Raw genomic sequence first — 56,678 nt, forward strand, 5'->3', positions numbered from 1 at the left:
TAAAAAAACGACCTTTCTGAAAGAAGTTTCTAAAGAAATTGGGTTAAATTCACGTATAACAGTCGTAACTGAACGAGCTGAGACAGCAGGAAGGGATCCAACCCTTCGAAGTAATTTTGACTATGCAATTGCCAGAGCAGTTGCTTCTGCAGATGTAGTAGCAGAATATCTCGTGCCTTTTTTAAATTCGACAGGTCAGGCGCTCATATTCAAAGGGGACTGGAATGAAATAGAGCAACAAATACTAAAAAAAGCTTTAACTGAACTGAATGCAGAGATCCAACGGGCATATAAATTCGTACTACCTAACAATCGCGGTATTAGAAATATTATTAGGATTAGTTCTATTAATAAATGTCCCAATCAATATCCAAGATCAATTGGCAAACCCAAAAAACAGCCTTTAGGTTCCTAAATTCCCCATAATCTATCTCTTCTTTCTCCCCCCAATCTATCTTTCAATTTTCTAAGTATCAAAGGTATTTCAGAGCTCCACGGGCTATTAATCAAAACTTTTTTTAAGTCATCCTCACTCACTTCACAATCCAAGCAATCTGCATTTGATCCTGGGAACCAATGTCCTCCTCTACCTAGAAGAGCATAACGATCTTTAGCAAAGCTTTCCATATCCCAAGCCTCTAATAAATTATTTAGCCACAACAAAATAGGTATATTAATCTCTCCGGGAGTTTGATCCCAACTAGGTAAACCTATATTCCAGGTAGTCAACCATGACTCTCCAAGCGACTTAAATGAGGCATCCATAAGTCGCTTATCTATGGTATTAATTAATCCATGCATGATATCCATCTTAGAAATTGCACTTAAATGAATATCCAGATCTTCAGGTTTTGACGCTCCAACACTTAATGTATGAATTCTTTTATCACTCAAACAAAACAGATCATTAAATTCTATAGGATGTAAAGGACTACATAAATCTAAGAGTTTCAATGACGGTGTATGTAGATGACCTCCCTTATCTGTAGGGCTGATAATAAAAACCCCCATATCATTAGCATTCGCTGCTTCCAAAGCTCTTTCATTTTCCTGACGAATAAAATACCAATGCAAATTAACATAATCAAAAAGTCCTGTTTCAATTGTTTTAATTATCAGGTCAACATTTGCATGAGTTGAGAAGCCAACATGATCAACAAGACCAGCTTTTTGCCAACGACGAACAATCTCTAGACATCCATTAGGACGAATAGTCATATCTAAATGCTCAGGAAGATTGATACCATGAATAGCTAATAAATTAATTTTCTTAGAACCTAATCTACTCATACTTAACTCAAGTTCTTTCTCAAATATCGAAGTATCATTATTTGGTGGGATTTTCGTTTGCAATATTCTTTTTGGGTCCTCGATTTGACCGAAGGCCCAACCTATCTGGCGTTCTGATGTCCCATAATGACGAGCAGTTTCTATATGATGCATACCTTTTCGAGACGCATGCTTAATAGTTTTTTGCAATATGTCTTGTTGTTGATTATTAATTTCTTTAGGATCTAAATCCTTCCAGCTTTGTTGAAAGCGCATCCCTCCAAGAGATAAGACTGGCATCTGAATCTCTGTTCGCCCAAATCTTCTTCTAGGTATTGAATTGTTTTGACTGTCTTTCATTCTTACCAGTTGTGTATTTGAAAATCAAGTAACCGGTGGTAAACCTAAATTCCTAAAATTATGATTTTTTATAACTTCTTCCAATTTAATTAAGTCTTCAAAAGAGACCCATTCAATACAATCAACTGGGCAGGTGTCTACAGCTTCTTGAATTAGTTCCTCACTATCTCCATCCTGTCTAAATGCTCTTGCTCTGCCTTGTTCAGGCTCCATTGCAAAAGTATTAGTCGCAACTGAACTGCAATATGTACAACCTATACATTTCCTTTCATCTACCCATACAGCTCTTTCTCTTAATTTTCCACCCAATACGGGATCTCTACCATTGAGCTTAAATTCTTCATTGTTAGTAGCTTGAAATGCAGCTCTTGGATCATGATTATCAGTTGGTTGCTGGTATTCACGAGATTTAGTTTCAAAAGCTGCGCTAGGGTCAAAAGTCAATTTTAAATCTTAAAATTAAGAGTCCCAACGCGTAACTACTAATTCTATTGATCCATCTATATTTTGCTTTTGTTCAGAGACTTGGAATCCCTCTTGAGCGGTTGAATCAAGAACAGTATTTAAAGCATAACGTTGAGTAACTTGAGCTAAAAATCTTTCAACTGGTATTGATTGTTTCCAGAGGTCAAGATCAGCTACAAGTTCATATGATTTTGAACTTTGATTCCAACGGAATCCAATATCTGTTCCCTTACTCATTTGAACAGTCACTTCAGCTTTAACAGTTTGGCCTCTATAACCTCTTACTAAATTTTCTCCTTCATTAGGAACATGTCCTAAATCAATAAGAGCCTGTTTTAAAAACTCTTTCTTACGAAGTTGCGTTTTTACTGTGCTGAAATGTGACATCAGTGGATTTCTGCAGGGATAATCTGTTTTTGAACCTTTTCACGAATAAAGGTATCAGAGGTTGGTTCTCTCCGCTCAACGGTGCCTAAGGCATCTTCAAGCTTCTCTGTTAAATCAATACATGCTTCACCAATAAGACCTTCGACGGTTTCTTCAACACGTCCATCTTGTCGGATTTTAAAGCGCAGTGTGCGTTGTGGCATGTAATAAAGCCCTTAAGTCACTGATGATATAGAAAAAAAGTATAGATTCGCGAATTATTAATTACAACGAAGTGTTTTTGTACCAAAAATTAAACCAATTGACCATCATCAATTAATGCTTTTAACCTTGCTTTCACCCCTGGATTATCCAATTGCTCCAAAGCTGTCCTAGCTTCGTACCGTACAGAAGGCTCTCTATCATTCAATAAAACAGAAATAAAAGTTTCTTCTATCTCGATTTTGATTTCCTCACTCAATAGACTGTAAAGGCGTCCAAGAGACCAAATGCAATTACTTCTAACAATTGGCTCACCATCAACTTGTAAACTTTCAAGCAATTGATTTGCTGCGGGTAGAGAGCTTTCTGCTGAATTAAGTCCAACCTCCGCTAAAGAGCTCGATGCCCACAATCGAACAGCCGCAACATCTTGTTTTAAGGCGTTAATTAGGGGCTCAAGGACAGGGGCATCTGAGTAATTTCCAAGACTCCAAGCTGTAGCTTTTCGCACATAAGCATTACTATCAAACCTCAATAAATGCAATAGTAGATCGATAGCTTGTGGGCAAGGATTTCTACCTAAAGCATAAACAGCACTCATCCGCACAACAGGAGAGGGCTCTTCAAGTAAAGGGACTAGAAAAGGAAGAGCTCTAGGATCTCTATGTTCGCAAAAGACTCTTAGCCCCTGCAGTCTCTCTTCATTCCCAGATTGAAGCCAATTCAAAGCAAGATCACATTCTTTTGATGCATTAACCAAATCTTCGTCAGTTTTATCTAATTCAATTTCATCTAATGGATCTCCTGCTAATTGAGCTGCTAATTCTCTAGCCAAAAGATCAGGATCTATGGCTAAATTAGCCAAACCTTCTTTACTTAATTTTTGATTTGCATCATTCATAGCTCTGACTGAAGAAGAGCAAACTTAATTAATTGGTGCTGGTGCAAGCATATCCCCAGGCAGCCATATACGAGCGCTGACTGCTAAAAAAGCAACACCAAAAAGCGCAACGATCAAAATAGGAAAAAGAGTCGTTCGTAAAAAACCCAAGGTTGCAATCTAATTAGTTCTCTATTCTGCTCTAAATTTTGACCATTTGGCTATTTTGGGTCAACTTATTTAGTTATTAATCTTGTTTTCTTGATTAAAAATACACAACTAACTGCAATAAACAGAGCAATCCAACCACTACTTTCTTGATGTAATAAAAAGGCTCCAATACTAATTAAGCCACCATATAAAATTCCTGACCCTAGAACGAAGCGAGAACCGAGCACTAAGAGAGAGTCAACAGGATCAAGATTATATTTTTGTCTTATTTTTCTCCAACCAGGTCCTGGTGGTTTTACTTGTTTAACAAATTTACTAAGTGTCTCATCTGACTCAGGTTCGGTAAAAAGTAGGGTTAACAGCCAAATTACAGCAGTAAATGAAGTTGTGAAGAATAGCCTTGTTCCAAAATCTTCAATCATGAAATATGGAGATACTGATGTTATTAAGCCAATAAAAAAACCACTCAACATTGCTGAAAGTTCTGCCAGAGCATTAATTCGCCACCAAAACCACCTCAATACAAGAACTGCGCCTGGACCCGTTCCTATCGCTATAACAAGCCTAAACATTGAACCAATACTATTACTAAATAAAGCTGTTATAACGCCAATTAAAAGCAATAAAATACTTGCAAACTGACCTACAAGAACCATTTCTCGGGGACCAGCCGAAGGTCGCAAAAATCTTTTATACAAATCATGAGCGAGATAACTTGCCCCCCAGTTAATTGAAGTACTTACGGTACTCATAAATGCGGCGACCATTGAAACAACAACTAATCCAAGGCCAACAGGTGGTAAATAAGTAACAGCTAGATTTGGATAACTTAATTCCCAATCTGTTTGTGAAGGCAAGAGAACTAACGCAGCCAATCCAACTAGAATCCAAAGCCAACTTCGAATAAGATAATTAACAATTAGAAAAATTATGCCTGCTAATGTTGCCTGTTTTTCATCTTTAGTAGCCAATAAACGTTGAATAAATTCTCCGCCACCATCGCTACGTCTAAAACTCCACCACTGCAAAGAAATAAAAGCTAAAAAAGTAGTAATACTTATTTCAGTACTATCTAGCCAATTAATACCGTCTCTATTCAACGTCCATGGAAATAAAGAAAGTAGTTCTGGTCGATCTAACGCCTCTAATTTAAATAACAAATCATTCATCCCGCCTGAGGCATCAAGTGCCACGTAGCTAACAGCAAACGCACCTAAAAGAGCTAACAATAGTTGTACAAAATCATTAACCACTACTGCCCAAAGACCACCAAGAACAGTGTAAATAAGCAAAAATAAAGCAACTAAAATCATTAAAAATATCGTGTCAGTAAATATACCGAATACAATATGTCCATCTACCACTCCAAATGCTTCTGCGACCTTACGCATTGCTAAAAAAGCATAACCAATTCCAATACAATTGATTGGAACAGAAAGTAAAAAAGCTTTGATACCTCTTAAATAAGCTGCTGCTTGACCCCCATAACGCAATTCAGTAAATGCTGCGTCAGTCAATACTCCACTACGCCTCCAAAGTGGAGCGAATATAACCGTCATGGCAACATGTGCAAGTCCAAAACTCCACCACTCCCAATTTCCTGCAAGGCCTCGTGTCCCAATAATACCTGCTACATAGAGAGGCGTATCAATTGAAAATGTTGTAGCAGCCATGGACATCCCTGCAAGCAAACCATTTAAGCGACGACCAGCAACAAAGTAATCTGCTTCATCGTTATTTTTTAGTGAAATATAAATTCCTAACCCCAAGGAAAATATTAAATAAAGAAATAAAATAAACCAGTCAATAAATGTCATAAGAACTCACAAGTAAATTCTTTACTTGCTTAATTGATATTCATTGTATCGATTTTTCGCCTCCTTAATTGACCACATGCTGCATCCTTATCTCTACCTCTACTTGCACGAACACTTACAGCAACACCTTTGTTTTCTAATAATTCTCTAAAACTGCTCACTCTTGATTGGCTTGGTCGTTTAAAACTCTCTTCAGCGATGGGGTTATAAGCTATCAAATTAACATGGCTCTGAAATCCTTTCATGAGATTAGCTAATTGTTCTGCATGAATATCTTTGTCATTCAAGCCTCCAAGAAGGATATATTCAAAACTTACTCGTCTACCAGTAAGTTCTATATATTTCTTACAGTCTCTAAGTAATAATGTTATCGGATAAGAACTAGCAGAAGGAATTATTAATTCACGCAAATTCTGATTAGGAGCATGAAGACTCACTGCGAGGGTGAATTTAACTCTACCTAATCGCTCTTGAGCTAATTTTGCTAAATCTGGGAGAGTATCAGGTATTCCAACTGTACTGACGGTTATTTTCCTTTGCCCAATACCAATATCATTTGTGAGGCATTGAATAGAATCTAAAACATTATGAATATTAAGAAGTGGCTCCCCCATACCCATAAAGACAACATGAGTGGGCCTTCTATTCATTGTTTCTCTGACACTTATAACTTGATCAACTATCTCATTAACATCAAGAGATCTATTAAGACCTCCCTTCCCAGTGGCACAAAACCTACAACCCATAGGACAGCCTATTTGACTTGAGACACAAACAGTAAGTCTTTTATCTGTTGGTATTCCAACTGTCTCTATAATTTCCCCATCAAAGGTCCCCATCAATAATTTCAATGTCGAATCTTCGGCAAGAACCCTTTTAATTTCATCGAGTCTCCCAATCTTTATGCCTTTATTTTGTAGAGAATCTCGCCATTTCTTTGGAAGAACAGTAATTGAATCTAAATCTTTTGCACCTCTTTGATAAATCCATTCATAAATCTGCCTACCACGAAAAGCTTTTTCGCCTTCCTGTATGGCAAATTCTTCAAGATTTTCTGAACTTAATCCAAGTAAAGATGAATTACTTGAAAAATGAGGAAAATTTGTCACCAATTCATCAAACCATGCCCCAATTTAAATTCCAAAAGAACTAATGCAATAAAACCAATCATTGCCCATCGACCATTCACACGTTCAGTATGCGTATGAAATCCGTAACGAGGCAACTTACGCTTAGGAATTACAGGTGGTTCAATCATCTGGCAACTTTTAAATAGAAGAATTAAATGTTAGATAATTTAGAGTCATATTGTAGAAAATTCACTTATTCGTCAGAAAGCAAACCTTCTTCTTGCAGTCCCTCCAACGCGGCTGGATCTGGCATTTGATCTTCGGATGACTCATCATCACCAGTTGGACGAGCGAATGCTGCAAAATTACTCGTTGTAGGATCGATTCCATGTCTACTTCTAGTTGCCTCTAAATCCTCTTCACTAGGATCATCTAAAACAGAAGTATTCTTAGCTACTGGAGATGAAGGCATATCAACAGTATAGTCAGGTCTAAGGTTTTGAATCCTTCTGTAACCTGCAGGATCTTCAGCCAAAATATCTGGATGAGGACCTGCTTCGGCATTTAACTCTTCAACAAAACCACTGAAACCAGTACCGGCGGGTATCAGACGACCAATAATCACATTTTCCTTAAGTCCACGAAGCCAATCCGACTTGCCTTCAATGGCAGCTTCTGTCAAGACTCGTGTTGTTTCTTGGAATGAAGCAGCAGATATAAAACTATCAGTATTAAGTGATGCTTTAGTAATACCAAGTAACACAGGCGTGAATTCTGAAGGTGCACCTCCAGTAATTGATATAGCCTGATTAGTATCTTCAACTTGCCTAAGCTCTATCAATTCTCCTGGCAAAAATGTAGTGTCCCCCGCATCTTCGATTCGTACTTTACTTGTCATCTGACGAACTATTACCTCAATATGTTTATCATCTATGGCTACACCTTGTGACTTATAAACATTCTGAACTTCACTAACCATCCTATGCTGAAGTTTAGCTATTGCCTCTTGAGCCGCATCCATTAGAGGTTTTTTATCACGCAAATCTGTAAAGAAACATTCCAAAAGTTCATGAGGATTTACAGGGCCATCAGTCAAGAACTCGCCAGCAACAACTTGCTGGCTATTTCTAACCATCACATTGCGTCCAAGTAGAATTGGATATTCAGTTATTACATCATTATCCTCAATGATAGATACAATCTTAGAATCATCGTCATCTCCTTTTTTGATATCTACTGTTCCAGATTTTTTACACAAAATCGCTGAATCTCTGGGTCTACGTGCTTCAAGTAACTCTTCGATTCTTGGTAAACCTTGAACAATGTCTCCTGTTTTCTGCCTTTCAAAAACCAACAAAGCTAAACCATCACCTCTTTGTACTAGATCCCCATCACGAACATGAAGAACTGAATCAGGAGAAACCATATAAGGTCTACCAAGACGCAACTTCACTTCCTTTCCATCAATCTTCTCTATTTCACCACAAGCGCCTATTGGTTGGTCTTTTGATACGAAGTCTCCATCTACTACTCTTTGTCCAACTTTTAGTAGAGAAGTACCTGTCGAATTTATAGAGATTGTATCTTCGTCTCTTTCAACAATAAGGCGACGAATCGGATCGCCATCAATAGCATCAGGCAATTGAACAATACCTTCTTGTTTACACAATATCTGAGTTGTTGCAACAACGTCACCAGCTAAAACATTTTGAGCATTTTCTATCTGTAATTCAGTATGTGTTGAGCCATGGCTTGAATCAGAAGTTGTATCTCTTCTAACTAAAATACTTTCTAGAATTACTAATTTTAATCTTTCAATGCTCTCTGAATTTGAGTCTTTTAATACTTCTACGTCTACAGTCATTTGTGGCGTAGTATCAAATGTCTCAAGCATCAATTGAGTTTTAAGCAATTCAATGCCTTCAACAGATTTAATAAGCTCACCATCCTTAAAAGCAAGTCTTTGAGATGCTTTAATTCCTAGTGATGGACCTTTTGGTTGTTTAACATGCTCTAGCTCGGGTAGTTGTGCTTGATCAGGAATAGTGTATTCCTCCACAGGTCTCATTAAAAGGCCTTTCCCCTCCGGTGTCTCAACTGATTGAACCATAACCATTGAATCAGTCTTGATACCTTTTGCGATTGTCTCACCAGGATTAACTATCTGCCCATCACCCTCAAACCTATCAAGTGCTTTACTTTCTTTGCATAGCTTGAAAGTACCACTTCTGACTATAATCTCTCTGAGAATATCATTTTTCTGAGTAACTGTAACTATTCCAGCAGTCTGACTAAAGATATCCTTTACGACCTCAGTCCCAGCTTCTATCCATTGACGATCTTTAATCATCAACAATGAAATATCTTTGTTAATTTCATGAGTTTCTTGAGGAATCCATAGAAGAGTTCCCCCTTTACTGACTTCATAACCATTCTTTGCCGATCGAGCTTTCTTTATTGTCAATCCAGGAGCATATTTAACAATTCCTCCTGTTTCAGTTTTAAACCGATCATCTGCTAACTCTGCAATTACCTCGTTATTTCCAATTTTGCTTCCAGGAATGGTATTTAACCTATACCTTGTATTATCTTTGGCTTCAAGATGCCATATTTCACCTGAATGAGTTGATTCTTCGAGTAATTTAAAATCATTTAGAGTCATCGAAGTAGTTACTATTTGGACTTCTCTTGAATCACCAATAGAGTCTCTAAGTCTCACTTCACCTCCAAATTCACTCGCCTGGCTTGCTTCAGCTAAAACTTGTCCTTTAGTGACAGGGACATTACCAGATACAACTGGCCTTGCATTGGGAGGTAAGTTATACACGTCACCTGCTAAGACCCAAAGTCTTCCAAGTCTTTGAGCTTTAAGTGTTATGTTTCCTTGTCTATCTGTAACCTCTTTTGGTTGGATAATTGATTCATATCTAACTTGACCAGCTAAATCACAGATCACATCCTTAGTAGCCTTTTCAACGCTTTTTTGTACAGCTCCTGTAGCAATCTGAGCAACAGTAACATCTATATCTATGTCCTGACCATTATCTACAAAAAGTAGGGAACCATTAGGTATATCAATTTTCTGAGGCTTAACACCACCGGAAGGTACAATAGTTAGGTTGAAATCAACTTCCGCTTGTTGAGCCTCAACACCATGTGGAGTTCTATAACCTCTTACACGTGCCTTAGAACCAAATTGAACTTTTCCTGAAATAGTAGAGCGGACAACACCAGTCTCTGCTGTTGAAACCCCACCAGTATGAAAAGTCCTCATTGTTAGTTGAGTTCCAGGCTCACCAATAGATTGGGCTGCAACAATTCCTACTGCTTCGCCTAAATCAACTAATTGATTATGAGCAAGTGCCCAACCATAACACTTGCGACAAACTGATCTGGTCGCCTCACACGTTAGAGGAGATCTAACCCTGACACCTTGAATGTGAGACTGTTCAAATTTCTTTGAAAGCAGTGGATCAATTGGAGTATCACGTTCAGCTAAAATTTCTTGATCTTCATTGACTACTTGTTCGGATGTCAATCTTCCAACAAGTCTACTTCCATATTTACCATCCTCAGAATTTATTAAAATTGATCTTGTAGTTCCACAATCCTCTTCTCTAACAATTACATCTTGAGCGACATCAACCAATCGTCTAGTTAAATAACCAGAGTCAGCAGTTCTTAGAGCAGTATCAACTAGACCTTTTCTAGCTCCATACGACGAAATAACATATTCAGTTACTGTAAGACCCTCTCTAAAATTAGTTCTAATTGGCAAGTCAATTATCTCACCCTGAGGATTTGCCATTAATCCTCTCATACCAACTAGCTGACGGACCTGAGACATATTGCCTCTAGCTCCTGAATTAGCCATCATCCATACTGAATTTAAAGGGTCGTTTTGATTGAAATTCTTTTTAACTGCATCTACCAATCTTTCATTAGTCTCTGTCCAAGTGTCTATAACTTTTGTATGCCTTTCTACCTCAGTAATTTCTCCTAACCTATAACATTCTTCCGTAGCCGTTATTTGTTCTTCCGCCTGGCCAAGTAAGTCTTGCTTCGCTTCTGGAACCTTTAAATCATCAACAGAAATTGAAACGGCTGCTTGAGTTGCATACCTAAAACCAAGATCTTTAAGATTATCTGCCATTGCAGCAGTTGCTGCTGTTCCATGATTTTTGTATGCCCATGCAACCAAATTTTTCAGGCCTTTCTTGTCAACTACTTTATTTCTAAAAGGAGGGGGAGTTTTTGAAAGCCTTTGAAAAGCTTTCATGGCTGCTGCTTTTTTTGCTTTAGAGCCTCTTTTTGCTTTTGATTTAGAAGAGGATTTACGAGTTTTAGGAGATGAAGAAGTCATGACAAAAAGCTATTAAAGAAAAAGTAAAAGATTTGTTCTGAGAGTTATGAAGTAGCTGCTACAGCGTCAATAATTGTATGATTCATGACAACACGACCAACTGTAGTCAAGATGTAACGGCTAATTAAACTGCCGTCTTCATCTAAACGGTCTCGTCTAAATGTCCATTCCTCAATACGAGTTCCATCTTTCAAAGTCTCTAACTTATGCGGTTTCTGAAGTTCATCATCATCCTCAACTTCACCAGAGAATCGGACCCATACCCAATCATGTAGATTTATTCTTTTATCTTCGAGAGCTTTTATTACGTCTTCAAGTGAGGCATATGTTTGTGAATAATCCCCAAACTTAGGCTGATTTGCCTGAGGTTGAATTGCAGTGAGGTAATACGAGCCTAAAACCATATCTTGTGAGGGAGTAACAATTGGATCACCAGTTGCGGGGGAAAGAATATTATTACTCGCTAACATCAACATCCTTGCTTCTGTTTGCGCCTCAATAGCTAAAGGCACATGGACGGCCATTTGATCTCCATCAAAATCAGCGTTAAAAGCTGGACATACCAATGGATGTAGCTGTATCGCTCGACCAGCAACTAATTTAGGCTCAAAAGCTTGGATACCTAATCGGTGCAAAGTAGGGGCACGGTTGAGAAGAATTGGATGTCCGTCTATAACTTCCTGTAATACCTGCATAACTTCATCGTCAGCTTTCTGAATCAATTTCTTTGCAGCCTTGATGTTGTTAACAATATTCTGACGAATCAATCTGTGAATTACAAAAGGTTGAAAAAGCTCTATTGCCATTTCTTTTGGCAATCCACATTGATGCATTTTTAATTTAGGGCCAACTACAATTACAGAACGGCCAGAATAATCAACCCTTTTCCCAAGTAAATTTTGTCGGAATCTACCTTGCTTACCCTCAATAATGTCGCTCAATGATTTCAAAGGACGATTATTTGCACCAACAACTGTTCTTCCTCTTCTACCATTATCAATTAGTGCATCCACAGCCTCTTGCAACATCCTTTTTTCATTTCTTACAATGATTTCTGGTGCCAAGATTTCTTGAAGACGAGCAAGACGATTGTTCCTATTGATTACTCTTCTATATAAGTCATTTAAATCTGATGTAGCAAATCTTCCTCCATCCAATTGAACCATAGGTCTTAAATCAGGAGGGATTACAGGTATCGCATCTAAAACCATCCATTCTGGACTTGCACTAGTAGCTATAAAATTATCTATAACCCTTAACCTTTTTATAAGCTTAGCTCTTTTTTGACCTTTACTTGTTGAAATTTCTTCTCTCAATTGCTCAGCAACTTCTTTTAAATTTAAATCTTCAAGTAATTGTTTTAAAGCCTCTGCACCTATTCCAACAATAGGTTCATTCTCAATAGTTGAATCCTCAGCATAAATCTCATCTTCAATTTCAAGCCATTCATCTTCTGTTAGTAGCTGTTTATATTTAAGATCCTTACTATCACCTATATCTAAAACAACATAACAATTAAAGTAAACGATCTGCTCGACATCTCTTAGAGGCATGTCTAATAAGATAGCTACATAGCTAGGGATCCCTTTTAGATACCAAACATGTGAAACAGGAGCAGCTAATTTTATAAATCCCATTCTATGTCTTCTTACACGACTTTCTGTAACCTCAACGCCACACCTTTCACAAACAATTCCACGATGTCTGACTCTTTTATATTTCCCACAATGACATTCCCAATCTTTTGATGGACCAAAAATCTTTTCACAAAACAATCCATCCATCTCTGGCTTCAACGTTCGATAATTAATTGTTTCAGGCTTTGTAACTTCACCTACAACCTGACCGTTGGGCAAAGTTCTTTGCCCCCATTCCATTACTCTTTCAGGTGAAGCTAATTTAATTTTGACGTAATCAAAATGATTTTCTGTGCGTAGATTGCTATTGGTCATGAGAAATTAGGGTGTTTTGATGAGTGTTCAGATTGAGTCGATTACTCCTCGTACTCTTTACCTAATGATTCATAGGTAGGTCTACTTGGCGTGCTTCTTCGAGGATTCACATCTTGCATTAGATCAACCTCTTTCCCATCATCTGTATAAACTCCAATATCTAATCCCAATGACTGAAGTTCTCTCATCAAAACTTTGAAAGATTCTGGCGTCCCAGGCCTTGGGATTGGTTTACCTTTAACTATGGAATTAAGAGCTTCGTTCCTACCCTGCATATCATCAGACTTCACAGTTAAGAGTTCTTGCAATGTATATGCTGCTCCGTAAGCCTCTAGCGCCCATACTTCCATTTCTCCCAATCTCTGACCTCCCTGCTGAGCCTTACCACCAAGAGGTTGCTGAGTTACCAAAGAATAAGGTCCTGTAGATCGAGCATGAATTTTATCGTCAACTAGATGGACAAGTTTAAGGAAATGGGCATAGCCAACTGCAACTGGTTGATCAAAAGGCTCACCAGTTCGACCATCTGTTAGAAGCAACTTACCAGGGTCCTCAGGGTTAAAAACCCATGATTTCCCTGGCTGCTTCGCAGCTTCTTTTAAGTAAGCTTGAACAGTCTGATTAGACATCTCTGGTCCATACATCTCATCGAATGGGACGACTTTTACGCGACAATTCAAGTTGGAAGCCGCCCATCCCATCAAGAGTTCAAATACTTGTCCCACATTCATTCGACTTGGAACTCCTAATGGGTTAAGGCATATGTCTACAGGTGTTCCATCAGGGAGATAAGGCATATCCTCTCTTGGAAGGATTCTACTAATAATTCCTTTGTTACCATGCCTACCAGCCATTTTATCCCCAACTTGAATCTTTCTACGTTGAGCCACATAGACTCTTACAACCATGTTAGCTCCAGGTGGTAGTTCATCACCTTGTTCTCTTGTATAGATTCTGACATCAACTACTCGACCTCTCTCAGTAGAGGGGACTCGAAGAGAGTTATCTCTAACATCTCTTGCTTTTTCTCCAAAAATAGCCCTTAAAAGTTTTTCCTCTGGTGGTTGATCTGATTCTCCTTTGGGAGTTACTTTTCCAACAAGAATGTCTCCACTCTCAACAAAAGCTCCTATTCTGATAATCCCCATCTCATCAAGATTTCCAAGACTTTCTTCTGAGACATTTGGTATCTCCCTTGTTATTTCTTCTGGACCTAGTTTTGTTTGACGAGCTTCAATTTCATATTTTTCTATATGCACTGAAGTATATAGATCATCTGTAACTAATCTTTCGCTAACCAGAATTGCATCTTCATAGTTGTAGCCTTCCCATGGCATATATGCAATTAAAACATTTTGACCAAGGGCTATTTCTCCTCCCTCACATGCTGATCCATCTGCTAATACTTGGCCAACAATAACTTGATCACCGTTCATAACTATAGGCCTATGATTTAAACACGTATCTTGATTAGACCTCTGATATTTTTGTAAGTAATGAGTATGGTCATTTCCTTCTTCATCAGTAACGACAATTGCATTCGCATCGACATAAGTTACTGTTCCATTAACTTTTGAAATTGGAACCATTCCAGAATCTCTAGCAACTTGAGTTTCTAGACCAGTCCCAACAAGAGGTCTTTCTGGACGCAAAAGAGGAACTGCTTGTCTTTGCATGTTGGAACCCATCAAAGCTCGGTTCGCATCATCATGTTCAATAAATGGAATTAAAGATGCCGCTACTGAAATAACCTGCACAGGTGAAAGTTGGACATAATCAACTTGCTCGGGTGGAACAGTTTCAAAGTCTTGTCGATACCTAACTGGAACAAGTTCTGTCAATATTTTTCCTTCTTCGTCAGTAGCCACATCACCAGGGGCAACCCTGCACTCATCTTCTAAATCCGCAGATAAATAAATAGGATCTCCTTCTTTAATTAATCTTCCATTATCTACTTTCCAGAAAGGTGTCTCAATAAAACCATATTCATTAACTCTTGCGTGAGTAGCTAATGAATTTATAAGACCTGCATTTGGACCTTCAGGAGTTTCAATTGGACAAAGTCTTCCATAATGAGATGGATGAATATCCCTAACAGCAAACCCAGCTCTTTCACGAGTTAAGCCACCTGGTCCCAAGGCAGATATACGTCTTTTGTGAGTTAACTCAGCCAATGGATTAGTTTGATCCATAAATTGACTTAATTGACTTGAACCAAAAAATTCTTTAATTGCTGCTACTAAAGGTTTTGGATTAACTAATTGAGCTGGGGTAAGAGAATCTGTTTCCCCAACTGTCATTCTCTCCTTGATTATTCTTTCAAGTCTATTTAATCCAACTCGGACTTGATTCTGTAAAAGCTCTCCAACAGACCTTACTCTTCTATTACCTAAATGATCAATATCATCCAATGTTGCTCCGCCAACATCCAATTCTAAATTTATTAAATAATCTAATGTAGATAGAACATCTTCATTTGTAAGTGTCCGAATATTGTCTGGGATAGTTAGGCGTAATTTTTTATTAATTTTATATCTACCAACTCTCCCCAAGTCATAACGTTTTGGATCAAAAAATCTTGTTTGAAGTAACTGTTGACCTCCACTAACCGATGGAGGCTCGCCTGGCCTAAGTTTCTTATAAAGCTCTAAAAGAGCCTGATCTTCTGAACTTATACCCTCTTCATTTGCAGCATCAATTGACTTTTTATAAAACTCCGGATGTCTTAATTTATCTATTACATCATTATCGGATAAACCCATTGCCCTCATTAGGACATGTGCATTAATTTTTCTTGTTTTATCTACACGAACATGCAACAAATCATTTTTATCAGTCTCAAACTTTAACCATGCACCACGATTAGGAATAACACTCGCATTATAAGTTCTTCTACCATTTTTATCTTGCTCGTCTTTGAAATAGACTCCAGGACTACGAACAATTTGATTAACTATTACTCTTTCAGCACCATTTATTATAAAAGTTCCCCTTTCTGTCATTAAAGGTAGTTCACCTATAAAAACTTCTTGCTCTTTGATCTCTCCGGTTTCTTTATTAACTAAACGACAAGTCACGTACATCTGAGAAGCAAAAGTTGCATCTCTTCTTTTTGCTTCTTCTACATCATGCCTAGGGCGCTTAAGCTTGTACTCAGCTCCTATAAAATGTAATTCAAGCTTACCTGTATAGTCAGTAATAGGAGAAAAATTATCTAATTCTTCTATCAAGCCTTTATCCAAGAACCACTTAAAACTTGATCTTTGAACCTCAACCAAATCAGGCAGATATGTAGCTGCTTTGGCTACCTGAATCGCGCTTCTGCTCATTCGAGAACCTGCGTTTATATTTAGAGGACGGGGGGGGATGTCTTTACTTGTACTTTAGTAAAAGTAATTGAGCTCTCCTAAGTAAAAACAAAAAAACAATCTCCTAGAAGACTGAGCTATGAAATGAATTTACTTAATCAACGAACCAACTGACACTAAAGGTAGAACCTAATAAAGGCCAAGCGTAGATACCACGCTTTGCAAGACAATGTATAATTCTACACTCAAATCAGATAATTAACTAGGGCAAATTGAGATATTTAAGGCAACCCAAACAATTTCCTTGCATTTTGAGTGCTTTTTTCGGCAATTTCATAAAAGCTTTCACCTTTAAGCTCTGAAATTTTTTCTACTACATGCCTTACGAAAGAAGGCTCATTCCTCTTGCCTCTATGCGGAACAGGAGACAAGAAAGGACTATCTGTTTCAACAAGAAACCTTGTTGAAGGGACTTCTCTCGCACATTCATGGATATCAATCGCTTTTTTGAAAGTTACATTCCCGCTAAAGCTTATGTAAAAGCCCAGATCAAGAAAGTCTCTCATCTCCCGAAGATTTCCACTCCAGCAATGCATAACACCTCTCGGACAACAATTCTCTTCAGTAAGCTTCGAGAAGACTTCTTGCATCTCTTTAGCAGCATCTCTGCAATGAACAATTACTGGCAAATTCAATTCATAAGCAAGCTTTAATTGGGGCATTAAGATAGATAGCTGCTCACTCAAATTTTCTGCCTTGAAAAGATCAAGACCTAATTCTCCTATCGCAACGACTCTCTTATCATCAAGAGCTGCATTTTTTAAAACATTTAAAGTTTCAGGTCTCCAGTGATGAACATCTAATGGATGAACTCCAACTGAATACCTCATTTCGTGGAATTGATCAGCCAATGACTTGATAGCCGGTATTTCCGAAGGCTCTACACAAGCGTGTAATAAAGCTTTAACACCTTGGGATCGCCACCTTTCTGCAACTTTTTCTCTATCTTCATCAAAGTTAGAGAATACGATATGGCAGTGACTATCAATTATTGAACTTTTTTGATCGCTCAAGATAGAAAATATATTCTTCTTTGAATAATAAATCCTTTATTATTTTTTCTCAAACAACTTCCTTCAAAACTTTTTTAAGAGCAAGGCTAAGTCTAGATTTTTGATTAGCCCCTGTGTTCCTATGCAAAACACCTTTTTTAACGGCTTTATCAATTTTACTGAAGGCTAAATTGAACGTTTTTTGAAGATCTGCTTTAGATTCATCACCAGGTTCTTTTTCAAAGATCCCACAAGCAACAAAGCATCGCTTCATTAACGTGCGAACTGTAGATTTGTAATTTTTGTTTTCAAGGCGGTTGCGTTCCGCTATTTGAATTCGCTTTTTAGCTGAGTTGGTATTTGCCACGGAGGCTTGGTGTTTTAATCTTAATGTTATTCCACACTACCTCAAGACCATGAAGAAGATCTACATAAATCAAAATTAAGGCATAAGATAATCAAATTGAACCTATCCAAAAGTTCATGACGCAAATAATTAATAAAAATGCGGTTCAAAAAAACCTCTCAAAAAAATCAATTATAAAAATAGCTAACAATATCGATCAGGCTAAGCTTGAGCTGAAGAGAATTACTGATAGAACATCGGGAAACGTTCAAGACGAAGCCATAAAGGTAGTTAATGAAATACTTAAAAACGTATGCGAGAGGGGTGATGAAGCTCTTAAAGAATACACTTCTCGCTTTGATGGATTTATTGCGGAAGAATTGCAAGTACCATCAGATTTAATATTGAAAGCCTGGGAAGAGACACCTAAGGCTTTGCAAGATTCACTTTTATTAGCAAAAAAAAGAATTGAAAAATTTCATAGACTTCAAATTCCAAAAAATATCAATTACAAGGGGGTGCATGGAGAATCACTAGGGAGAAGATGGCGTCCAGTTGAAAAAGCGGGAATATATGTACCTGGTGGTAGAGCGGCATATCCAAGCACTGTTCTAATGAATGCTATTCCAGCATACGTAGCAGGAGTGAATCAAACCATAATGGTTTCTCCAGCCAACTCTAAAGGAGAACTAAACAAAACCGTTTTAGCTGCAGCACATATTACTGGTATAAACAAAGTTTTTCGTATTGGAGGTGCTCAAGCTATTGGTGCACTTGCTAATGGAACTGAATCGATTCCAAAAGTAGATGTAATTACTGGACCAGGAAATATATATGTAACATTGGCCAAGAAAAATGTTTATGGAAAAGTAGGCATTGATTCTTTAGCTGGACCAAGTGAAATTCTAATCATTGCTGATCAATCAGCAAAATTGGAACATGTTGCATCTGACATGCTAGCCCAATCAGAACATGACCCTTTAGCATCTGCAATACTAATAACTACCAATAAAGAATTATCGAAAAAATTACCAGCAGAACTTGAACGTCAATTAATCAATCATCCAAGATATGAAATATGCAAAAAGTCAATTATAGATTGGGGTTTAATAGTTCTTTGTGATGAATTAGAAGCTTGCATAGAGTTAAGTGATAGCTTTGCTCCCGAACATCTTGAGTTACTTGTAACCGATCCTCAGGAATTATCAAAAAACATCAGAAATGCTGGTGCAATATTTATGGGCTCATGGAGCCCTGAGGCTGTTGGAGATTATCTCGGAGGGCCAAATCATACCCTTCCAACTTCGGGTACTGCAAGATTTGCTGGTGCTCTTGGGGTGGAAACCTTTATGAAAAATACATCACTTATAGATTTCTCTCAAGAAGCTTTTGATGAAACTAAGCATGCCATAGTGCATTTAGCTAATAGCGAGGGGTTGCATAGCCACGCAGAATCAATATTAATTAGAGACTCTAAATCTTGCTAAGTGATTCAACAACAACTACTTCATTTTCAACTTTTCCAACTAAAACCTCATCTGTCAGATTTACAAAAAGTCCATTTTCAAGAACACCTGGAATGTTATTAATTTGACTTTCAAGTTGTTCTGGTTGATCAATACCATTCTGAAAGGTTAAATCAAGAATCAAGTTACCCTGATCAGTAACAATTGGTCCAGCCTTTTTCTGGGCCATCCTAAGTTGCCCTACTCCACCCAAATCTTCTAAGGTTTTTTTTACTTGTTTCCAAGCGGAAGGTAAAACCTCTACTGGCAACTTGAAATCAAGATTTAATCTTTCAACAATTTTTGTTGAGTCAACAACAACTATAAATTTTTTGGCCAAAGCAGCTACAAGTTTTTCTTGCACATGACAAGCGCCTCCACCTTTAATTAGCTGAAAGCTAGAATCAACTTCATCTGCTCCATCTATTGCAAGATCAATTTGTGAGACAGAAGATAGAGATTTAAGTGGTATTCCTAATTCGGCAGCAAGCACTTCGCCCTGAAAAGATGTAGTTACACCAACAACATCTTTAATTACTCCTGATTTTATTTTCTGAGCAAGAGCCTCAATCATCAATGCTGCTGTGGAGCCAGAACCCAGACCAAGAACCATCCCGTTTTGAATTTTGTCTACAGCAGCTTGAGCAACTGCATGTTTCATCTGAGTTTGGAGATCCATTTTTTCGTACCTTTTCGAGAGACAGTAGCAAAATATTTAGCTTATTCCCGGTAAAGCAGCAGGCTTAATAGAAAGATTAATTTCTTTATTATTTCTTAGAACTTCCAATTCAAAAGGCTTTCCTATTTGAGCATTCTCAACTTGCATTAGTAAAGTTCTTGGATCATTAATTGCATTCCCCTCTGCGTTAATTACAAGATCACCTCGTCTTAGGCCTCCTTCCTCAGCTGGACTTTGAGGAATAACAGATTGAACAAGTGCTCCTGATCTTTCAGGTAAAAAAATCAATGCATTTGGATCTTGATTATGTTCTTTAGCTATTCTTTCATTCAGCAAAACCAACTGCGCCCCAAGGTAAGGATGAATAACCTCACCATTGGCGAGCAGCTGATTAGTAACTTTAGAGGCTAGATTAATTGGAATTGCAAATCCCAATCCAGCCCCTGGTCCTGATCTCACCAAAGTATTTATTCCAATAACTTCTCCAATTGAATTGATCAAAGGTCCTCCTGAATTGCCAGGATTTATCGCTGCATCAGTTTGAATTAAATCCAATCTCTTATCTGAAAAGCCAAGAGTGTTTATATCTCGGTGAAGACTACTGACTATACCCAATGTGACAGTGCTTTCAAGCCCGTAAGGAGTTCCAAGTGCAATTGCCCAATCTCCAACTTGAATGTCTTCTGAATCTCCCAATTTTGCACTTTTTATACCAGAAAATTCTTTAATTTTTACTAAAGCCAAATCAGTTACTTGATCTGTCCCAATTACTTTTCCATCAACTTGGTTACCGTTTTGCAGAGTAATCATTACATGATCAACTCTTTCAACCACATGAGCGTTAGTAAGGATTAATCCGGAAGTGTCAATAATTACTCCTGAACCTTGTCCCCGCTCCTTTTGAGGGAAGCCCCCCAAGTCTCCTAAAAGATCTCTTAACAATGGGTCAAGTAAATCAGATTCAAATTCGTCTGCTTGAATTTCCCGTTCAATATCAATTCTTACTACCGATGGTGAAACCTTACTTGCAACATTGGCAACAAAACTATGCGATTCACTTATGTCAAAATCTTCTAAGGCTAATGCAGCTAATGGAGCAAACAAAAAGCAAAATAGAATTGAAGCAATAAAAAATTTTTTGGTCGTTCTCCAAATGATTGCTAACTTTTTAAAGCTGATCATAACGAGCCAAAACTTTCAAAAACAATAAGGTATATCAATCCAAAATAATAAGAACCCAATTTTAGAGGTAACCGAAACCTTTATCTAGTAATATTTAATTGCCTGACGGTACCTCTTTAAATAGAGGCAGGTCAAAACTTAAACCGCTCGGGCCGATCGCCCGAATTCGACTCTGCCTTTTGTCTAATCAAACCGTTACAGAATTGAGAGTTCTCGCAGCAAAGTCAGCATCTAAGAATGGCTTTGCTGTAAGTGATTTCAAGATGTTCACTCATCTAAATCCCTTATCAATTCAAGTCAATATTCGACACCAAAATCCTGACAAGAAAGTCACTATTGATGACTGCTCTATGCTTAGTGAATATATTGATGAAGCGATTCAAAATTCATCTATCATTAATCAACCTTTTACTTTAGAAATTAGTAGCGAAGGAGTTGGTGAAATCTTAACTAAGGAAAAAGATTTTCAAATTTTTAAAGGTTTTCCAATTGAAGTTACTTATCAGGATTTAAAAAAAATTGAACAAAAAACAACTGGTTTGCTTCTAAAAAGGTCAGATAATGATCTTCAAATAAATCAAAAGGGTAAAGTTCACCGAATCCCAGTCGAAGACGTTATTGAAGTCCGACTTACAACACCTTCTGGTTAAAATTTAGATATTAACTATCTAACCCAATCATTCTCATCTCTATATCCCATCATCGATGGCTCTTGTTTTACTCCCAGGCTTAAATAACTTAATTGAAGACATTAGTGAGGAAAAAAAACTTCCATCACAAGTTGTCGAAGCTGCTTTAAGAGAAGCACTTTTAAAAGGTTATGAAAGATATCGAAGGACTCTATACTTAGGTATCAGTGAAGATCCTTTTGAAGATGATTATTTTAGTAATTTTGATGTTGGTTTAGATTTAGAGGAGGAAGGCTACAGAGTTTTAGCAAGTAAAATAATAGTCGAAGAGGTTGAAAGCGATGATCATCAAATAGCAATAGCAGAAGTTATGCAGGTTGCTGATGACGCTCAAGTTGGAGATACAGTTGTTTTAGATGTGACTCCAGAAAAAGAAGATTTTGGAAGAATGGCTGCATCTACAACCAAGCAGGTATTGGCACAAAAATTAAGAGATCAGCAAAGAAGAATGATTCAAGAGGAATTTGCTGATTTAGAAGATCCAGTTCTTACTGCCAGGGTCATAAGATTTGAGAGGCAGTCAGTAATTATGGCTGTAAGCTCAGGGCTAGGGAGACCAGAGGTCGAAGCAGAGCTTCCAAGAAGAGATCAATTGCCAAATGATAATTACAGAGCAAATGCAACATTCAAAGTATTCCTCAAAGAAGTTAGTGAAATTCCTAGGCGCGGTCCTCAACTTTTTGTAAGCAGATCAAATGCTGGCCTGGTGGTCTATTTGTTTGAGAACGAGGTACCGGAAATACAAGAAGGTTCAGTGCGTATTGTTGCTGTTGCTCGTGAAGCGAATCCACCCTCAAGAGCTGTAGGTCCAAGAACAAAAGTAGCAGTTGATAGTATTGAAAGAGAGGTGGACCCAGTTGGAGCATGCATCGGTGCTAGAGGAGCTCGAATTCAGCAAGTTGTTAATGAACTTCGTGGAGAAAAAATAGATGTCATTCGTTGGTCGTCTGATCCGGTTCAATACATCTGTAATTCATTAAGCCCTGCAAGAGTTGAAGTGGTCAGACTTGTAGATCCTGAAGGACAGCATGCTCATGTATTAGTCCCCCCTGATCAACTTAGTCTTGCCATTGGTAGAGAAGGACAAAATGTAAGACTTGCTGCAAGGCTTACTGGATGGAAAATAGATATCAAAAATTCCCAGGAATATGATCAAGCCACTGAAGATTCAGAAGTTGCAGAATTAATTTCTCAAAGAGAAGAAGAAGAGTCGTTACAGAGAGAAGCTGAGAAAAGATTGGAAGCTGAACAAGCTGCTAGAGCTGAAGAAGATGCTCGATTAAGAGAGCTCTATCCCTTACCTGAAGACGAAGAAGATTTCCAAAATGATCAATTATCAGATATTGATCCAGATGAAACAGAACCTGAATCTGCTGAAAACAATATTGAAGAAACAACCGAAGTGTCTGATGATAGCGAAGATAAATTAATTCAAGAAGAGGAAGGAACCCGGTGAGTCAAAATCCCATTCTGCGGAGATGTGTAGCTTGCAAAAAAGTACTTGATCGCAAGTGTCTTTTAAAAGTTACTAGAGATTTTCAGAATGGAGTAGTTCTTTGTGGCGGGATGGGAAGATCAGCCTATCTATGTCCAACTGAATCATGCTTTGAGGTAGCTTTGAAGCGAAAACGATTACAAAAAGCCTTGAGATGTGAGATTCACTCAAGCTTTTTCAATATGCTCCAAAAACAACTTAATACCTGCATTGATTCAGATACTGAGGCATGATGTTCATGAAGAGAACACACCTAACTCAAAACCAAATCTAAAGTTCAAGTACAACATTAATGACCAGCAGCGGAAAAATCAGAATTTATGAATTGTCCAAGGACTTAAGCCTTGACAATAAAGATGTGCTAGATGCAGCTCGAAAACTTTCTATAGCTGCAAAGAGCCATAGCAGTTCCATTAGCAATCTTGAAGCAAATCAAATCAAAGATTTTCTAAAAAAAAGTACTGCCACAAAAGCAACAACAAATAAACCAAATAAAAAATTAGATAAAGAAATCCTTTCAGTTAAAAAAAATTCCACTAAAACACAAAAAAATCAAAAGACTGAAATTAAGGAAAATGCTTCTTTCCAATCAGAGAATTCAGATAAAAAATTAAATATACTCTCAAAGCCAAACCAAACTTCAGTTCAATCTCAAGAATCAACTTCATCTAATAATCAAAAGATTTTAAAAAACAAACTTACTGAAAATCCACAAGTAACAGCACCCTCTAAACCAAACAAACCTTTACCTCCCAAACCTAGAAAAGAAATAAAGCCAACTATTTCTAAGCTTGTACCCAAAACAGAGAGAAAGTCACAGCCTACCGAGCAAAAAACAGATCCTAAATTCAACAACCCTCCAAAAAATACAGAATTACCTAAAAAGCCAATAAATCAGCTTCAACCCAACTATCCCAAACAACCAAAGAGGCCGCTAGCACCACCAAGCAGACCACAAGTAAATATTCAAGAAAAAAAACAATCACAATTTAATAATCAGAAGCTAAAGCCAAGGACTAATCAAGATGAGATTTCTCCTAAAAAAGTTGGCCCAGGCAATTTTCAAAGAACCAAAAATCAAAACAAACAAAATTTAACTTCAAGAACTCCTCAGCCTCCAACCAAAGGTAATACTCTTGAATTAGTAGGTGCACCTATTCGAAGAGAAAAGCCTGTTATTAAACCTCAGGCAAACGAGGTAAGAAATAAACCATTAATGCCATCGAGACCTGGAGCACCAAAACAGCCAGTCTCATCAAACCGTCAAGGATTATCAAACCGACCCGGTTCCAGCAATCGAGGAGTAGGTCCCAGTCGACCTGGGGCGCCAAACCGACCAGGTCCTAACAGAGGAGTAGGAGTAAATCGACCTATTCAAGGTCAAAATCGTCCAGGGGCTAATAATCGTCCAGGTGGGCCAGTTCGTTCTGGACCTCCAAATAGAGGCGGGGGGCAAAATAGACCTGGAATTTCCACTAGAACAGTTGGTGGTCCAACTCGATCTGGTAATCGGACAGGTGTTCCATCTGGAATGAGAAAGCCAGTTGCACCAAGTGAATTGATGCAATTGCAAAAGCCCCAAGCCAGACCAAGTATCCCTCAAAGAAAATCTGATGCTGCCAATAGTCCTAAGCCGAAACGAGAAAACTCAACAGGAGCCCGACCTCCGGTAAATAGGCCCGCTCCAGCAGCACCTAAAAAGCCAGCACATAGACCAGGTGGAGCTACTGCTCCAAGAAGGACAGGAAGGCCAGACTGGGATGACAGTGCAAAACTTGATGCTTTAAGAAATAAATCGCCGCAAAAACAGCGTCAAAAAGTTCATATCATTGGAGAAAACGATGATGCTTTAACTTCAGAAACAAGCGGGTTCGCAGGGGAACAGCAAGCTGTCGTTCTTTCCGCCAGCTTGGCTCGACCATCAAAGCCTAAATCTGGCAAGAAAAACAATGGAAAGCCTTTAACTGCACTTAAAAAGCGTAAGAAAGAAACCACGCGTCAAAGGCAAAGAAGACGCGCCATGGAATTAAGGGCCGCAAGAGAAGCAAAACTTGTAAGGCCAGAAATGATTGTAGTTCCAGAGGATAATCTCACTGTTCAAGAACTAGCCGACATGCTCAGCGTTGAAAGTTCTGAAATCATAAAATCACTCTTTTTCAAAGGAATTACTGCAACTGTTACTCAATCATTAGATCTAACAACAATCGAAACAGTTGCTGAGGAATTTGGAGTACCTGTTCTTCAAGATGATGTTGAAGAGGCTGCAAAAAAAACAGTTGAAATGATTGAAGAGGGAGATTTGAAACACTTAATAAGAAGGCCACCTGTCGTTACAGTGATGGGCCATGTAGACCACGGAAAAACATCTTTATTAGATGCTATTAGAAAAGCAAGGGTTGCGGCAGGAGAGGCTGGTGGCATTACTCAACATATTGGTGCTTATCAAATTGAAACTGAACATGATGGATCAACTAAAAAACTAACTTTTCTTGATACTCCTGGACATGAAGCCTTCACAGCTATGAGAGCTAGAGGCACCAGGGTTACAGATGTAGCGATTTTGGTTGTAGCCGCTGATGATGGCGTTAGGCCTCAAACCCTTGAAGCTATTAGTCATGCACGAGCAGCAAAAGTCCCCATTGTCGTAGCAATTAACAAAATTGATAAAGAAGGTTCATCTCCTGACCGTGTAAAACAAGAATTATCAGAGCAAGATTTATTATCTGAAGAATGGGGGGGAGACGTTGTTATGGTTCCCGTTAGCGCAATTAAAGGCGAAAATATTGACAAACTTTTAGAAATGGTTCTTTTAGTAACTGAAGTCGAAGACCTACAAGCTAACCCAGATCGGTTGGCGAAAGGAACTGTAATAGAAGCCCACTTAGATAAAGCAAAAGGTCCTGTCGCAACATTACTAGTACAAAACGGCACGCTTAAGTCTGGAGATGTCGTAGCAGCTGGACCAGTCCTTGGCAAAGTAAGAGCGATGGTTGATGAAAATGGATCTAGAATTAAAGAAGCAGGTCCATCTTGTCCTGTAGAAGCTCTTGGATTCAGTGAAGTCCCAACAGCCGGTGATGAGTTCGAGGTATATCCAGATGAAAAAGCAGCAAGATCCGTGGTTGGAGAGCGTGCCACAGATGCTAGGGCAGCTCGACTTGCTCAGCAAATGGCCTCTAGACGAGTATCACTCTCTTCGATATCTGGTCAAGCAAGTGAAGGTGAACTCAAAGAATTAAATATCATCCTTAAAGCTGATGTTCAAGGAAGTTTAGAAGCAATACTTGGCTCATTAGAACAGCTCCCCAAAGACGAAGTCCAAGTAAGAGTACTACTCTCAGCTCCAGGAGAAATCACAGAAACTGATGTTGATTTAGCAGCTGCATCTGGTGCCGTTATTGTTGGATTCAATACTTCAATGGCCTCAGGTGCCAAGCGAGCAGCTGATGCAAATGGTGTTGATGTAAGAGATTACGATGTTATCTATAAGCTTTTAGAAGATATTCAACTTGCAATGGAGGGCCTGCTAGAACCAGAAATGATAGAAGAAAGTCTTGGAGTTGCAGAAGTAAGAGCAATATTTTCAATTGGAAAAAGTGCCGTTGCTGGTTGCTATGTCACAAATGGAAAAATACAGCGGAATTGCCGTGTGAGAGTCAACAGAGGCAAGCAAATAGTTTTTGAGGGCGATTTAGATTCTCTTAAAAGAAACAAAGACGATGTTAAAGATGTATCCACAGGTTTCGAATGTGGCATTGGTTGTGATCGATTTGCAAACTGGGAAGAAGGGGATCAAATAGAAGCCTTCAAACTTGTCACACAAAGAAGAAAATTAACTAACTAACTAACTAACTAACTCAATCAGGACACGTTAAAACCTAACTATATTTAAGTAACTAAAACTAAAATCCTAGTCTTTTTCTGATTTATTTCTATCTTTAAATAATAAAAAACCAAGAATTATTAACGCCGAGGTTTGGACTCCAAAATCAAAAATAGAGACAGTATCTCCAGTAATGATTTTGCTAAACATAATAAAAAATCCTAAGGCAGCCGACCCAAAAAGAGCTATCCATACCGCCCTTCTTAATCCACGAAAAGGATTTTGAGACTCCTGCAAAAGACGAGCTCGTAAATTAGGATCCAATTTGGATTCAGGCTTATTAGAATTAATCAAAAATAAATTGAAAGATGATACTTTAATTCTAATGCCGGTGTAGCTCAGGGGTAGAGCAACTGATTCGTAACCAGTAGGTCGGTGGTTCAATTCCACTCATCGGCATCAATTAAAACTTTCTTAATACATATTTTCCTATTATTATTTAAATTAAAACAAATAATAAAAAGGAAAGATCTCAGTAATTGCAAAAAAAATTTCACAATTACTAGCCTTCAAGTATTTTTTCCATTAAATCGTATTTAATAAGAAATATTTGTTAAAGCTAAAAGCTGATTGGTACATCTATAGAAATTCGATAGTTAAAGCGGCATGATGGGTTTATGAAATGCTTATTACTTGCACCGCTGATATTTGGACTAGCCTCACCTGTTAATGCTGGTATTTATTTCTATCCCGCTTATCAGGATGGAATAGAAGTTCGTTGTAAGGATGGAAAGCCTTCCCACCTTGTAGAAATAAATGAGGCAGGAAGAGGTATAAAATTAGAAGGACATGGAGAAGAGCAATATTCATGGCCAATAACTTATTTATATCCAGAAGCTTTAGACGATAAATATAGATACTTTCCAAGTACCGCTGGTACTTCATGCAGTTACCGAAAACTTAATGTAGAAGAAAAGAACTCTTTAATACTTAAAGCATTTAAGACTTGTGTTGGAACTGATGGAGGTAATAAAACTATGTTAGAAAAAAGGAAAAAATATTGTTATGGGTGGAATTAGATGAACCGTTTAGATGAACTAAGAGTTTTCTTTAATAGATTTTTCAATCGGCAAGAACCTAAAGAAAGAGAGATGAAAAGAGTTTTTCAGTGGAGAAGGTACCTTGAATGGAAAGATTTAACTCCTGATGAGAAGCTATCAGCCAAAAGATTTTTATTAGTTCCAATATTTGCCTATCTAATAATTGGGATCTTTAATCAAAACTTTTTATTGATTGTTTTGCTCCTCATTGGGTATGTACTTTATAAGAAATTTGAAAAGGGAGGGATTATAAAAAAATAAAAATTTAAGCACCTCAGCTTTAAACTCTTTAGTTTTTCCAAGGAATCATTTAAAAATACCTTTGAAGTAGTAATCATTAGGTAGGTGGTTCAATTCCAATGATCGTGAAAGTTTTCTCAATAATTCATAAAGAATTTTGCGTAGAAAGTAAATCCATTCACAAACCACTAAATTAGGTACATCCTCTTTTTGGGAACTTTGAAAGCTTGAAATAACTAAGAAACTGCTCTTAGACAAAAATTTTTGATAAAAATTCGAACCCCCCCTTAAGTATTCTCTTCATAACGAAAGTCAACTCAATATGTTAGGGTCTTAGCGCTCTAAATGTATGTCATCGGTTTTTTCCCTTACAAATAAAGGTTATGACTTCTACTGCTCCAAATGAGAATATTAAAGATAATTTAAAAGAACAAATTTCTTGCAAATTAGTCTCAGAAATAATTCGTGAACGTATTCAAGCAAATGGAGCCAGATTCCATGCAAACGATAATATTTCTGATTTCATTCAGCCAGGAGAGCTTGAAACACTTGAAAGAGAAGTCGCCACAAGAGTTAGAGATTTGCTCAAAACCTTGTTGATTGATATTGATAATGACCACAACACTCAAGAGACTGCAGAAAGAGTTTCCAGAATGTATATAAATGAAGTATTTAAAGGCAGATATCACCCTCAACCAAAAGTCACGAATTTCCCTAACGATAGAAATTTAGATGAGATTTATACACTTGGACCAATAACTGTTAGATCTGCTTGCTCTCACCACTTTGTTCCTATCTTAGGAGATTGCTGGATAGGCATAAAGCCAGGAGAGAAAGTAATTGGAATTTCGAAGTTTGCAAGAGTAGCTGATTGGGTTTTTTCTAGGCCACATATTCAAGAAGAAGCAGTAATGATACTTGCTGATGAAATTGAACGTTTATGTGAACCCAAAGGCCTAGCGATACTTGTGAAGGCTCAACATTATTGTATGAAATGGAGAGGAGTAAAAGAGCCTGAAACCAGCATGATCAACTCAATTGTCAGAGGTGATTTTCGTCATGATGCTAGCTTGAAGCAGGAGTTCTTTGAACTTGTTAAACAGCAATCAAACTTCGGTAAAAATTACTAAATAAACTATAAAGAAGTTTTTTTAACTTCCACTATTTAAAAAATATCTCTCCTAGAGGGATGAAGGATCTAAAAGTGATGGACGATAAGATAGTAGAAATGGCCTTTGATTGCTCTTAACTGCAACAATCACATCTTCACCTGTATGCCATAGCCATTGTTGTTGAGAAGACCCCTTTTCAACATCAACATTTGTTCCAACTGGGGGACCAAAACGATAACGTAATCCTGCTAAAACTTCAGTCATATTTTCATTATCAATTTCATAAGCAAGTTGTTTTAATCCATCGTGCTTCTCAATTCGAACTCGAAGCGCCTCTACAGGTAAACCACTTATTTGAACATCTTTCGCCTCAAACAAATTCTGATTTGTTTTTGCTTTGATAGGAGTTAAAGATACACCAAGATGACTCTCTACGTTCGGCAAATCCATCCCCCATCTCAAGCCTTCAACACAAGCATAGACTGGTTGAGAAAAAACTTGAATCAGATAAGCAAAAACTATAATCAAAATATATTTAGAAGCCTTAGTCATAATTAAGATTTCAAACCCTTTTCAATTGATAATAGGTCTCTAGGTAAAAAAGTCATTGTTTTAACTCTTCAGAAGTAATATCACTAAAATTGAGGTTATGACTCTGATATTGTCTACTCAAGTAGATAAATCGAAGTGAAAATCAATAGTAGAATCAGAAATTGAAAGTAGTACTCACCAAAACCCCATTAACGTCTTCTTTACCATCTTTCTCGATAACAAAGATAGCTGGAGTAACTGTGACACTATCGTTCACTATGAAATCATAAAAAGCTTCCATAGCCAAAGGATCATCATATCCACTGTCATCTCTATGCGTTTCGGCTGTTCCAATGCCAAAACCAAGCTTATTGCCCTCAATAAACGCATCATTCCATAAGAATCCAACAGACCATGTATTGCCATCCTCCACCTTATTCATCGCAGTATCAGGACTATCTTCATTATCAGGATTTTTCCATCCCATTCCTGCACTCAAACTATAGTCATCTCCAAATTGATAGCTCCCACTTATTCCAAAAGAAGCGTAATCGTTAGTATCAGGAGAATTGTCAGTATTCCCGTTGTCAGCCTGAGTGTATGCAGCGGCAAGAGTAAATTTCTCATCAACCCAAGCCAACTGAGTTGTTATGTGGTCTTTACCTTCATCAGCTAAAAAGCCAATCGAAGAATTTGATGCATCTTCTGAAACGAAAAGTGCAGAGGCAACTAATTTTTCATGGGACCAAGTAATTCCAGCACCCGCTCCCATCTTTTTTGAATAAGTATCATTCGCACCTGCCTGATTCAAGACAAACAAAACCCCATCACCTGGATAAGTACTAGGCCACACGCCAAGTAAATCATCCTGTCGGAGCTTGGGCCCAAAAGTTATACGAATGTCATCTCCAACAGGGAACTGATAATAAGCCTTGTGAAGTTCTAACGAATCACTACTACTAAAAGCAGTATCTAATCTTGCCTCACCCATCATTCCAAAAGGCTCCATCATGCCAAAATTACCTACACGAACAGCAGTTTTAAGCATGTCTTGACCTGTGAAACTGGTCATAAACATTAACTTTGTATCATAATGAAAAACTGTTCCATCCTTTTCGTCAGCAGTAGACATTCCACCCATTCCACCCATTCCACCCATTCCACCCATTCCAGAATCGCTCACGCCATCTACTTCACCCAAAACAAAAGTCGTTTTACCCATAAACATAGTTGAGGGGTATGAATCTCCCATATTCATATGACTACCATGGTGATCATGATGACCTTTGTGCTTCTCACCTCCTGCTTGAACAGCCATTGGCGTCATGAGACCTAAGACAGAAGGGATTAAGAGTAATTGAGTAAAGATTTTCATAGATCCTAAAATACTAGCAAAACTAGCAAAACTATTAATATGCTATGAAAGTAGCTTCTCGAGCTTGCCAAAAATATATAATGTGTGCTTTTAGATACATAAAATTGTATTTATTCTTTGTCGTGAAAATTTTCAGAAAAAGCTGAGCACCAATCCGTATCAAAACCCAGTCTCAAAAGGGAAAGGCAAAGAATAGTTGGATTATTTAATTACTTATTTGTTTTAAATTTCCTGAAATACTAAATGACAAAGCTCTAGGCTTGCCTAGGCTAGAAGCTAGGTATACTAGCCTTGACTAGAGAAATGAACAAGCTCAAGCCTATTCTTTCTACAATTATTATTTCCCTATCATTTTCACTAATAGGATGTTCATATAATTCTCAGAATCAAGGTACTCCCGCTCTTTTTGAGACAAAAAGAGAGGCCGAAAAAGCAGCAAAGGATTTCAATTGTACTGGGGCTCATAGAATGGGTGATAAATGGATGCCTTGTAAAAGTCATTCTCCTGATGGAGAGAAAGAACATAACAAGTCGAACAAAGGGCATCACCACCATCACTAAATTTTGAACACTAAATGACAACAAAAAATAGCAGTAATCAAAAAGAGACCGAAGGGCTTTCTCATTGTGGAAGCAAACCAAAAAAAATTGCATTTGGCATAGCACCACTTGGATTCATTTCTATTGGAATTGTTCCCATGGGGATTATTAGCATTGGAATTGTTCCGATGGGTGTCGTTTCTATTGGTTCTGTAGCGATGGGAGTAGTAAATGCCTCAATAGTCGGAATGGGAATATTTTCTGCAGGGATAACAACCATGGGTCTAAAGGTATGGAGTCCAGAACATAATGCTATTCAGGAGTCAATAAATCGTTCTAATTCTCCGTCTTCAAAAAATATATATGCATATCCAACTAAAGCTCAGGCAGAGATCAAAGCCAAAAAGATCGGATGCGTTGGTGTCCACAAGATGGGTAAATTATGGATGCCTTGTGCAACCCATATCAACCCTAACTAGTCTTGAATTGATTAAGAATTTAAAGTTTGATATAAAATCTTTGCAATATATCTACAAAGTTCTCAAATTAATCCCATGTTTTTTATAACAACTTAGGATTTGATTGATTTTAGAAATTGATCTTAATTGATCTAAGAATATATATCTTCAACAAGTATTGAACCCTTTTCACAAATTTGTTGCTGTGATGGAAACTTTTTATCGGAGCAACAACATTCTCCCCTATTTGAATTGTTGATCCAATTAATGATCCCTGTTCGGATTGGTTGAGGACATACTTGTCCTTCTTTAAGGTGATTGATTTCTTCGCTTGTTAAAGGATCAGCATGTTCAATAAAAAGAGACTCTTTAAGCCTAAAAGAACATGTCTCATTCCACTGTTCAAAACAATTTATATGATTTATAAAATCATTCCATGCTTCTTTCATTGATCTATATCCCTTCCTTTTTAATTCTTTACTGAAAACAGCTTTAATGAATTCATTAAAATTCTGCAATTCATGAGGTGTAAAAGATGGTTTGACATAGCTTTCATAAACTGGAAAGTCAAGTTTCTTCTCTATTGATTGCAGTCTTTGTTCAATCATGTGAAATCGAGAATCTATCGATTCAACTGGCAAGTTCTGTATTTGATTAACAAAACAATCGGAGACATAACTAACCAATGATTTTCCCGAAATCCTTGCACTCTCTTTAATCTTTTCTAAAAGTTTTGGGTCAATACTTACATTGAGTTGCGTTCTCTTCATGAGTTAATCAATGAAAGGGTGGAAAATATCGAATTAATCTACATTTTATTGAATTCAAAACCATATCGTTACCATTTTCAAATTTCTTGATCTTTAAGAAGCTATCTCTTTTCATCCATCCCAAAAGCACCTCTTAGAAGCAATAAGCATAAAATTAAATCTATCTATTGTTAGGTATAAGAATCAAAGAAATAACACAAAGAACACTAATGAAAGGTCCAGGAGGCAAATTCAAAATCATAGCCAGCGAAAAACCTATAAGAGATAAAATTAATCCAAATATGGAGGATCTAACCATCGCAATCCATAAAGATCTTGCTTTATGTAACCCCAATAAAGTTGGGGTTGAAAGTAACGCAATTACAAGGATGACTCCAACTGCAGACATTGAGCTTACGATGACAAGTGCCGTAGTAAAACCAAGAGCCAAATTTAAAAAAGATACATTAACTCCACTTGAAGCAGCTCCTTCTGGATCAAGACCAATATGAACTAGCTTGTCGTAACCAAAAAGCATCAAGCAAATAAATACCGAGAACGCGATTACAGTTCGTAGCAGATCACTCAAATTTGCAGTTAATAAATCTCCAAATAAAACAGCCTCCAAATCAATCCTGATACCAAGTAGAGGGATAAGCAAAACACCGAGTCCCATCGAACCAGCAAGAATTGTATTCATAATCACTTCATAATTTTGATTTTTTTTATTTGTCAAGCTTTCTGCTGCAATAGCTCCTACCAAGCCGCTGATGACTCCACCAATAGAAGGATCCAAACCAAGCGCCATAGCCAAAGCAAGACCTGGCAGCACACAATGCGAAATTAAATTAACTTGAAGAAGCCTTTTATGAGTGATCAATACAGTGCCCATGGCAGGGCAAAGTATTCCTGAAAAGGAAGTTATCAAAAGAGGAATTATCCACCAATTTGTATTGAAAAAAGACATTAAGCCAATGTTTCAGTATGGTCAGAAAAAGAGATCAAGTTAAGATCTTGCTTATGAATACAAATAAGCCTGAAATCACTAAACGACAACAGCAACTGCTCCATGAACTTAAGAAATGTGCTGATGAATTGAGTGGGCAAGAACTGCATAGACAACTTCATCATTGTGAAAAGGGAATGGGACTGACCACGGTCTATCGAAACCTGCAAGCACTAGTAAAACAAGGGTTGATTCGTTCCAGACATCTTCCCAATGGTGAGGTTCTTTATGCGCCAGTTGAAAGAGATATCCATCATTTAACTTGCGTAAGCTGTGGAGACACCACACGCTTGAAGGGATGTCCGGTGAAAACGATGGATCTGTCGAAAAAAACTTCTAAAAAATTTCAACTTTTGTTTCATACTCTTGAGTACTTTGGTCTCTGCCAAAATTGTTCTAATCAACTTAATGCTGGATAAGAATATTTGAATATGTATCAAACCTATAACTTCCACCTCAAATAATTAATTGAACTAAGTTTTTCTTGAACTTCCTTAGGGCTGCCAGAAGCCAAAATAATTTTATCTAAAGCAACAACTTTGTCATAGGCATTTAAAGATGTTCCCCAGTCGTGACTACTAACAAAAACCGTGAATCCCGAATCGGCTAGCTGACGAATGATTAACAAGAAATCTTCTTTAGCGGGAGGATCAAAGGCGGCGCAAGGTTCATCAAGAAGAAAAATTTTGGCTGGATTCATTAATGTTTTTGCAAGTAATGCTCTTTGTTGCTGTCCGCCAGACAAAGCATCAAGTCTCCTTTTTGCTAAATGAGATATTCCAACACGTTGAAGGGCAGCTTCTAATTCACAACAAGTCGATTTGGAATGATTTACTCGGCCTAAAGAGACTAATCCTTCAACAGTAATTGGAAAATTCCAATTCAGCTTTCCCCTCTGAGGCATTAAAGCCACTTGAGATCGATTATTTCTCAATAGTTTTCCGTCAACAGTAATTTCTCCTTGATCAGGAGTGCTACTCCCTTGCAGCAAGTTTAATAATGTTGACTTACCAGCGCCATTTGGACCAACAAGAGCAGTCAAAGTACCTGGCTCAAGCTTAAGAGAAACCTTACTTAAAGCAGGTTTGATTTTGCTGGAATAGGAATATGTCACATTTTCAGCAATCAAACTAGACATCAATTAGAGGATTTGCTGACAAGAAACATAATATACTTGCCAACCTCGAATGAAAATGATTATCGTTTTTAGATATGCTAATCTTTGATTAAATGCCGAAATTGTTCAATCAACCCAGCAAAAGCAAATCAATATTCAATAAAACAGTCCTTAATAGCTCTTTTCTTGCTGGAGCATTTTTATTCTCGGGAATTAATCTGAGTGCACAGGCAAATTCAAAACCAATTGTTGCCGTAGAGCCATTAGTATGCGATGTCGTTTCTGCGATCGCACCACCTTCAACACCTGTAACCTGCTTAATTGACAGAAAACAAGATGTTCATGATGTCAAAATCACTCCAAGACAGGCCCAAACGCTGAAAAGTGCAAACCAAGTATTTACTCTTGGTTCAGAGATGACCCCTGCAATCAAAAAATGGTTAGATAATCCTTTAACTGTTGTTGTCGGCGTAAGTGCAATAGAAATAGACGATCATCATGACGATCACGATGATCATTCCGCTGCTAAGGATGATGAACACGATGATCATTCAGCTGCTAAACATGATGATCATGATGATCATGATGATCATGGCGATAACCATGGAGAAGGAGCTTTTGAATGGGCTGGTGTTTTTGATCTTTCAGCAGGAACATACAAATGGTCTTTTGCCAAAGTCGATGGAGACTATGCTGATCCTGCAATGAAAATGGTTATTCTCAACTCTGGTGATATTGAAGCATCAGAAGAGCTTGCTAAAAAATTATTAGGATCTAATAATTCAGAAACCAAACGCAATAATGACAAACTTGTTGCGCAGGAAAAAGCATATTTTCTTTCATTTAATGAGAAGAAAGACACCACAACATTTACTGTAGAAATCAAAAAAGGTGGTAAATATGCATTCTTTACTGAGCATATGCCTTTTGAATTTGAAGCCGACGAACATTTCTTTAAGGATATTTCAGGCGACGATGTTGAACCGATTGCTCAAGTCCCAGATGAAGGCGATCATCATCACCACCATGACCATGGTGGGCTAGATCCTCATATCTGGCATGACCCTCATAACATTATCAAGATGGGAAATGTCATTTCTAAAAATATCAATAAGAAAATTTCCTTCTTTGACAGAGAAACAAAAAAAGTTTTAAAAGAAAGAACTCAAACCTTTAATTCTATTTTGGAAGATCTCGACTTATGGACTCAAAAACAAGTTGCCACAATTCCTACTGATCGAAGGACAATCGTTTCTAAGCACAAAGCGATGGAATATTACGGAGATGCATTTGGCTTGAAGACTTTGAGTCTATTAGATTTCCTTGGTGATTCTTCCAGCCTTAGACCAGAGACTATTTCAACGGTAATAGCTGAGCTCAAAGAAGAAAACGTGAACGTATTATTCGCAGAGCAAAAGCCTCCTTCCAAGCTATTGAAAAACTTGAGCAGACAAACTTCCACCCCTATCGCAAGAAATCAAATCTTTGTTGATGGACTAATGCTAGAAGGAAATACTGTTTCAGTAGCAGTACACAACACATGTACAATTGTTGATTCGCTTGGTGGAGAATGTGATGAAAAAGAGGGTGAGAAACTCGAGAATGAATGGAATTCCTTAACTAACCCTTAATGTAAAAAGTCTCAATAATGTCTACTTTGATCAAAGATAGACATTATTGAGACTAAATGTTTTCAACCAAAGGATATAAAGCTTACAAACAGCATTGGGAAGACCAGGCAGGTTTCATGGATAAAACACCATGGGACCAACTTAAGATCCTAAAACTTACTATATCAACTGATTTCGATGACAATTTAAAAGAACTTCAATTTTCAAATCATTCGCTCAAAAAAGAGAATGGGAAACATACATTAAGAGTAAAAGTTCCTTATAATTATTCCGAGCTTGATGACTTTGAATCAAAGTCACTAGAATTATTAGGCATCCAAGAGAATTGGCTAACTGACATCTCTCTTGAGAACTCACGTTGTTCAAATCGCTAATTAAAGAAAATGAGCACCAAGCAAAAAGTACCGGTGACTATACTGACTGGTTTTCTAGGATCTGGCAAAACGACTCTACTTAATCGAATTCTAAGCGAAGAACACGGTAAAAAAATAGCTGTTATTGAAAATGAATATGGTGAAGTTGGTATTGATCAAGGATTAGTAATCAATGCTGATGAAGAGGTCTTCGAGATGTCTAATGGTTGCATCTGCTGCACAGTACGTGGAGATTTAATTCGTGTACTAGGAAACCTCATGAAGAGGCGAGACAAATTTGACTATGTATTAGTTGAAACTACTGGCCTTGCTGATCCTGGTCCTGTAGCTCAGACATTCTTCATGGACGATGAAATCCGTGATGAGTTTTCACTCGATGGTATAGTCACACTTGTAGACGCAGCCCATATAGAACAACAACTTGGTCGAAGTGATGAAAGTTCGGAGCAAGTTGCTTTCGCTGACGTCCTTGTTCTAAATAAAACTGATCTAGTTTCAGATGAATCACTCGACAATTTAGAGTCAAGGCTACGCGATATGAATCGTATGGCTCGTGTGATACGCAGTAAGCAAGCAGACGTCTCAATTGATACTGTTCTAAATCTAAGTGCTTTTGATCTAGATCAAGTACTTCAGCGTCGTCCAACTTTTCTGGAACCAGAATATCCATTTGAGTGGACCGGCGTGTTTACACTTGAAGAAGGTCGCTATGAACTTACTCTCGAAGAAGGACCAGACCCTACCATGTCTCTTGTCCTGTTATTAGACCAAGGCAAGGATGAGACATCTCTCAACTCAGGTGCTGAATCATGCGTAAGACTATATGCTGAACCAGAACAACCTTTGGAGCCAGGCAACATAGTCCCCGTGGGGAAGCATGTGAGCCTTCAACTTCAGTCTTCAGGTACTAAGTCTTTCCCTATAGACGTTGACAAGGCAAGGAATATAGGTCTATTCACTCAACATACAGCAGAGGAATTCAGTTTAAAAATAACTAAAGTAAAAAACTCAACTACTGAAGATAACAATAGTGATCAAAATTTTTCAGAGATTTCTCCAGCAGCTGAACGAGTTTGGGTAGCAGAGCACGAACATGATGACGAAGTGGGCTCTATTGCTATCGAGCGAGTAGGAGATGTAGATCCAGAGAAACTAAATAGGTGGTTAAGCAGGCTCCTCTCAGAAAAAGGGGTGGATATATTCCGCACGAAAGGATTCATTAGCTATGAGGGAGAGTCACGGCGAATAGTTTTTCAAGGAGTACATATGCTCTTCACCGCCCAACCTGATAAAGAGTGGGGCAATGAACCTCGCCGTAACCAACTCGTCTTTATCGGTAGAAATCTTGATGAAGCAGAAATGATTAGGGAGTTTGACAAATGTCTGGTATAGAAGCATTTAGTCCCAAGGGAATGCTTCATGAAGGTTGGTCTACTCAAGTTGACGACTATGCGATTGTCTGCGGCTGGGCACTAGAAGGTAAAACTTTTTTAGTGGGTGATGTCGCTGGTGGGCTTTACGCTTTTGAGGGGAAATCTGGAAAGCTCATTTGGCAAGTAAAAGACACACATAAAGGTGGCTTACTAGCAATGTCTATTCATCCAGATGGAAATACTTTTGCGACTGCTGGCCAGGATGGAAATGTGTATATATGGGAAAGTCAAGAAGGGAAATCAACTAAAAATTTAGAACTTGGGAAAGGATGGGTTGAGCACATCAAGTGGTCCCAAGACGGAAAATTCTTAGCAGTAGTTTTTACTAAGTATGTTTATGTTTTTGATGAAAAAGGTCAAGAGCACTGGAAATCAGAGGAACATCCCAGTACTGTCAGCGCGATTGCTTGGTCTAATTCAAATGAGTTAGCAACAGCATGCTATGGCCAAGTCACTTTTTTTGATGTCGTTAGCGACAACGTCAATCAAAAGTTGGAATGGAGAGGTTCACTGGTATCTATGGTGCTTAGTCCAGATGGAGACATAGTGGCATGCGGCAGTCAGGATAATTCTGTTCATTTCTGGCGTCGTTCAACTGATGAAGATTCAGAGATGACAGGATATCCAGGCAAACCAAGCCACCTAGCTTTTGATCAAACTGGTACAGTTCTAGCTACCGGGGGTAGTGATCGAGTAACAGTTTGGAGTTTTCAAGGCAATGGTCCTGAGGGCACTGTGCCAGGCGAGCTAATGCTTCATACGGAACCAATTTCTTGCCTTGCTTTCTCACATAGCGGAATGCTTCTAGCTTCTGGTGCAAGAGATGGTTCGGTTTTTTCTTGGTTTCTCCAAAAAGATGGTCAGGGTGATCCAGTTGGTGGTGCATTTGTAGGTAACCTTGTAAGCCAAATCGCTTGGCATCCTGATGACAGTGCCTTGGCTGCAATAAATGCAAATGGAGGAATTACGGTTTGGGAATTTAAGGTTCGGAGCAAAACAACACCTCAATAATTCAAATAAAGTTGAATCTCTTACTCCCAATAAATACTCGATTGCTATTGACTAGAAAATGAAAATTCAATAAGAGGAGTTTTTACTGATGTATAAATATTCCACATAACTTATATATGGTTATATCCTACTAGAGGACTCAATGAAAAAAACAATTCTCTGGCTTCAAGAATTACTCATTTCAATGGGCAATGCTCTATTTCATCCTTATAAAGATAACTCACCTCCAAATATTGAGGCACAGCCTTTTAGAGATGACCCGTATAAAAACCGAGGCATTGCTTAGTTAAAATCAAAATTATTTTAAATTTCCAGGAGGGGTTCAAGTGAGCCTCTTTTTTTTTAGCTATTCACGAGAAGAAAAAGTAACGACCGAACCATAAAGAATTAGAGAATGTGCTTTAATAGTCCAATGAATACACCGATTAAGAAGAAGTTAAGCACTAGCAATCCTTGCGTTAACTTAAAAAAAGCCGACAAAAAAAAACAAACTTGGCATTTTGAAGTAGAAGGTAGCGGTCAAAGAAAGAGGTATTTAAGATCTCTAAAAGACAAGGCTATAGCTTAATTTACAACCTTTTAATTAGACAACTTCATCTAAATTAACAATAGACACTAGCCAACATTGAGAGAGCAATAGTCAATATAGGATTTTCATTGAAATTGTACTTTCATGCGATTTAAAGTATCCAGAGATCAAAAATCCTTAAAAACATTCTATGAATTTAATAGCTAGTTATAGAAATAAAGGTTTTGAATCTGTTGCAGATGGTGTGATGTCATTTTTCGATCGTCGCACAGACTTGCATCGCAATGGAATCGCCTTCAATAGTGGGGCAAATAATGATTCAGAGCCTGCAAAAATTTCTACTGATATCAGCCTTGTAGCAATAGATCGAACTGATCCAGAATCATTTGCTTTGTCTGAAGTTATAATAAGAGGAGTCAATGCTGGCCTTCAAAAATACCTTCAAGAGCGACCACTTTTTAGCGAATGCGCTCCAGAAAAATCTCTCTTTGTTAATCCCATTTTTAACTTACAGCGTTATGCTCCTGGGGAAGGGTTTAAGAAATGGCACTGTGACTGGACTATTAGCGAAGAAGCAACCGAACCAGTTCATAGAGTTTTAGCCTGGATTCTGTATTGCAATGATGTTGATTCAGGAGGTACAGAATTTCACTGGCAGAAATATCATGAATCAGCTGAACGAGGAAAACTGATTATCTTCCCTGCAGGACTCACACATATTCATAGAGGCAGAGTCAACAAAACTCAGCCAAAAACAATTGCAACGGGATGGATAAATGCTGGCTCTCAAGATTCATACATTTCTAGACTTGCTAGTTAGTAAATAAATTGATTTCAAAAATTCTCTCATCAAGAAAACTCAGTCAAATTTCAATTTTTACTTTAAAAAAACCAAGAATTCATATCTAAATTGATAATAATTTTTGAAGAAGCTTCAACAGATTGAGGATGTATTGTGTATTATCAAACCACGTTCAGCTCAACATGAGTCGCAGTTAGATTCAAGCCATGGAACGGGGACTTGAACAAATTCATTTTTTTCAATGGCTGAACTAACTTACAGAGGGCTTAAATACAGTCAGGCCAAATCTTCACCTAATTCTCAAGCAGTTCACTTGAAGTATTGCGGTCACGAGACAATGAGCAAGAGAATTCATGAAGCTATGAGAGCCGAAATGGGCTAACAACTTTTTAGCATCAAAAATCTTTATTCTTGCTAAGTCTAAATATAAATCAAAATAATATTTTAAAATGAGATTTATGTTTAGCGATTAAATATAACTTTTATTTATAAACTTATTTTTAATCATTAACGAAATGTATGTCCAATCTTTATTCCTAGAATGAATCAATAATTACAGATTTAGGTTAATCAAGGATGTAAAGATTATTTTTTAAAAACTTTAACATGCAATATGAGCCTGGAACAATTGATTGCCATGTTTTCATGGAGTGCAAAGAACAAATAGAAAAAATGCTACTTAGATTGTACAAAATAGACAATACCGAGCATATTTGCGATCAACTTCAATCTGTTTACAAACAAATAGAAGGAATGCACGAGTTAAAAAAAATTAAACGTAAAAAAAACCTGCCTAATCAAGCTTTAATTAAATAATTTTTTAAATTATTTAAAAAATTGATTGATTTTTATTTTGGTATCAATTAAGTCTTAACTTTTTTAGGTTAATTACTTATAACAGTTGTATCAGAAAACCCGTTCCAAAGTTTTCTGTAGGGAGGTCTCCACTACTGGGAAGGGTTTTGACCTCCCTCCCCATTTTCTAAAATAAACAATAATTTATATTTTAAAAATATTAATTAAACCCTAGCTTCAAAGTGCCCCAAAGATCAAAAGCACCAAATAAAAAAGCTATAAAAACCAAGTCCCAAGCCCTCTGCTTTATAGCCCAAGGAGCAAAAAATATCTCTCCAAGTCCATGGAGAGCTGCACCTACTCCCAAATGATCTAAAACCAGAAGGCCATGAGAGAATAAAAACAATCCGCTAGCAAAATATCGCAAAAATATATCGTAAGTTATGAGTTTAATTTTTTTTTATGTTAGAAAAAGTTATCGCCGTCGCAGGAATAACTTTAAACATTTTAATCATTGCATCAACCATTACTTTTTTTTCTTTAAAATTTGATTTAGTCATAATTGAATCATATTTAATTGATTTAATTTATAGTTATTTCATTCAATCTTATGTATCATTAATTGCTTTGTTAGCCAAATCAAACAATATATATCTGACAATTAGCAGTATATTTGACTACCTTTTATCCCACTAAAAAAGAAGATAATTCCAAAAAAATGAATGAATTAATACAATCACAAATATTTATTCCAGTAATCTCTCAAACAAATACAGTTTTCGATGGAACTCAATTTTATACCCGTTAATATATTTCGAGAGACTCCTGAGGTAACATTTTTAGATGCCAGTGTTAAAAACTCAAATGGCAGTGATGTTGTTATTCATAGAGGCGGAGCAACCTCACCACCTGATCTAAATGGCTTTGAGCAATATTATGTTCACCATCATCAAATAGACAATAATCTGGTGCTGGAGGGAGACAGAACTTTCACACTTCTAAATCCTGCTTGGGACGAACCTCATCACATAATCTATCTCCACAGATTTATGGGTGCACTACAAATTCCAATAGGCACATTTCACAGATCAATATCTGGAAAAGATGGAAGTATCGTTATCAACCAGGCAATTAGAGATGAACGATTTGAACCTTCCACCGAATTTGATCCAATAAGCATTGAAAAAAGACCTGATCTAAAAAAAGCAAAATCTATAGATCCTATTATTTGGTTATGGAAAGATGGAAAAATTAAAAGAATAAAAGATTCATTATTTTTGAAGGTAGCTTAACTAATTTTAAATTCTAATTTAAATAAATTTATCATAAAAAATATTTCTAAAAAATATTTATTTTTGATGCTAATCCTAAGACGAAGACAAATAATAAAGCTGACATAGCTATTCTCCCATGCAATATCTCAGTCCTACTTAGTCTCTCAAAAGACATATATTTAAATAATACAAATTATTTATAACAGACTAAAAATATCAAGCAAGTATCAAAGAATTCTTTTTATTATTAACAAAAAGCAATTAGTATTATTAGTAACATTTATAAAAATAAAAGTTTTTAATCCTAAAAGTTATTGTATCTATCACAACAGACTAAAAATCATTTAACCAAAGATTATATATTTAATGATTAAGCAATAGATGAGTCCAATCTTCAAATGTCTTGGCTGTGGACAAAATATCGAAAGGTCAACAAAAACTTTTTGGAAAAAGAAAGGTCATATTCTGTGCTCTACTTGTCAAGACAAAATAGAAAGAGAAACTTCTTTTACGCAAAAAAAATAGACTTAAACACTAAGAAACTTTTCTACTACTGCTTTACTTAAATCACTAGTTGGACCATTAGCTACTATCCCACCACGTTGCATTGCATAATAACGATCTGCTTGTCTAACAAAATGCAGATGTTGCTCTACCAATAGAACTCCAATACCAGTTTCCCGAATTATCCTTTTAACTGCTGACTCAATATCTTGAACGATATTAGGTTGTATACCTTCAGTTGGTTCATCAAGTAGAAGTAACTTCGGTTTTCCAAGTAATGCTCGCGCGATTGCAAGTTGTTGCTGTTGCCCTCCACTTAAATCTCCTCCTTTACGAGCTAGAAACTGTTTTAAAACTGGAAAAAGTTCATATACAAGTTCATCAATCTTATTATGCTTTGACAAGCCTCCTGGTAAAGCTTCCAATCCAAGTTGAAGATTTTCCTCTACGGTTAAATAAGGTATTATTTCTCGTCCTTGAGGGACATAAGCCATTCCAGACCTAGCTCTTTGATGAGGAGGCTTTCTATTTACAAAATCTCCATTAAAAATAATCTCTCCACGCCGTGGAGTTAATAAACCAATTAAAGATTTTAGGAGAGTTGTTTTACCTACACCATTTCGACCTATAAGACAAATCATCTCACCTTGATTGATATTCATATCAACATCTCGAAGGATATGACTCTCTCCATAGTAGGTGTTCAACCCTTTCACCTGAAGCATAGTCATTCTTCTTCCTCCTCAGACTTTCCTAAATAAACCTCTATCACTAGAGGATCTTTTTGTATTTCGCTCATAGATCCCTCTTTCAATACATGTCCTTGATGTAAAACACTAACAGGACAATCAAGTCTACGAATAAACTCCATATCATGATCAATGACTAAAACAGTATGATCGCCTGCTAAAGATTTAAGAAGATCAGCTGTTAAATCTGTTTCTTCATCAGTCAAGCCAGCTACAGGTTCATCAACAAGTAAAAGATCAGGATCCTGTCCAACCAGCATCGCTATCTCAAGCCATTGTTTTTGACCGTGAGAGAGGGCTCCTGCCCTAATATTTGCTTTGGTTTGAAGGTTGACAATACTCATTAAGCGTTGAATTTCCTCTAAATTCTTAACCTTTAAACGAGTCAATAACAATGATAAAGGTGTTTTATTTCTACTAACTGCTAGAGCCAGATTTTCTTGTACTGATAAATTTTCAAAAACCCTTGGACTTTGAAATTTCCTACCAATCCCCTTACGCGCTATACGAAACTCTTTTTGACCAATCAAAGATTTTTCTTTAAAAATTACATCACCTTGCGTCGGCAATACTTTTCCAGTGATTACATCTAAAAATGTTGTTTTACCTGCACCATTAGGCCCAATAACTGCTCTGAGATCACCTTTATTTAAAACCAGATCAAGATCTCTTAGAGCAAGAAATCCTTCAAAACTAACTGAAATTTTTTTCAGCTCTAGTAATGGAGATGTCATGACTTAACCTCACCTTGTTCATTAATTTCAAGACTTGGATAAGTCTCCAGTTTTTTATTAATACCAATTAAGAAAAGTAATTTCCTTAGACCACCTTTTTTAATCCATCCTAAAACTCCTTCTGGTAGAGCAGTTACAACAAGAATAAACAATCCACCCTGAATAAACATCCAGCTGGCTGGCAATGCTTCACTAACTAAACTTTTTGCATAATTAATAAACACTGCACCAAGGATTGCTCCTAGCAAAGTTCCTCTGCCCCCCACGGCAACCCAAATAACCATTTCTATAGAGAAAGGAACAGTCATAAACTGAGGTGAAACTATTCCAGATTGAACTGTATACAAAGCTCCTGAGATGCCAGCTAATCCACCTGCTATTGAGAAGATTATTGTTTTAAAAATTACTGGGTTATATCCAGTAAAACGAACTCTTGGTTCATCATCTCTTATTCCAATGAGGATATTTCCGAATCTATCTCGAACAATCCACCTAGCAAAAAACCATGCAAGTATTACGAAAATCGCCGATATCCAAAAGAACCATCTTTGCATAATTTCTGAACCTACCATTTGTCCAAAAAGTTGAGTCACATCTGTTTTTAAACCATTTGTTCCATTAATCAATTTCTGTTGTCCATTAAAAAAATTGAAAAAAACCAAAAGAGCTGCTTGTGTAAGAATTGAAAAATAAACACCTTTTATTCTATTTCTAAAAACTAAATAACCAAGAAGACCAGCGATTATTGCGGGAAGCAACCAAATGGAAATAAGAGTAAAAATTGAACTTTTAAAAGGTTCCCAGAAAAATGGAAGTTTTTCGACTCCATATAATCCAAAAAACTCTGGTATACCATTTGGAAATTCTCCTGAACTATTCAATTGGAGGAACATCGCGGCACAATATCCTCCTAAAGCAAAAAAGATTCCTTGACCTAAGCTCAACATGCCAGTAAATCCCCAAATCAAATCAACTCCAAGCGCAACTATTGCAAGAGATAGATATCTACCTAAGAGATTTAATCTAAAAACAGGAAGAAATGAGGGTGTAGCAATAATTAAGGCAATAATTACCACCCAAATAGTTAAGTTAATCCAACTTTTTTTTGTAGAAAAAATATTCATAAATCAAGACTCCACCATTCTTCCTTTTTGGGGGAACATCCCAGTTGGTCTAAATTGAAGGAATATGACTATTAGAGCAAATATCATTACTCTAGCCATGCTTGTTGTCGCGAAAAAATCGATTGTTGAATAAAGAGGCGATGGCATCTCAGGCCAAATGGTAAGTAGTCTTCCTGCTCCTATCAAGTCTGTCATTATTCCAATAGAGAAAGAAGCAAGCATTGTTCCTAATAAATTTCCTACTCCCCCAAGAACGACAACCATAAAACATCCCACAATATAATTCCCACCAACATTTGGCCCCACTGAGCCAAGGAGTGAAACCGCCACTCCTGCGACACCAGCCAAACCAGAACCAATTCCAAAAGTAATAATATCTACTGTTTCTGTTGATATACCTAGACAATCACTCATAGGTCTATTTTGAGTTACCGCTCGAATTCTCATTCCCCACGCTGTTTTATCAAGAAAGAAAATCACTACTAAAACAGATATTAAGGTAATAAGGATTATTAAAAGACGAGTTTTAGGGAACGTAATACCAACAAAATCAATTCCCCCTCTCATCCAAGAAGGAGCTGTAACATCAACATTTCTTGCGCTAGCGCGACTAAGTTTACTTACTAAAGACGATAGAATCCCTCCTGTTGCGACACCTAATAATGCTGAGAATCCCCAAGTTGAGGCCCTTATTAATTTACCTTTTGCACCCTGAAGTAAGTCATCCGAAATAAATAATGGTGCAAACAAGCCAAAGAAAAGTGCTATTACCAGTCCACTTCCATAGGCTAGGGGAACACTTCTGACAAATTGTTGAAGTATGAGGCTAACTCCCCATGTCGCTAGAAGAGTTTCGAGCGGACTTCCATAGAGACGTCTAATTACTGTTCGTTCTAAAAGAATGCCAACTGTTCCACTAACTAAAAAAGCAATCCCAATAGCAACAATTACATATGAATCATAAAAAGGTTTTAAAAAAGAAACTTGTTTGAAAATTAATTGGGTTATGTATGTTGAATAAGCTCCAAGCATCATCAGTTCACCATGAGCCAGATTGATGACACCCATTAATCCAAAGACAATTGCCAGTCCCAGTGCTGCGACAAGCAAAACTGAGCCAATAGCAACGCCATTAAAGAGGCTTTCAAGAATAAGTTGCACTAACTTGGTTGATATTTTTAAAGAAATAAGGAGCCCGCAGGCCCCTTACTAGATTCTATTTATAAGTCAAAAATGAATCATAATCTGTATTTTTCACCTTTCTTAGGATCAGTCCAATCACAAGCATAACCTTTAGAACTTGGATGTTTTTGGTTCCATGCTTGTGGTTCGACTACTCCTGTTTCTTCGAGAATTGTAAATCCACCTTCTGAGTTAATTTCACCGATTCTCACTGTTTGAGATAGATGATGATTAGGCATCACTTCTACTGGTCCTTGCGGAGCATCGAATGTCTGACCAACCAAAGCTTCTCTAACAGCATTGTCATCAAATGTGCCAGCGTCTTCTACTGCCTGCTTCCATAGATAAACCATGTTATAAGCAGATTCTTGAGGATCAGCGACAACACGATCGTTACCCCATCTCTTCTTAAAGCTCTTAGCAAATTTCTTAGAAGCTGGTGTATCAATAGACATCATGTAGTTCCAAGCACCATAATGGCCCTCAAGGAACTCAGGTCCAATAGTACTAATCTCTTCTTCCGCAATGGAGTAGTTCATTACGTAGTAACCATTAGAAGGAGTAATGCCTGCGTCCTGGATTTGCTTGAAGAAAGCAACGTTTTGGTCACCATTCAATGTGTTAATAATTATTCCTCCATTAGGAAGAGCAACTTTTATCTTGGAAATAATAGGTGCTACCTCTGTGTTACCCAAAGGAAGGTAATCTTCGCCAACAACTTTTCCGCCAAGTTGCTTAACTTGAGCTTTAGTAATTGTATTAGAAGTTCTTGGGAAAACATAATCAGAACCAACTAAGAAGAAATCTCCTCCAGCAGCTGGCGAGCGCTTGTACATGAAATCTGTAGCAGGCTCGGATTGCTGATTAGGAGTCGCTCCGGTGTAGAAAATATTATTTGAGCACTCTTGAGCTTCATATTGAATTGGGTAGTAAAGGAATGCATCTTTAGATTCATAAACCGGAAGCATTGCCTTACGACTTGCAGATGTCCAGCCACCAAAAACGACTGGTACTCCATCCTGATCAATTAACTTCTTAGACTTCTCAGCAAAAGTAGGCCAGTCAGAGGCACCATCTTCAACGATGTACTCAATTTTATAGCTTTTACCATCGACAGTTACACCACCAGCTGCATTGATCTCCTCAATAGCCATTTTCTCTGTATCAACAAGAGTTGATTCGGAGATTGCCATTGTCCCTGATAGAGAATGGAGAATTCCAACAGTTACGGTGTCATCAAAGTTGCCAGAGGAATCTGATCCACCACAAGCAGTTACAGTTACGGCCAATGAGGCAGTAGCTAAACCTGCAAAAATACGCTTTGAAAGCTTCATGAATTACTAACTAAATTAGTTGGTTGCCCACCTTGGGGTCATCGAAAGGTATCCAACTGAACACCCAACTTTTTGTAGCTAATGTGACCTTTTTTACTATTTCAGTGAACGGAAATAATTTTTGGTATCGTCAATTACACTTCTTCAAAAGTTTTGTATTTGATTACACAAAAAAGCTTCGATGATATTAAGTCCCTCTCCTGTCTTGGTATTTGTAAAGCACCATGGAAGATCTCGCCTCATCAACAAGGTGTCTCTCTCCATCACTTTCAAACTTGCACCTACCATTTCAGCAAGATCAATCTTATTGATCACTAATAAATCTGAGCGTGTTATCCCAGGTCCTCCTTTCCTTGGAATCTTATCTCCAGCTGCAACATCAATTATATAAATACATAAATCTACTAACTCAGGACTAAAGCTTGCAGCAAGATTATCACCACCACTTTCAACAAAAACTAAATCTAGATTTTCAAATTTCTGTTCTAGCTCTTCAACAGCAATGCGATTTATAGAACAATCTTCTCTTATTGCTGTATGTGGGCATCCTCCAGTTTCAACTCCTTTAATACGTTCTGGCGCTAAAGCTTTTGAATTAGTCAAAAATTTTGCATCTTCTTGCGTATATATATCATTTGTTACTACGGCGATCTCTAATTTATCTTTAAGATTTTCACATAGTCTCTGAATAATAGCCGTTTTACCAGATCCAACTGGACCGGCTATTCCAACCCTTAATTTACTTTCCATTAGCTTCTGAATAATCTTGAATAAAGTTCTACATGCGACTGTTGAGCCATGATAGCGCCGACATCGCCAACCCAAATTTCTTTGGGATTCTTTTTCAATAAGTAACTTGCTTGAGACTTAATAAGTTTTAGAGATTTCTTTTGAAGCTGTTGAGCTTTTGTTGGCCCTAATGACAATAGTCTCAACGCTGCACTTAATTGATTAGCAACCCAACTATATAAAAACCCCTCCACTAAATCAATTTGAGGTATATCCCAGCAGACTCCAGCCCAAGCCCATGCTATCGGCCATATAAATTTCTTTTCATTATTAGGAAGAGGGTAATCAAGATCAATAAGAAGCTGTAAAAGAGATTCACCCATTTGTGTTTGTTGAGATCTAAGCTCTGGAGAATCTCTTAGCGAAATAAGCCAAGAATTCCACTCTTCAATAAGGGACTTATATTTATCATCTTTCTTATCCCTCCAATCAACTAAATCTTCCATGATGTGTGCAATTGAGCTTGCCTCAATTGTTATTTGCCCCCTAGACAGTTCACTTTCAATCCAATTGAAAAGACTGATCTCGTCATATACTTTTTTATTTTGAACAAGCCACTCCAATCCCTCTGAGTAACTAAAAGCTCCAACTGGTAATGATGGACTTATTAATTGTAAAAATTCAAGTTTCATAAATGGAGTTAATCCAACCTCTACTCATAAGCTCCAATCTCAGGAGAAAAAGGTCTTTTAAAACGTTCTATTACAAAACCTTGTCTCTCTAACATCTTTTTCATAACTACATCATTGAGTAAATATAACTCTTTATCATGCAACTCAATCTCAACATGTCTATTACCTAAATGATAAGCAGCTTTTAACAATTGCAATCTATTTTCTGAGCTAATTCTTATTACATCTTCTTGAGCAGCCTCGATGCTCACAAAAACCTGTGAATTTTCACTTTTCAATACCTCTCCAGGTATCAACCTACCTCCTCCTCTAGGCAAATTTAAAATAACATCAATCCCATCTAAAGTTGATCGCTTTCCACGAAGCTGAGTCCTCTCTTTTGCAGACAAAGGAAGTACAAGACAATGTTCTATACCTCGAGCACTAATTCTCTCAGTGAGATAGATTGATTCGTGTAACAAGCTTCAATTCTTTGTAGATCTAAATTTTAAAGCTTATATCTACCAGATAAGACATTTATTATTTTCTCAATACTAAATGAGCAAAATCGATAAAATTATTCAATGAAATCTCAATGGCATGGAACTTGTGATCTAAGACTTTTCAAGAAGTCAAGTCATAAGGAGATCGATAGTCTCAAAACAATGCATCAGGCGAAATGCACTGCTCCATTGAAATTAATGAAAGTATTTAATGATAAAAAAGATGGAAGATGTGAAATACCAATTCTCCATAGTGCTGGTGGAATAGTTGGAGGAGATCAACTCACAATAAATATAAATGCTGAAGAAGATAGCAGTGCTATATGTTCTTCTGTAGCAGCTCAAAAAGTTTATGGAAGTAGAGGTAGGTCAAAATTAAATCCACAAGGGAGCTGGGCGAGTCAAAAATGTTTATTTCAGATTGAAAAAAATTCTGACTTTGAGTGGATTCCTCAAGAATTAATTATTTATCAAGGAGGGCTGTTTGAACAAACTATGACTGTTAGTGTTGACCCCTCATCAAGCTTTTTATGTGTTGATTTGGTTCGCCTAGGAAGAACTGCTGCAGAAGAGCAACTTGGTAATGGAGTATGGAGATCATCTTTAGAAATCTTTAGGAAAAATACCAAAGGAAAACATTATGAATTTAGTGATCGTTTAGAACTATCTGGAGAAGCTCTAAAATCGATGCATGGGTTAAATGAGCAACCAGTATTTGGATCTTTAACTTGGATAACTCCTAAAGGAATAAACCAAAAAGATCTATCTGATTTACTAGTCAAATGCCGACAACAAAGATCTGGACTTGAGGGATTCATGACTTGTAGTCTTCTAGAAAATGGTATCTCAGCAAGATACACAGGGTCATCAACACAATCAGCTCGATTTTGGTTTTATAGAATTTGGAGTCTTACTAGAATTTTAAGAAAATTAAGCATGCCTGAATACATGAGGATTTGGCCAATGCAAGAAAATCCATCAAGAGATAAAAAATGTCCATCGTGAACTTTTAAGCATTTTTTTGCTAGTAAAATGAAGTTCTAATTATTAAAAAATGTACTTAAGTCCTCAAGAAAAAGACAAATTACTTGTAGTTACTGCTGCTCTATTGGCAGAGCGAAGATTAAATAGAGGTTTAAAATTAAATCATCCTGAATCTGTAGCTTGGCTTAGCTTTCAAGTGCTTGAAGGTGCTAGGGATGGAAAAAGTGTCTCAACCTTAATGAACGAGGGAACCACTTGGTTAACAAAAGAACAAGTCATGGAAGGTGTCCCTGAACTTATCCATGAAGTTCAAATAGAAGCTGTTTTTCCAGATGGAACGAAGCTGGTAACACTTCATAATCCAATTAACTAAATACAATTATGTCTTATTTGATTCCTGGAGAACTTATTCCTGAAGAAGGTTTTATAGAACTGAATAAAGGAAGAGAAATCACAACTATAAAAGTCTCTAATGTGTCTGACCGACCAATTCAAATAGGCTCTCATTATCATTTTTTTGAATCAAATCAAGGTCTAATTTTTGATCGTCAAAGTTCTCTTGGTAAAAGATTAGACATACCTGCTGGTACTGCTATTAGATTTGAGCCAGGTGATCAAAGAGAAGTCAATCTTGTTCCATACTCAGGGGACCGTAAAATTTTTGGATTCAACGGGCTCATAAACGCCTCACTTAAAAAGTAAAATGCCTTTCAAAATTTCACGCCAAGCTTATGCAGAGACTTATGGTCCCACTAAAGGGGATCGCATTCGACTTGCAGATACTGACTTGATTCTCGAAGTTGAAAAAGACCATACTCATTATGGAGACGAAGTTAAATTTGGTGGAGGTAAAGTTATTCGTGATGGCATGGGTCAATCACAACTAAGTAGAGACAATGGAGTAGTAGATACCGTTATCACCAATGCACTGATTCTAGATTGGTGGGGTATTGTTAAAGCTGATATTGGTATTAAAAATGGAAGAATCTCTGGTATTGGGAAAGCGGGAAATCCTGATACACAAGAAGGCGTAAATATTTTTATAGGAGCGAGTACAGAAGCAATCGCAGGAGAGGGAAATATTATTACTGCAGGAGGTATTGATAGTCATATTCATTTTATTTGTCCACAGCAAATAGAGACTGCTTTAGCTAGTGGTGTTACTACAATGCTTGGAGGAGGGACAGGTCCAGCAACAGGCACTAATGCAACAACCTGTACTCCAGGAGCATTCCACATATCAAGAATGCTGCAATCAGCAGAAGGATTTCCTGTTAATTTGGGATTCTTTGGAAAAGGCAATGTTACTAATAAAGAAGCATTAGAAGAACAAGTTAGAGCAGGTGCTTGTGGATTAAAACTTCATGAGGACTGGGGAACCACACCAGCTTGCATAGATTCTTGCCTTACTGTCGCAGATAATTTAGATGTACAAGTTTGCATTCACACAGATACTCTAAATGAAGCTGGTTTTGTTGAAGATACAATTCGAGCAATAAAAGGAAGAACAATTCATACCTTCCATACCGAAGGAGCTGGAGGTGGTCATGCTCCAGACATTATCAAAATTTGTGGAGAATCTAATGTTATTCCTAGCAGCACAAATCCAACCAGACCTTTCACTCTAAATACATTAGAAGAGCATCTAGACATGTTGATGGTTTGCCATCATTTGGATCCCAAAATACCTGAAGATGTTGCATTCGCCGAATCAAGAATACGTCGTGAAACTATTGCTGCTGAGGACATACTCCACGATTTAGGAGCCTTTTCTATTATTGCTAGTGATTCTCAGGCCATGGGAAGAGTTGGAGAAGTTATTAGTCGAACTTTTCAAACTGCTCACAAAATGAAAGTTCAAAGAGGACCATTACCAGAGGATAACGAGCGAAATGATAATCATCGTATTAAAAGGTACATCTCAAAGGTAACAATTAATCCGGCCATCGCTCATGGAATAAATAGTCATGTGGGTTCGATAGAAGTTGGGAAACTGGCAGATTTAGTACTTTGGAAGCCAGGTTTTTTTGGAATCAAACCTGACTTAGTCGTTAAAGGAGGATCTATAGCATGGGCTCAAATGGGAGATGCAAACGCCTCAATCCCTACTCCTCAACCAGTACATGGTCGACCAATGTTCTCTTCATTTGGAAAAGCAATAAATCCTACATGCATAACCTTCTTAAGCGAGTCTGCAATAGACGCTGGCATTCCCAAACAACTTCAATTAGAACGATCTTGTGCTGCGGTTAAGAACACAAGAACGATATCAAAACAATCAATGAAGCTCAATGACGCTAAACCCAAGATAGAAGTGGACCCTCAAACATATGAAGTTTTTGCAAATGAAGAGCTTTTAACTTGTGCACCCGCAGAATCACTACCGCTTGCTCAAAGATATCTATTACTTTAAATATTGATTAGAAATCATCAAAAAACCTATGCTGCAACTGTATCTTCTTTCTTAGAAGAAGATACTCTAAGACGTTGTTCTAAATTTGGCCCATAGGACTCTATACCCCAAATCTCTAACTGTGAGCCTTCTGGTGCCATAGAGGAAAAAACTTCTTGTGGAAAGATCGCTCTCTCTAGAAAGAAACTATCTGGTCCAATACATTTCAATATAACCATGCTTGAAGTGATATTTCGATAAGAGAAATCGACCATAACTTATAAATATTTGTTGAAATTAAAACAAAGATATAAAAAAATATTTGTAATTTTTTATACGAAAGGAAAATCTTGAAGTATAAATATTTTATAAAATCGTCCAAATTGAACGACTAATTTAAATTTGATTAGTTATAAAAAGTAAAAAATTTTATGATCTCAACTACAACAAGAATTCGAGTTAAAAACATACTTAATCGAATAGAAAATAATCAAGTAGTCACATTAAAAGAAAGAATTTTCCTTAATAAATTATCGAGTGTTTCATCGCTCGTATCAGAATGGCTTAGCTCAGCTTTAGGTCCAGAAGCACATTCAATAGATAATGAGTAAACAAGCAAATTAAGTAAATCTAATTTTCTAAAAAAATTAATAATCTATCAAGAAGTATCAAATAATAAATAATTTCAGATTCATTTTTAAACTTCATTCCAATAATTTTTAAAGTAATAGGAACGAATTTTTGTAATTTTAAATTTAAACTAAAGAAAAATATTTGATAATGTATAAGAAACTACAAAATAATTGAAGATTATGTATTCATACCTACATCAAATTAGATTTGTTATTGCAAATATAAGTTGATCTTAATTTGTGTGAGGACACAATGAAGCTTTTTCAGCGTTTGCTGGTAGCTCCTGCTGCATTGGGCCTAATGGCTCCAGTTGCAGCTAATGCAGATACTGCATTTTCATCATCTACATCTCTTTCTGGTGGTGCTGTTTTTACTATTGGTTCTGTTGCCGACGGTGGAACAACTGATACAGAAGAAGAGCTTTATATGCAATATGCATATGGCCTTGATGTAACTTCAAGTTTTACTGGTGAAGACATGCTTTATATGGGCATGGAGACTGGTAATGCTAGTGGACCACTCGCAAGCATGGATAGCTCAGTCGGTGGTACTGGTGCGATTACATTGCATTCTTTGTTTTATGCATTCCCTGTTGGAGATCTTGAAGTAACTGCTGGTCCTTTAGTTGATCAGGATGATGTAGTTGCAGCAACAACTTCTGCTTACTCAGATGCTTTCAGATTAGGCAGCATGCCTTACTCTTTGGCTGGTAATGAAACTGGTCCTGGAATTGGTGTTGCATACTCTAACGACAACGGTGTAGTTGCTTCTGTTAGCTTCGTTTCTGTTGGTGGATCTGATTCAACAGTAGGAATTGGTGCAGACGATGGTGATGATGTTTCAACTTTCACTCTTGGCTATGACGGCGACGGGTTTGGAGGTGGTCTTGTAATCGCGACCAACGATGGTGAAGCTGGTACAGCTGGATATGACACATTCGGTGGAGGTATCTACTACAGCCCTGAGTCAATCCCCGCAACAATCAGTGTTGCTTATGACACAACTGATCCAGAGACTGGTGCTGATGCAACTGATTTGTTCGTTGGTGTTGACTACGAAGTTGGACCTGGAACATTAAGTGCTGCTTACAATTCAACTGATATTGATGGCAGTGACTCTGAAGATTCAACCGGATTCGAAGTTTCTTACAGCTACGGACTAAATGACTATGTATCCGTTACAGCTGGATTCTTCACTGTAGAAGACACAAGTACTGGTGATGATGACACTGGGGTAGTTGCTGAAACTTATTTTAGCTTCTAAGACCCAAATTCAAATCCTATTTAAAAAAGCCTCCTTATAAATGGGAGGCTTTTTAATGACAAATTGAATAACTCATTTCTTTTTGTTAGCTATCAAAGAATATTAATTATTCAATAGATTTACTATCTTGCTTATTAAGCACATTAGATTTAAGTAAACTTTCATAAGCATCAAGTTTCTCTAAACTAACCATACCCTCGTATGGATCAGGAGAACTTGTTTTATTTCTTTTAGTTTTTTTCATTTATTTTTAATAAATTAGAGTAGATATTCAATATCTTTTTATACTGCGATATCCAAATTTGAGCCTCTGTCAGTACTACCTTTAAACCATCTCATTTGATGAGTCAAACGATGTCCATTAGGATACAAGTATCTAAGACTTTCAATATTTTCACTAATAAAAACCTTTCCACTTTTATTCACTATATCTTTGGAATTTTCAGTTTTATCTTGATTGAATTCCATAATAAGTGATCAATATAAACTATTAAATATTTTTAATTTATAGTCTGACGTCCACCATGAACAAAATGATGATTCCAAAACCAACAAAAATATTCAATGAGATTAACTATTTAAATTAGTTATTGTTTGGGAGTTGAATTTCAACTTCTATACGTAAAAAGGCAGCTAAATTAGCTGCCTTACTAAACCTAAAATCAATTTTAACTATTTGATATTTAAAAATATTTAAAAGGGAAAAATATTTTGTCAGGACCTGCAAGCATAACTGAAGCAGCAATAAGAGCAGTGACTATTTGAACACCAATAAATTGTTTTTG

General features: G+C 37.2%; 62 protein-coding genes and 1 tRNA gene (2 of these 63 running past the window's edge). 28 read left to right on the forward strand and 35 right to left on the reverse strand.

The features are described 5' to 3' along the window. Positions 1-415: the 3' portion of a 16S rRNA (guanine(527)-N(7))-methyltransferase RsmG gene (gene rsmG, locus DNJ73_RS07980; RefSeq protein WP_158467173.1), read on the forward strand. Its footprint begins 332 nt before the window's first position; the window shows 415 of its 747 coding nt (coding positions 333-747); the start codon falls outside the window, past its left edge; it ends in the stop codon at positions 413-415. On the opposite strand, the gene DNJ73_RS07985 is transcribed toward rsmG, so the two are convergent. The 14 genes from DNJ73_RS07985 to rpsT all read right to left on the reverse strand — a co-directional run bounded on the left by DNJ73_RS07985 (position 412) and on the right by rpsT (position 17,662). Further along, entirely contained in the window at positions 412-1,629 is a 1,218-nt protein-coding gene (locus tag DNJ73_RS07985; RefSeq protein ID WP_187152628.1) for an aldo/keto reductase, read from the reverse strand. The two genes, rsmG and DNJ73_RS07985, sit on opposite strands and share 4 nt — an antisense overlap. A 24-nt stretch (positions 1,630-1,653) precedes the next feature. Next, positions 1,654-2,073 carry a ferredoxin gene (locus DNJ73_RS07990; protein WP_158467175.1) on the reverse strand — a complete coding sequence of 140 codons (420 nt, stop codon included), beginning with the start codon at positions 2,071-2,073 and terminating at the stop codon, positions 1,654-1,656. Positions 2,074-2,088: 15 nt separating this feature from the next. Then, positions 2,089-2,481 carry a DUF1257 domain-containing protein gene (locus DNJ73_RS07995; protein ID WP_158467176.1) on the reverse strand — a complete coding sequence of 131 codons (393 nt, stop codon included), beginning with the start codon at positions 2,479-2,481 and terminating at the stop codon, positions 2,089-2,091. Next, positions 2,481-2,684, reverse strand: a complete 204-nt coding sequence (locus DNJ73_RS08000; protein WP_158467177.1) for a DUF2997 domain-containing protein — start codon at positions 2,682-2,684, stop codon at positions 2,481-2,483. Before DNJ73_RS08000 ends, DNJ73_RS07995 begins: the two co-directional genes overlap by 1 nt. Before the next feature lie 89 nt (positions 2,685-2,773). Next, positions 2,774-3,583: a HEAT repeat domain-containing protein gene (locus tag DNJ73_RS08005; protein WP_158467178.1), complete on the reverse strand. Its 810-nt coding sequence runs from the start codon at positions 3,581-3,583 to the stop codon at positions 2,774-2,776. A gap of 24 nt (positions 3,584-3,607) precedes the next feature. Beyond that, positions 3,608-3,733 (reverse strand): hypothetical protein, encoded by a 126-nt coding sequence (locus DNJ73_RS10240; protein ID WP_257473430.1) that lies wholly within the window; start codon positions 3,731-3,733, stop codon positions 3,608-3,610. A gap of 65 nt (positions 3,734-3,798) precedes the next feature. Further along, the gene (locus tag DNJ73_RS08010; protein WP_158467179.1) at positions 3,799-5,550 is read right to left on the reverse strand and encodes a sodium:solute symporter family protein; all 1,752 of its coding nucleotides are present in this window, start codon (positions 5,548-5,550) and stop codon (positions 3,799-3,801) included. Positions 5,551-5,579: 29 nt separating this feature from the next. Next, positions 5,580-6,659 (reverse strand): 23S rRNA (adenine(2503)-C(2))-methyltransferase RlmN, encoded by a 1,080-nt coding sequence (gene rlmN, locus DNJ73_RS08015; protein ID WP_158467180.1) that lies wholly within the window; start codon positions 6,657-6,659, stop codon positions 5,580-5,582. Beyond that, positions 6,656-6,808, reverse strand: coding sequence for a high light inducible protein (locus DNJ73_RS08020; RefSeq protein WP_158467181.1), 153 nt, complete (start codon positions 6,806-6,808; stop codon positions 6,656-6,658). The genes rlmN and DNJ73_RS08020 overlap by 4 nt, the downstream gene beginning before the upstream one ends. Positions 6,809-6,873: 65 nt before the next feature. Then, a complete protein-coding gene (locus tag DNJ73_RS08025) occupies positions 6,874-10,983 on the reverse strand; it encodes a DNA-directed RNA polymerase subunit beta' (protein ID WP_158467182.1) in 4,110 nt (1,369 codons plus the stop codon). A gap of 44 nt (positions 10,984-11,027) precedes the next feature. Next, positions 11,028-12,935: a DNA-directed RNA polymerase subunit gamma gene (locus DNJ73_RS08030; RefSeq protein WP_158467183.1), complete on the reverse strand. Its 1,908-nt coding sequence runs from the start codon at positions 12,933-12,935 to the stop codon at positions 11,028-11,030. 41 nt (positions 12,936-12,976) lie between these two features. After that, positions 12,977-16,264 carry a DNA-directed RNA polymerase subunit beta gene (rpoB, locus tag DNJ73_RS08035; RefSeq protein ID WP_158467184.1) on the reverse strand — a complete coding sequence of 1,096 codons (3,288 nt, stop codon included), beginning with the start codon at positions 16,262-16,264 and terminating at the stop codon, positions 12,977-12,979. A gap of 260 nt (positions 16,265-16,524) precedes the next feature. Beyond that, positions 16,525-17,316, reverse strand: coding sequence for a TatD family hydrolase (locus tag DNJ73_RS08040; RefSeq protein WP_158467185.1), 792 nt, complete (start codon positions 17,314-17,316; stop codon positions 16,525-16,527). A 49-nt stretch (positions 17,317-17,365) separates the two neighbouring features. Next, a complete protein-coding gene (rpsT, locus tag DNJ73_RS08045) occupies positions 17,366-17,662 on the reverse strand; it encodes a 30S ribosomal protein S20 (protein ID WP_158467186.1) in 297 nt (98 codons plus the stop codon). A 116-nt stretch (positions 17,663-17,778) separates the two neighbouring features. Between rpsT and hisD the strand changes: the two genes are divergently transcribed. Then, a complete protein-coding gene (gene hisD, locus DNJ73_RS08050) occupies positions 17,779-19,128 on the forward strand; it encodes a histidinol dehydrogenase (RefSeq protein WP_158467187.1) in 1,350 nt (449 codons plus the stop codon). Here the strand turns inward: hisD and rpiA are convergent. Then, positions 19,115-19,825, reverse strand: a complete 711-nt coding sequence (gene rpiA, locus DNJ73_RS08055; RefSeq protein ID WP_158467188.1) for a ribose-5-phosphate isomerase RpiA — start codon at positions 19,823-19,825, stop codon at positions 19,115-19,117. The genes hisD and rpiA overlap by 14 nt on opposite strands. A gap of 36 nt (positions 19,826-19,861) precedes the next feature. Further along, positions 19,862-21,007, reverse strand: coding sequence for a trypsin-like peptidase domain-containing protein (locus tag DNJ73_RS08060; protein WP_158467189.1), 1,146 nt, complete (start codon positions 21,005-21,007; stop codon positions 19,862-19,864). A 179-nt stretch (positions 21,008-21,186) separates the two neighbouring features. On the opposite strand from DNJ73_RS08060, the gene DNJ73_RS08065 reads away from it, so the two are divergent. Genes DNJ73_RS08065 through infB form a run of 4 tightly spaced genes read left to right on the forward strand, consistent with a single transcriptional unit; the run spans position 21,187 to position 27,035 of the window. Then, on the forward strand, positions 21,187-21,657 hold the full coding sequence (locus DNJ73_RS08065) for a ribosome maturation factor RimP (protein WP_261792597.1): 471 nt from the start codon (positions 21,187-21,189) through the stop codon (positions 21,655-21,657). Between the two features lie 55 nt (positions 21,658-21,712). Beyond that, positions 21,713-23,152, forward strand: a complete 1,440-nt coding sequence (nusA, locus tag DNJ73_RS08070; protein WP_158467191.1) for a transcription termination factor NusA — start codon at positions 21,713-21,715, stop codon at positions 23,150-23,152. Continuing rightward, positions 23,149-23,424: a YlxR family protein gene (locus tag DNJ73_RS08075; RefSeq protein ID WP_158467192.1), complete on the forward strand. Its 276-nt coding sequence runs from the start codon at positions 23,149-23,151 to the stop codon at positions 23,422-23,424. The genes nusA and DNJ73_RS08075 overlap by 4 nt, the downstream gene beginning before the upstream one ends. Before the next feature lie 59 nt (positions 23,425-23,483). Then, a complete protein-coding gene (gene infB, locus DNJ73_RS08080; RefSeq protein ID WP_158467193.1) occupies positions 23,484-27,035 on the forward strand; it encodes a translation initiation factor IF-2 in 3,552 nt (1,183 codons plus the stop codon). Positions 27,036-27,101: 66 nt separating this feature from the next. Here infB and DNJ73_RS08085 read toward each other — a convergent pair whose 3' ends face one another. Beyond that, positions 27,102-27,368, reverse strand: coding sequence for a DUF3493 domain-containing protein (locus tag DNJ73_RS08085; RefSeq protein ID WP_187152629.1), 267 nt, complete (start codon positions 27,366-27,368; stop codon positions 27,102-27,104). 33 nt (positions 27,369-27,401) lie between these two features. Between DNJ73_RS08085 and DNJ73_RS08090 the strand changes: the two genes are divergently transcribed. The 4 genes from DNJ73_RS08090 to folE all read left to right on the forward strand — a co-directional run bounded on the left by DNJ73_RS08090 (position 27,402) and on the right by folE (position 29,484). Further along, a tRNA-Thr gene (locus tag DNJ73_RS08090) sits at positions 27,402-27,473 on the forward strand. A gap of 218 nt (positions 27,474-27,691) precedes the next feature. Further along, complete coding sequence (locus DNJ73_RS08095; protein WP_158467194.1) at positions 27,692-28,093, forward strand: hypothetical protein; 402 nt, start codon at positions 27,692-27,694, stop codon at positions 28,091-28,093. After that, on the forward strand, positions 28,094-28,375 hold the full coding sequence (locus DNJ73_RS08100) for a hypothetical protein (RefSeq protein ID WP_158467195.1): 282 nt from the start codon (positions 28,094-28,096) through the stop codon (positions 28,373-28,375). A 362-nt stretch (positions 28,376-28,737) separates the two neighbouring features. After that, entirely contained in the window at positions 28,738-29,484 is a 747-nt protein-coding gene (gene folE / locus DNJ73_RS08105) for a GTP cyclohydrolase I (protein WP_158467196.1), read from the forward strand. A gap of 51 nt (positions 29,485-29,535) precedes the next feature. On the opposite strand, the gene DNJ73_RS08110 is transcribed toward folE, so the two are convergent. Next, the gene (locus DNJ73_RS08110; RefSeq protein WP_158467197.1) at positions 29,536-30,018 is read right to left on the reverse strand and encodes a hypothetical protein; all 483 of its coding nucleotides are present in this window, start codon (positions 30,016-30,018) and stop codon (positions 29,536-29,538) included. Positions 30,019-30,172: 154 nt separating this feature from the next. Then, positions 30,173-31,372, reverse strand: a complete 1,200-nt coding sequence (locus DNJ73_RS08115) for a carbohydrate porin (protein ID WP_158467198.1) — start codon at positions 31,370-31,372, stop codon at positions 30,173-30,175. A 303-nt stretch (positions 31,373-31,675) separates the two neighbouring features. On the opposite strand from DNJ73_RS08115, the gene DNJ73_RS08120 reads away from it, so the two are divergent. Together DNJ73_RS08120 and DNJ73_RS08125 are read left to right on the forward strand one after the other, a co-directional pair. Then, positions 31,676-31,933, forward strand: coding sequence for a DUF3721 domain-containing protein (locus DNJ73_RS08120; protein ID WP_158467199.1), 258 nt, complete (start codon positions 31,676-31,678; stop codon positions 31,931-31,933). A 14-nt stretch (positions 31,934-31,947) separates the two neighbouring features. Continuing rightward, the gene (locus DNJ73_RS08125; RefSeq protein ID WP_158467200.1) at positions 31,948-32,391 is read left to right on the forward strand and encodes a hypothetical protein; all 444 of its coding nucleotides are present in this window, start codon (positions 31,948-31,950) and stop codon (positions 32,389-32,391) included. Between the two features lie 131 nt (positions 32,392-32,522). Here the strand turns inward: DNJ73_RS08125 and DNJ73_RS08130 are convergent, their stop codons facing one another. Both DNJ73_RS08130 and DNJ73_RS08135 read right to left on the reverse strand, forming a co-directional pair. Further along, complete coding sequence (locus DNJ73_RS08130; protein WP_158467201.1) at positions 32,523-33,140, reverse strand: hypothetical protein; 618 nt, start codon at positions 33,138-33,140, stop codon at positions 32,523-32,525. 160 nt (positions 33,141-33,300) lie between these two features. Then, complete coding sequence (locus DNJ73_RS08135; protein WP_158467202.1) at positions 33,301-34,086, reverse strand: metal ABC transporter permease; 786 nt, start codon at positions 34,084-34,086, stop codon at positions 33,301-33,303. 53 nt (positions 34,087-34,139) lie between these two features. On the opposite strand from DNJ73_RS08135, the gene DNJ73_RS08140 reads away from it, so the two are divergent. Continuing rightward, positions 34,140-34,544, forward strand: coding sequence for a Fur family transcriptional regulator (locus DNJ73_RS08140; protein ID WP_187152630.1), 405 nt, complete (start codon positions 34,140-34,142; stop codon positions 34,542-34,544). A gap of 23 nt (positions 34,545-34,567) precedes the next feature. Here the strand turns inward: DNJ73_RS08140 and DNJ73_RS08145 are convergent, their stop codons facing one another. Continuing rightward, complete coding sequence (locus DNJ73_RS08145) at positions 34,568-35,263, reverse strand: ABC transporter ATP-binding protein (RefSeq protein WP_158467203.1); 696 nt, start codon at positions 35,261-35,263, stop codon at positions 34,568-34,570. A gap of 92 nt (positions 35,264-35,355) precedes the next feature. Between DNJ73_RS08145 and DNJ73_RS08150 the strand changes: the two genes are divergently transcribed. From DNJ73_RS08150 to DNJ73_RS08175, 8 genes are all read left to right on the forward strand, one after another. Then, complete coding sequence (locus DNJ73_RS08150) at positions 35,356-36,873, forward strand: metal ABC transporter solute-binding protein, Zn/Mn family (protein WP_158467204.1); 1,518 nt, start codon at positions 35,356-35,358, stop codon at positions 36,871-36,873. A gap of 56 nt (positions 36,874-36,929) precedes the next feature. Beyond that, positions 36,930-37,247, forward strand: a complete 318-nt coding sequence (locus DNJ73_RS08155; RefSeq protein WP_158467205.1) for a hypothetical protein — start codon at positions 36,930-36,932, stop codon at positions 37,245-37,247. 9 nt (positions 37,248-37,256) lie between these two features. Next, positions 37,257-38,639 (forward strand): CobW family GTP-binding protein, encoded by a 1,383-nt coding sequence (locus DNJ73_RS08160; protein ID WP_158467206.1) that lies wholly within the window; start codon positions 37,257-37,259, stop codon positions 38,637-38,639. Beyond that, on the forward strand, positions 38,627-39,691 hold the full coding sequence (locus tag DNJ73_RS08165) for a WD40 repeat domain-containing protein (RefSeq protein ID WP_158467207.1): 1,065 nt from the start codon (positions 38,627-38,629) through the stop codon (positions 39,689-39,691). Before DNJ73_RS08160 ends, DNJ73_RS08165 begins: the two co-directional genes overlap by 13 nt. A 142-nt stretch (positions 39,692-39,833) precedes the next feature. After that, positions 39,834-39,977, forward strand: coding sequence for a hypothetical protein (locus tag DNJ73_RS10075; protein ID WP_187152631.1), 144 nt, complete (start codon positions 39,834-39,836; stop codon positions 39,975-39,977). Positions 39,978-40,410: 433 nt separating this feature from the next. Then, positions 40,411-41,040: a 2OG-Fe(II) oxygenase gene (locus DNJ73_RS08170; protein ID WP_158467208.1), complete on the forward strand. Its 630-nt coding sequence runs from the start codon at positions 40,411-40,413 to the stop codon at positions 41,038-41,040. A 223-nt stretch (positions 41,041-41,263) separates the two neighbouring features. Then, complete coding sequence (locus DNJ73_RS10080) at positions 41,264-41,404, forward strand: hypothetical protein (protein WP_187152632.1); 141 nt, start codon at positions 41,264-41,266, stop codon at positions 41,402-41,404. A gap of 224 nt (positions 41,405-41,628) precedes the next feature. Next, the gene (locus DNJ73_RS08175) at positions 41,629-41,838 is read left to right on the forward strand and encodes a hypothetical protein (protein WP_158467209.1); all 210 of its coding nucleotides are present in this window, start codon (positions 41,629-41,631) and stop codon (positions 41,836-41,838) included. Between the two features lie 199 nt (positions 41,839-42,037). Here DNJ73_RS08175 and DNJ73_RS08180 read toward each other — a convergent pair whose 3' ends face one another. Continuing rightward, positions 42,038-42,244 carry a hypothetical protein gene (locus DNJ73_RS08180; protein ID WP_158467210.1) on the reverse strand — a complete coding sequence of 69 codons (207 nt, stop codon included), beginning with the start codon at positions 42,242-42,244 and terminating at the stop codon, positions 42,038-42,040. A 355-nt stretch (positions 42,245-42,599) separates the two neighbouring features. On the opposite strand from DNJ73_RS08180, the gene DNJ73_RS08185 reads away from it, so the two are divergent. After that, complete coding sequence (locus tag DNJ73_RS08185) at positions 42,600-43,109, forward strand: hemagglutinin (RefSeq protein ID WP_158467211.1); 510 nt, start codon at positions 42,600-42,602, stop codon at positions 43,107-43,109. Positions 43,110-43,618: 509 nt separating this feature from the next. On the opposite strand, the gene urtE is transcribed toward DNJ73_RS08185, so the two are convergent. The 8 genes from urtE to ureE all read right to left on the reverse strand — a co-directional run bounded on the left by urtE (position 43,619) and on the right by ureE (position 50,600). Next, on the reverse strand, positions 43,619-44,326 hold the full coding sequence (urtE, locus tag DNJ73_RS08190) for an urea ABC transporter ATP-binding subunit UrtE (protein ID WP_158467212.1): 708 nt from the start codon (positions 44,324-44,326) through the stop codon (positions 43,619-43,621). Next, positions 44,323-45,078: an urea ABC transporter ATP-binding protein UrtD gene (gene urtD / locus DNJ73_RS08195; protein WP_158467213.1), complete on the reverse strand. Its 756-nt coding sequence runs from the start codon at positions 45,076-45,078 to the stop codon at positions 44,323-44,325. The genes urtE and urtD overlap by 4 nt, the downstream gene beginning before the upstream one ends. Next, entirely contained in the window at positions 45,075-46,202 is a 1,128-nt protein-coding gene (gene urtC, locus DNJ73_RS08200; RefSeq protein WP_158467214.1) for an urea ABC transporter permease subunit UrtC, read from the reverse strand. The genes urtD and urtC overlap by 4 nt, the downstream gene beginning before the upstream one ends. Positions 46,203-46,205: 3 nt before the next feature. Continuing rightward, positions 46,206-47,363, reverse strand: a complete 1,158-nt coding sequence (gene urtB / locus DNJ73_RS08205; protein ID WP_158467215.1) for an urea ABC transporter permease subunit UrtB — start codon at positions 47,361-47,363, stop codon at positions 46,206-46,208. Positions 47,364-47,440: 77 nt separating this feature from the next. Continuing rightward, entirely contained in the window at positions 47,441-48,718 is a 1,278-nt protein-coding gene (gene urtA, locus DNJ73_RS08210; protein ID WP_158467216.1) for an urea ABC transporter substrate-binding protein, read from the reverse strand. Between the two features lie 144 nt (positions 48,719-48,862). Next, positions 48,863-49,468, reverse strand: coding sequence for an urease accessory protein UreG (ureG, locus tag DNJ73_RS08215; RefSeq protein ID WP_158467217.1), 606 nt, complete (start codon positions 49,466-49,468; stop codon positions 48,863-48,865). Continuing rightward, positions 49,468-50,139 carry an urease accessory protein UreF gene (locus DNJ73_RS08220; protein WP_158467218.1) on the reverse strand — a complete coding sequence of 224 codons (672 nt, stop codon included), beginning with the start codon at positions 50,137-50,139 and terminating at the stop codon, positions 49,468-49,470. The genes ureG and DNJ73_RS08220 overlap by 1 nt, the downstream gene beginning before the upstream one ends. A gap of 20 nt (positions 50,140-50,159) precedes the next feature. Continuing rightward, entirely contained in the window at positions 50,160-50,600 is a 441-nt protein-coding gene (gene ureE / locus DNJ73_RS08225) for an urease accessory protein UreE (protein ID WP_158467219.1), read from the reverse strand. A gap of 102 nt (positions 50,601-50,702) precedes the next feature. Here ureE and DNJ73_RS08230 point away from each other — a divergent pair, with 102 nt between their 5' ends. From DNJ73_RS08230 to ureC, 4 genes are read left to right on the forward strand one after another with little or no spacing between them, the layout of a single operon-like run. After that, entirely contained in the window at positions 50,703-51,626 is a 924-nt protein-coding gene (locus DNJ73_RS08230; protein WP_158467220.1) for an urease accessory protein UreD, read from the forward strand. Between the two features lie 49 nt (positions 51,627-51,675). Continuing rightward, positions 51,676-51,978: an urease subunit gamma gene (locus DNJ73_RS08235; RefSeq protein ID WP_158467221.1), complete on the forward strand. Its 303-nt coding sequence runs from the start codon at positions 51,676-51,678 to the stop codon at positions 51,976-51,978. Between the two features lie 8 nt (positions 51,979-51,986). After that, complete coding sequence (locus DNJ73_RS08240) at positions 51,987-52,307, forward strand: urease subunit beta (RefSeq protein ID WP_158467222.1); 321 nt, start codon at positions 51,987-51,989, stop codon at positions 52,305-52,307. A 1-nt stretch (position 52,308) separates the two neighbouring features. After that, entirely contained in the window at positions 52,309-54,018 is a 1,710-nt protein-coding gene (gene ureC / locus DNJ73_RS08245; protein WP_158467223.1) for an urease subunit alpha, read from the forward strand. 26 nt (positions 54,019-54,044) lie between these two features. Here ureC and DNJ73_RS08250 read toward each other — a convergent pair whose 3' ends face one another. Beyond that, positions 54,045-54,272: a DUF1830 domain-containing protein gene (locus DNJ73_RS08250; RefSeq protein ID WP_158467224.1), complete on the reverse strand. Its 228-nt coding sequence runs from the start codon at positions 54,270-54,272 to the stop codon at positions 54,045-54,047. Between the two features lie 156 nt (positions 54,273-54,428). Here DNJ73_RS08250 and DNJ73_RS08255 point away from each other — a divergent pair, with 156 nt between their 5' ends. Next, the gene (locus DNJ73_RS08255; RefSeq protein WP_158467225.1) at positions 54,429-54,608 is read left to right on the forward strand and encodes a hypothetical protein; all 180 of its coding nucleotides are present in this window, start codon (positions 54,429-54,431) and stop codon (positions 54,606-54,608) included. A 274-nt stretch (positions 54,609-54,882) separates the two neighbouring features. Then, complete coding sequence (locus tag DNJ73_RS08260; protein ID WP_158467226.1) at positions 54,883-55,893, forward strand: porin; 1,011 nt, start codon at positions 54,883-54,885, stop codon at positions 55,891-55,893. A gap of 106 nt (positions 55,894-55,999) precedes the next feature. Here DNJ73_RS08260 and DNJ73_RS10085 read toward each other — a convergent pair whose 3' ends face one another. From DNJ73_RS10085 to DNJ73_RS08270, 3 genes are all read right to left on the reverse strand, one after another. Next, a complete protein-coding gene (locus DNJ73_RS10085) occupies positions 56,000-56,137 on the reverse strand; it encodes a hypothetical protein (RefSeq protein WP_187152633.1) in 138 nt (45 codons plus the stop codon). A 38-nt stretch (positions 56,138-56,175) separates the two neighbouring features. After that, positions 56,176-56,361: a hypothetical protein gene (locus DNJ73_RS08265; protein WP_158467227.1), complete on the reverse strand. Its 186-nt coding sequence runs from the start codon at positions 56,359-56,361 to the stop codon at positions 56,176-56,178. 215 nt (positions 56,362-56,576) lie between these two features. Further along, on the reverse strand, positions 56,577-56,678 hold the 3' end of the coding sequence (locus DNJ73_RS08270; RefSeq protein WP_158467228.1) for a hypothetical protein. It continues 171 nt past the right edge of the window; the window shows 102 of its 273 coding nt (coding positions 172-273); the start codon falls outside the window, past its right edge — the gene reads right to left on this strand; its stop codon occupies positions 56,577-56,579.

It is taken from the genome of Prochlorococcus marinus XMU1408, assembly GCF_003208055.1.
Classification (GTDB): domain Bacteria; phylum Cyanobacteriota; class Cyanobacteriia; order PCC-6307; family Cyanobiaceae; genus Prochlorococcus_B; species Prochlorococcus_B marinus_A.

What these genes read in the sequence shown, in the direction of transcription:
- DNJ73_RS07985 (WP_187152628.1), bottom strand. Translation starts at nt 1,629, where the DNA reads ATGAAAGACAGTCAAAACAATTCAATACCTAGAAGAAGATTTGGGCGA.
- DNJ73_RS07995 (WP_158467176.1), bottom strand. Translation starts at nt 2,481, where the DNA reads ATGTCACATTTCAGCACAGTAAAAACGCAACTTCGTAAGAAAGAGTTT.
- DNJ73_RS08000 (WP_158467177.1), bottom strand. Translation starts at nt 2,684, where the DNA reads ATGCCACAACGCACACTGCGCTTTAAAATCCGACAAGATGGACGTGTT.
- DNJ73_RS08005 (WP_158467178.1), bottom strand. Translation starts at nt 3,583, where the DNA reads ATGAATGATGCAAATCAAAAATTAAGTAAAGAAGGTTTGGCTAATTTA.
- DNJ73_RS08010 (WP_158467179.1), bottom strand. Translation starts at nt 5,550, where the DNA reads ATGACATTTATTGACTGGTTTATTTTATTTCTTTATTTAATATTTTCC.
- DNJ73_RS08020 (WP_158467181.1), bottom strand. Translation starts at nt 6,808, where the DNA reads ATGATTGAACCACCTGTAATTCCTAAGCGTAAGTTGCCTCGTTACGGA.
- DNJ73_RS08025 (WP_158467182.1), bottom strand. Translation starts at nt 10,983, where the DNA reads ATGACTTCTTCATCTCCTAAAACTCGTAAATCCTCTTCTAAATCAAAA.
- DNJ73_RS08030 (WP_158467183.1), bottom strand. Translation starts at nt 12,935, where the DNA reads ATGACCAATAGCAATCTACGCACAGAAAATCATTTTGATTACGTCAAA.
- rpoB (WP_158467184.1), bottom strand. Translation starts at nt 16,264, where the DNA reads ATGAGCAGAAGCGCGATTCAGGTAGCCAAAGCAGCTACATATCTGCCT.
- hisD (WP_158467187.1), top strand. Translation starts at nt 17,779, where the DNA reads ATGACGCAAATAATTAATAAAAATGCGGTTCAAAAAAACCTCTCAAAA.
- rpiA (WP_158467188.1), bottom strand. Translation starts at nt 19,825, where the DNA reads ATGGATCTCCAAACTCAGATGAAACATGCAGTTGCTCAAGCTGCTGTA.
- DNJ73_RS08060 (WP_158467189.1), bottom strand. Translation starts at nt 21,007, where the DNA reads ATGATCAGCTTTAAAAAGTTAGCAATCATTTGGAGAACGACCAAAAAA.
- nusA (WP_158467191.1), top strand. Translation starts at nt 21,713, where the DNA reads ATGGCTCTTGTTTTACTCCCAGGCTTAAATAACTTAATTGAAGACATT.
- infB (WP_158467193.1), top strand. Translation starts at nt 23,484, where the DNA reads ATGACCAGCAGCGGAAAAATCAGAATTTATGAATTGTCCAAGGACTTA.
- DNJ73_RS08095 (WP_158467194.1), top strand. Translation starts at nt 27,692, where the DNA reads ATGAAATGCTTATTACTTGCACCGCTGATATTTGGACTAGCCTCACCT.
- DNJ73_RS08100 (WP_158467195.1), top strand. Translation starts at nt 28,094, where the DNA reads ATGAACCGTTTAGATGAACTAAGAGTTTTCTTTAATAGATTTTTCAAT.
- folE (WP_158467196.1), top strand. Translation starts at nt 28,738, where the DNA reads ATGACTTCTACTGCTCCAAATGAGAATATTAAAGATAATTTAAAAGAA.
- DNJ73_RS08110 (WP_158467197.1), bottom strand. Translation starts at nt 30,018, where the DNA reads ATGACTAAGGCTTCTAAATATATTTTGATTATAGTTTTTGCTTATCTG.
- DNJ73_RS08115 (WP_158467198.1), bottom strand. Translation starts at nt 31,372, where the DNA reads ATGAAAATCTTTACTCAATTACTCTTAATCCCTTCTGTCTTAGGTCTC.
- DNJ73_RS08120 (WP_158467199.1), top strand. Translation starts at nt 31,676, where the DNA reads ATGAACAAGCTCAAGCCTATTCTTTCTACAATTATTATTTCCCTATCA.
- DNJ73_RS08125 (WP_158467200.1), top strand. Translation starts at nt 31,948, where the DNA reads ATGACAACAAAAAATAGCAGTAATCAAAAAGAGACCGAAGGGCTTTCT.
- DNJ73_RS08130 (WP_158467201.1), bottom strand. Translation starts at nt 33,140, where the DNA reads ATGAAGAGAACGCAACTCAATGTAAGTATTGACCCAAAACTTTTAGAA.
- DNJ73_RS08135 (WP_158467202.1), bottom strand. Translation starts at nt 34,086, where the DNA reads ATGTCTTTTTTCAATACAAATTGGTGGATAATTCCTCTTTTGATAACT.
- DNJ73_RS08140 (WP_187152630.1), top strand. Translation starts at nt 34,140, where the DNA reads ATGAATACAAATAAGCCTGAAATCACTAAACGACAACAGCAACTGCTC.
- DNJ73_RS08145 (WP_158467203.1), bottom strand. Translation starts at nt 35,263, where the DNA reads ATGTCTAGTTTGATTGCTGAAAATGTGACATATTCCTATTCCAGCAAA.
- DNJ73_RS08150 (WP_158467204.1), top strand. Translation starts at nt 35,356, where the DNA reads ATGCCGAAATTGTTCAATCAACCCAGCAAAAGCAAATCAATATTCAAT.
- DNJ73_RS08155 (WP_158467205.1), top strand. Translation starts at nt 36,930, where the DNA reads ATGTTTTCAACCAAAGGATATAAAGCTTACAAACAGCATTGGGAAGAC.
- DNJ73_RS08160 (WP_158467206.1), top strand. Translation starts at nt 37,257, where the DNA reads ATGAGCACCAAGCAAAAAGTACCGGTGACTATACTGACTGGTTTTCTA.
- DNJ73_RS08165 (WP_158467207.1), top strand. Translation starts at nt 38,627, where the DNA reads ATGTCTGGTATAGAAGCATTTAGTCCCAAGGGAATGCTTCATGAAGGT.
- DNJ73_RS10075 (WP_187152631.1), top strand. Translation starts at nt 39,834, where the DNA reads ATGAAAAAAACAATTCTCTGGCTTCAAGAATTACTCATTTCAATGGGC.
- DNJ73_RS08170 (WP_158467208.1), top strand. Translation starts at nt 40,411, where the DNA reads ATGAATTTAATAGCTAGTTATAGAAATAAAGGTTTTGAATCTGTTGCA.
- DNJ73_RS10080 (WP_187152632.1), top strand. Translation starts at nt 41,264, where the DNA reads ATGGCTGAACTAACTTACAGAGGGCTTAAATACAGTCAGGCCAAATCT.
- DNJ73_RS08175 (WP_158467209.1), top strand. Translation starts at nt 41,629, where the DNA reads ATGCAATATGAGCCTGGAACAATTGATTGCCATGTTTTCATGGAGTGC.
- DNJ73_RS08185 (WP_158467211.1), top strand. Translation starts at nt 42,600, where the DNA reads ATGGAACTCAATTTTATACCCGTTAATATATTTCGAGAGACTCCTGAG.
- urtE (WP_158467212.1), bottom strand. Translation starts at nt 44,326, where the DNA reads ATGACTATGCTTCAGGTGAAAGGGTTGAACACCTACTATGGAGAGAGT.
- urtD (WP_158467213.1), bottom strand. Translation starts at nt 45,078, where the DNA reads ATGACATCTCCATTACTAGAGCTGAAAAAAATTTCAGTTAGTTTTGAA.
- urtC (WP_158467214.1), bottom strand. Translation starts at nt 46,202, where the DNA reads ATGAATATTTTTTCTACAAAAAAAAGTTGGATTAACTTAACTATTTGG.
- urtA (WP_158467216.1), bottom strand. Translation starts at nt 48,718, where the DNA reads ATGAAGCTTTCAAAGCGTATTTTTGCAGGTTTAGCTACTGCCTCATTG.
- ureG (WP_158467217.1), bottom strand. Translation starts at nt 49,468, where the DNA reads ATGGAAAGTAAATTAAGGGTTGGAATAGCCGGTCCAGTTGGATCTGGT.
- DNJ73_RS08220 (WP_158467218.1), bottom strand. Translation starts at nt 50,139, where the DNA reads ATGAAACTTGAATTTTTACAATTAATAAGTCCATCATTACCAGTTGGA.
- DNJ73_RS08230 (WP_158467220.1), top strand. Translation starts at nt 50,703, where the DNA reads ATGAAATCTCAATGGCATGGAACTTGTGATCTAAGACTTTTCAAGAAG.
- DNJ73_RS08235 (WP_158467221.1), top strand. Translation starts at nt 51,676, where the DNA reads ATGTACTTAAGTCCTCAAGAAAAAGACAAATTACTTGTAGTTACTGCT.
- DNJ73_RS08240 (WP_158467222.1), top strand. Translation starts at nt 51,987, where the DNA reads ATGTCTTATTTGATTCCTGGAGAACTTATTCCTGAAGAAGGTTTTATA.
- ureC (WP_158467223.1), top strand. Translation starts at nt 52,309, where the DNA reads ATGCCTTTCAAAATTTCACGCCAAGCTTATGCAGAGACTTATGGTCCC.
- DNJ73_RS08250 (WP_158467224.1), bottom strand. Translation starts at nt 54,272, where the DNA reads ATGGTCGATTTCTCTTATCGAAATATCACTTCAAGCATGGTTATATTG.
- DNJ73_RS08255 (WP_158467225.1), top strand. Translation starts at nt 54,429, where the DNA reads ATGATCTCAACTACAACAAGAATTCGAGTTAAAAACATACTTAATCGA.
- DNJ73_RS08260 (WP_158467226.1), top strand. Translation starts at nt 54,883, where the DNA reads ATGAAGCTTTTTCAGCGTTTGCTGGTAGCTCCTGCTGCATTGGGCCTA.
- DNJ73_RS10085 (WP_187152633.1), bottom strand. Translation starts at nt 56,137, where the DNA reads ATGAAAAAAACTAAAAGAAATAAAACAAGTTCTCCTGATCCATACGAG.
- DNJ73_RS08265 (WP_158467227.1), bottom strand. Translation starts at nt 56,361, where the DNA reads ATGGAATTCAATCAAGATAAAACTGAAAATTCCAAAGATATAGTGAAT.